The following is a 57,671-nucleotide window of genomic DNA, read 5'->3' as shown; positions in this document are numbered from 1 at the left end:
CTGGAGCGTTTTTGGCATGTTGGCTTCATCGCCCATCCAGGTCCGTTCAAATACCGCCCGCTGAAGCGAGGTAATCGCCACGCTAAGCTGTTGTAAAACCGGGTTATGCACTGACTGCAATACCGCCTCGTGATAGCGAATGTCCGCTTCATTAAAGGCATCCCGGTCCTGGTTGTTGGCGATCATGTCATTGAGCGCCGACTCAATTTCCGCCAAATCACTGGAGGTCGCGCGTTCCGCGGCCCAGCGTGCAATAGCGGGTTCCACCAGGTTTCGGACTTCGCTCATCGCGCTGATGAGTCGCGGGTCGTAGTCGTTTTCCAGTACCCATTGCAGTACGTCGGTATCGAGGTAATTCCATTGATTCCTCGATGTGACAAAAGCGCCGCGATACCGTTTCATTTCAATCAGCCGCTTTGCCATCAGCGAGCGGAAGACTTCGCGAATAATGTTTCGTGAGGTTTCAAATTCCTCACACAGCTCCGCTTCCGCAGGGAGCGCCGCTCCCGGTACGTATTTGCCGCTGACAATCTGCTTGCCCAGCGTAATCACGATGCGATCGGTTTTATTGAGAGTCATGGAGAGTCCTTATGCTCGGTATGCCCATCTCTACTTTACCGTCATCGCTGAAATTCGCTTCACTTTTGTAGTACTAACGTGATGTCATTCGCCGTTGCCATGCGAGTAATGTAGTACAACACAAACATGTTGTACTACAATTTAGATCACAAAAACGACAATCGGTAATGAAAATGTTATGAGGCGTAAACTGCGGGGATAAAAAAACCCGCGATCAACGCGGGTCATGGCAAACCATCCAGAGGAATCACTTCAGAACGTGCTGCTCAATAGCATACGCGACGCCATCTTCCAGATTAGATTTAGTCACAAAATTGGCGATCTCTTTCACGGAAGGAATGGCGTTATCCATCGCCACGCCAAGACCGGCGTACTCGATCATCGCAATGTCATTTTCCTGATCGCCAATCGCCATAATCTCTTCCGGCTTGATACCCAGCGCATCAGCCAGTGATTTCACTCCAGTGCCTTTATTGACACGTTTATCAAGGATTTCGAGGAAGTACGGCGCACTTTTCAGCACGGTATACTTCTCTTTTACTTCTGCCGGAATACGGGAAATGGCCTGATCGAGGATCGCCGGCTCATCAATCATCATCACTTTCAGGAACTGGGTTTGCGGATCCATTTTTTCCGCTTCGCAGAACACCAGAGGAATGGTCGCGACATAGGATTCATGTACGGTGTAGTAGCTGATATCACGGTTAGCGGTATACAGCGTGGTACGGTCCAGCGCGTGGAAGTGCGAGCCGACCTCGCGGGAGAGTTTTTCCAGGTAGCGATAGTCGTCATAGCTCAGCGCGGTTTGTGCGACAGTACTACCATCGCCTGCCTTCTGTACCAACGCACCGTTATAGGTGATGCAGTAGTCGCCGGGCTGTTCCATGTGCAGCTCTTTCAGATAGCTGTGTACACCCGCATACGGACGACCGGTGGTCAGTACCACGTTTACCCCTTTTTCACGGGCTGCGGCAATCGCACGTTTAACCGCTGGTGAAATGGTGTGATCGGGCAGCAGAAGGGTGCCATCCATATCGATAGCAATGAGTTTGATAGCCATGAATTCCCCGCATTAAATGAGTCCTGACTCATGCTAACGCGATTCCGCTCAAAAAACAGCAGCGAAAAGGGGGATAAGAAGGGGAATCACGATTCCCCTTTTGACGATCAATTGCAGGCCTGATAAACAACCCGCCATCAGGCATAACATAGGATCTTGCCGGATGGCGGCGTAAAACCGCCTTATCCGGCCTACAGACAGGGATTAGATATCGATATTTGCCGCTTTCAGGGCGTTTTCTTCGATAAACGCACGACGTGGTTCTACGGCATCGCCCATCAGCGTGGTGAACAACTGGTCGGCAGCAATCGCATCCTTCACGGTAACGCGCAGCATGCGACGGCTTTCCGGATCCATGGTGGTTTCCCACAGCTGATCCGGGTTCATCTCGCCCAGACCTTTATAACGCTGAATAGCGAGGCCACGACGAGACTCTTTCACCAGCCAGTCCAGCGCCTGTTCGAAGCTGGCAACCGGTTGACGACGTTCGCCACGTTCGATGAAAGCATCTTCTTCCATCAGGCCGCGCAGTTTTTCACCCAGCGTGCAGATACGGCGGTATTCCGCACCCGTCACAAACTCGTGATCCAGCGCGTAATCGGTGTCCACGCCGTGGGTACGCACACGCACGATCGGTTCAAACAGATTCTGTTCCGTATTGTGCTGGATATCGAACTTCCACTGGCTACCGTGCTGCTCTTTCTCGTTAAGCTCGGTAATCAGCGCGTTCACCCAACGGGTCACGGTCTGCTCGTCAGACAGGTTGGCTTCAGTCAGCGTCGGCTGATACACCAGCTCTTTCAGCATTGCTTTCGGGAAGCGACGCTCCATACGACCAATCATTTTCTGCGTGGCATTGTACTCAGAAACCAGTTTTTCTAACGCTTCGCCAGACAGCGCCGGCGCGCTGGCGTTGGTGTGCAGCGTCGCCCCGTCCAGCGCGATGGAGATCTGGTACTGGTCCATCGCCTCATCGTCTTTAATGTACTGTTCCTGCTTGCCTTTTTTCACCTTGTACAGCGGCGGCTGGGCAATGTAGACGTGGCCACGCTCAACGATTTCCGGCATCTGACGATAGAAGAAGGTCAACAGCAGCGTACGAATGTGCGAACCGTCGACGTCCGCATCGGTCATGATAATGATGCTGTGATAGCGCAGTTTGTCCGGGTTGTACTCGTCACGACCAATACCGCAACCGAGCGCGGTGATCAGCGTCGCCACTTCCTGAGAAGAGAGCATCTTGTCGAAGCGCGCTTTCTCTACGTTGAGGATTTTGCCCTTCAGCGGCAGAATCGCCTGGTTCTTGCGGTTACGCCCCTGTTTTGCAGAGCCGCCCGCGGAGTCCCCTTCCACAAGGTACAGTTCAGATAGCGCCGGGTCGCGTTCCTGACAGTCCGCCAGTTTGCCAGGCAGACCCGCCAGATCCAGCGCACCTTTACGACGCGTCATTTCACGCGCACGACGGGCCGCTTCACGGGCGCGGGCTGCATCAATAATTTTGCCGACCACGATTTTGGCGTCGGACGGGTTTTCCAGCAGGTATTCGCTCAGCAGTTCGTTCATCTGCTGTTCAACCGCCGATTTCACCTCAGAAGAAACCAGTTTGTCTTTGGTCTGCGAGGAGAACTTCGGATCCGGCACTTTCACTGAAACCACAGCAATCAGGCCTTCACGGGCATCATCACCGGTGGCGCTGACTTTCGCTTTTTTGCTGTAGCCTTCTTTGTCCATGTAGGCGTTCAGGGTACGGGTCATCGCCGCACGGAAGCCAGCAAGGTGCGTACCGCCGTCACGCTGCGGAATGTTGTTGGTAAAGCAGTAGATGTTTTCCTGGAATCCATCGTTCCACTGCAGCGCAACTTCCACGCCAATACCGTCTTTTTCGGTGGAAAAATAGAAGATATTCGGGTGGATCGGCGTTTTGTTCTTGTTCAGATACTCAACGAACGCCCTGATGCCGCCTTCATAGTGGAAATGATCTTCTTTACCGTCGCGCTTGTCTTTCAGGCGAATGGAGACGCCTGAGTTCAGGAACGACAGTTCGCGCAGGCGTTTCGCCAGGATGTCGTATTCGAACTCCGTGACGTTAGTAAAGGTTTCGTGGCTCGGCCAGAAACGCACCATCGTACCGGTTTTATCGGTATCGCCAGTTACCGCCAGCGGAGCCTGCGGGACACCGTGCTCATAGATCTGACGGTGAATTTTGTTATCGCGCTGGATAACCAGTTCCAGTTTCTGCGACAGGGCGTTCACCACGGAAACGCCCACGCCGTGCAGGCCGCCGGAGACTTTATAGGAGTTATCGTCGAATTTACCGCCTGCGTGCAGAACGGTCATGATCACTTCCGCCGCCGATACGCCCTCTTCCGGGTGAATACCGGTCGGGATGCCGCGTCCGTCATCCTGTACAGAGACAGAGTTGTCGGCATGGATGGTGACAATAATGTCTTTACAGTGACCCGCGAGCGCTTCGTCGATAGCGTTATCTACCACCTCGAATACCATGTGGTGCAGACCGGTGCCGTCATCCGTGTCGCCGATATACATACCCGGGCGCTTACGCACCGCATCCAGTCCTTTCAGGACTTTGATACTGGAGGAGTCATAAGAATTCGACATCAACGTTTCTCGCTCATTTAAACTTGGGTTAATCCGTTATTTTACCCTTTTCCACGGTGAACATCTTCGAATTTTTGTCCGACATGTCCAGAACGTGTTCAGCGCTGATTGCGCTGACAAAGACCTGTGATTGCGTTGCTTTTAATCGACTGGCCAGCAGCCCGCGACGCGCATCATCAAGTTCAGAGGCAAAATCATCTATCAGGTAGAGACACCGCCGCCCGCTTTCACGAGTGAGGAACTCCCCTTGCGCCAGACGTAAGGCGCACATTAGCAGCTTTAACTGCCCACGCGACAAGGTATCTTCTACCGGCGCACCGTCAGCGCGAATGCGGAAATCCGCTTTATGCGGGCCGTGCGCGGTATAAGTCAACATGCGGTCGCGTTCAAAACCGCGTTCCAGCACCTCGGCATAATCCGTCTCTTTCTCCCAGCCACGCTGAAAAGAGAAGGAGAGAGAAAATTCAGGAAGAAACTGCTGGCAGGTATCCGCCATATCCTGTGCGATACCGGCGCTGTACTCCGCGCGCCAGGTGCTGATTTGTTCCGCCAGCGGGATCAGTTCTTTATCCCACGGACGCAGTTGCTCGTAACGACTCACCTGGCGCAGTGCCGCATTGCGCTGCTTGAGCAGACGCTTCAGGTTGCTCCAGGCGGTGAAGAATCCTGCTTCATTGTGAAAGCATCCCCAATCAAGGAATGCTCTTCTGTATTTGGGGCCGCCGTTGAGCAAAGTAAACCCCTCGGGGGTGATCAGTTGCATAGGCATCAGTAGCGCCAGCTCCGCCACCTTATGGCCGTCAGTGCCATCGATGCGTACTTTGCTGTCACCCAGCTTATCTTTGGTTAACCCGATAGAGGTTTCCCGCTCATCCCCCTGCAATCGCCCATGAAGAACAAACGACTCCTGCTCATGACGAATGACGCGACCAGGCTGCAAACTGCGAAACGCCCGGCCGTGGCCGAGCGTATAGATGGCTTCCAGCACGCTGGTTTTACCGCTGCCGTTCGCGCCAACCAGGAAGTTAAAGCCGGGGGATAACGCGAGATCCGCATTTTCAATATTGCGGAAATCTTTGATTAAGAGTCGGGATAGCGACATATCAACTCATCACCAGGGCGTAATCGTCGCAGTTAGCCTGGTTACGGCCAGCGCACAGCAACCGGAGCGTACTGATGTACGTGAGGATTGCGAGCACTGCCCGGAGCCAGAATAACAAGTAAGATAGCCCGATATTCTTTACAAGCGCATTGGCATGACGACGTAAGCCGCACTTTGCGACGCCGCATCTTCAATTTGTACGCTCGACACGGAGTCGGTCAGCATGATGCGCACATTTTCACACTTCAGCGCATTCAGGACATCTAATACGTAGCTGACGTTAAAGCCGATCTCCATTTCAGTCCCCGGATAGGTGACGTCCAGAATCTCTTCGGCTTCTTCCTGTTCCGGGTTGTTCGCAGTGATTTTGAGCTGATTTTCACTCACATACAGACGCACGCCGCGGAATTTCTCGTTCGACAGGATCGCCGCGCGGGCAAAAGCCTGCTTGAGGATATCGCAGCCGGCTTCCAGATGTTTATCCGGATTCTTTGGCAGTACGCGACGATAATCCGGGAAACGACCGTCCACCAGCTTAGACGTAAAGATAAAGTCGCCAACGTGTGCGCGAATGTTGTTGCTGCCAATCTGCACGCGCAGCGGGTTATCGCCGCCATCGAGCATACGCATCAGTTCAATCACGCCTTTACGTGGCACGATCACCGAATGACTGGGCAGCGACTGACCGATGGGCATAGAGCAGACCGCCAGACGGTGACCATCGGTCGCTACGGTACGCAACTCTTCACCTTCGGTCTCAAACAGCATGCCGTTTAAGTAGTAACGCACGTCCTGATGGGCCATCGAAAACTGTGTGGCTTCAATCAGACGCTTCATCGTCGCCTGCGGCAGGGTGAATTCTACCTCGCTCTGCCAGTCATCCAGATTCGGGAAGTCAGCAGCGGGCAGCGTGGACAGCGAAAAACGGCTGCGACCCGAACGCACCAGCATGCGATCGCCTTCCAGTTGGACGGCAATTTCCGCCCCTTCCGGCAGGCCACGGCAGATATCAAAGAATTTCCGCGCCGGGACAGTGGTGGCGCCAGGCTCATGCGGCTGAATCAACGCAACGCGGGCCACCATTTCCATTTCCAGATCGGTACCCGTCAGCGACAACGCACCGTCAGCCACCTGTAACAACAGGTTGCCAAGAATAGGCAGCGTAGGACGACCACCCAGCGGGCCGCTGACCTGCTGAAGCGGCTTTAATAAATGTTCACGTTCAACGGTAAATTTCATAGCGTCACGAAGATAATGTTCTGATTAAGTTTGAGAAATCTTCTTTAATATCATGGCTTTCTTCACGCAACTGCTCAATCTTACGGCAGGCATGAAGCACCGTAGTGTGGTCGCGGCCACCAAACGCATCGCCAATTTCCGGCAAGCTGTGGTTGGTGAGCTCTTTCGCCAGCGCCATGGCCATCTGACGCGGACGCGCTACCGAGCGAGAACGACGCTTGGACAGCAAATCCGCAATTTTGATTTTGTAATACTCCGCCACCGTCTTCTGAATATTGTCGATGGTGACCAGTTTTTCCTGCAACGCCAGCAGATCGCGCAGCGCTTCGCGAACGAAGTCGATGGTAATCGCCCGACCGGTAAAGTTGGCGTTGGCGATCACGCGGTTCAGCGCCCCTTCCAGCTCACGCACGTTAGAGCGCAGGCGCTTGGCAATAAAGAAGGCCACCTCGCCCGGAAGACGAATGTCGTTCTCGTCGGCTTTTTTCATCAGGATCGCCACGCGGGTTTCCAGTTCTGGCGGCTCGATCGCCACCGTCAGCCCCCAGCCGAAGCGGGATTTAAGACGATCCTCAACGCCGTTGATCTCTTTTGGATAACGATCCGAGGTCAAAATGATCTGCTGATTGCCTTCAAGAAGGGCGTTAAAGGTGTGGAAAAACTCTTCCTGGGATCGTTCTTTATTAGCAAAGAACTGGATGTCATCGATGAGGAGGGCGTCGACGGAACGATAATAGCGTTTAAACTCTTCGATCGCATTGTTTTGCAGGGCTTTTACCATGTCCTGGACAAAGCGTTCGGAGTGCATATACACCACTTTAGCATTAGGTTTACGCGCCATAATGCCATTTCCCACCGCGTGCAGCAGGTGGGTTTTACCCAGACCGGTGCCACCATAAAGGAACAGTGGGTTATAGGCGCCGCCAGGGTTATCCGCCACCTGACGCGCCGCCGCGCGTGCCAGTTGGTTGGATTTACCTTCAACGAAGTTATCAAACGTGTGTTTGACGTTGACGTTAGAGCGATAGGTGGGTTCTGCCGGCGCGGGCACATTATCCCAGCCCGGACGCGCCGCGACAGGCGCCGCGCGCTGCGGTTGAACCTGGTGTGCCACCTGAGCCGGTGCAGCGACGTTGTTGTTCACGGGCGGCTTCAGCGTCTGGCTGACGGGTTTCGTTCCGACCTCAAAACGCAGTTGTGGGGCATCCGCACCGCAGAAGTTATTCAGCAGCCCATTGATATTGTTAAGGTACTTGTCTCTTACCCAATCGAGCACAAAACGGTTTGGCGCATACAAAGCCAGCGTGTTATCGCTCAGTTCCGCCTGCAAAGGGCGTATCCACATACTGAATTCTGTGGCTGGTAACTCATCCTGCAATCGGGCAAGACACTGCTGCCAAAGCGAAAGTGACACGGCGGACTCCACTCGAACAAAAGTCGATAAATGACAAAGGCTGAAACATTCATGATTGTTGACGCACATCGGCTAGACCCTATGCAAAGGGTGACGTGCGAATTGCTATCTGCAATTTTACCCCGATCAGGATCCTTTGAAACGATCGGGACCGCGGATCATAGCGTAAACTGCGCAAGAGATCTTCTGTTTCTCACAGATTCTTCCCGATTTATCCACAGGCCTTCACAGGACCGGATAAGTGTAAACGATCCTGGAGAAGTGCTGCACGATTTCGCCCGCATATTGGAAAAATTAATGAGTAAAGACGCTTTACTGCTAAAACGATCTCATAAAGATCCCGAGGGATCCTTGCGCTTTATTCATCAGGCCGTATAATCTTTCCCCCGTTGCGCGATGCCCGTAACACGGTGTCAACGCTGCCTGTTTTTCACGCGAAAAGGTGCGGAAAAAGGCAGGGATTTAAGCAAAGAGAATTGACTCCGGAGTGTACAATTATTACAATCCGGCCTCTTTAATCACCCACGACTTGGGCGTCCGTCATTCGAAATTCGTTCGGGCTCTCGTAAATGTCATGAATTTATTCAAGTTTAGGTAGAAATCGCCATGAAACGCACTTTTCAACCGTCTGTACTGAAGCGCAACCGTTCTCACGGCTTCCGTGCTCGTATGGCTACTAAAAATGGTCGTCAGGTTCTGGCACGTCGTCGTGCTAAAGGCCGCGCTCGTCTGACCGTTTCCAAGTAATAAAGCTAACCCCTGAGTGGTTAAGCTCGCATTTCCCAGGGAGTTACGTTTGTTAACTCCCAATCATTTCACATTCGTCTTCCAGCAGCCACAACGGGCTGGCACGCCGCAAATCACCATCCTCGGCCGCCTGAATTCGCTGGGGCATCCCCGTATCGGTCTAACCGTCGCCAAGAAAAACGTTCGACGCGCGCATGAACGCAATCGGATTAAACGTCTGACGCGTGAAAGCTTTCGTCTGCGTCAGCATGAGTTGCCAGCAATGGACTTCGTGGTGGTAGCGAAAAAGGGGGTTGCCGACCTCGATAACCGTGCACTCTCGGAAGCGTTGGAAAAATTATGGCGCCGCCATTGTCGCCTGGCTCGCGGGTCCTGATAGCCCTTATTCGGGTCTATCAACGCCTGATCAGTCCGCTGCTTGGGCCGCATTGCCGTTTCACTCCAACGTGTTCAAGCTACGGAATTGAGGCATTGCGCAGGTTTGGAGTGATAAAAGGCAGTTGGTTGACGGTGAAACGCGTATTAAAATGCCACCCTTTACACCCTGGTGGTGACGATCTCGTCCCGCCCGGACCATTTGATACCAGAGAACACTAACGATGGATTCGCAACGCAATCTTTTAGTCATCGCTTTGCTGTTCGTGTCTTTCATGATCTGGCAAGCCTGGGAGCAGGATAAAAATCCTCAACCTCAGACCCAACAGACCACGCAGACAACGACCACCGCAGCGGGTAGCGCCGCCGACCAGGGCGTACCGGCCAGTGGCCAGGGGAAACTGATTACGGTTAAGACTGACGTGCTTGATCTGACCATTAACACCCGTGGTGGTGATGTGGAACAGGCCCTGCTGCCAGCTTACCCGAAAGAACTCGGTTCCAGCGAACCGTTCCAGCTGCTGGAAACCACGCCGCAGTTTATCTATCAGGCTCAGAGCGGTCTGACAGGTCGTGACGGCCCGGATAACCCGGCTAACGGCCCACGTCCGCTGTACAACGTCGAAAAAGACGCTTTTGTCCTGGCTGATGGTCAGAACGAGCTGCAGATCCCGATGACCTATACGGATGCCGCGGGTAACACCTTTACCAAAACGTTTGTCCTCAAACGTGGCGACTATGCGGTGAACGTGAACTACAGCGTGCAGAACGCCGGCGAGAAACCGCTGGAGATCTCCACCTTTGGTCAGCTGAAGCAATCCATCAATCTGCCGTCTCATCGCGATACCGGAAGCAGCAACTTCGCGCTGCATACTTTCCGTGGCGCTGCGTACTCCACGCCAGATGAGAAGTATGAAAAATACAAATTCGACACCATCGCGGATAACGAAAACCTGAACGTCAATGCGAAAGACGGTTGGGTGGCGATGCTGCAACAGTATTTTGCCACGGCATGGGTGCCACGTAACGACGGTACCAACAACTTCTATACCGCGAACCTGGGTAACGGCATTGCCGCTATCGGCTATAAATCTCAGCCGGTACTGGTTCAGCCGGGTCAGTCTGGCGCGATGACCAGCACCCTGTGGGTTGGCCCGGAAATTCAGGACAAAATGGCGGCCGTTGCACCGCACCTGGATCTGACCGTGGATTACGGTTGGTTATGGTTCATCTCTCAGCCGCTGTTCAAACTGCTGAAATGGATCCACAGCTTCGTCGGTAACTGGGGTTTCTCCATTATCATCATCACCTTTATCGTTCGTGGCATCATGTACCCGCTGACTAAAGCGCAGTACACCTCCATGGCGAAGATGCGTATGCTGCAGCCGAAGATTCAGGCAATGCGTGAGCGTCTGGGCGATGACAAACAGCGTCAGAGCCAGGAAATGATGGCCCTGTACAAGGCCGAGAAGGTTAACCCGCTGGGCGGCTGCTTCCCGCTGATCATCCAGATGCCAATCTTCCTGGCGCTGTACTATATGCTGATGGGCTCCGTGGAACTGCGTCATGCGCCGTTCGCCCTGTGGATCCATGACTTGTCTGCACAGGACCCGTACTACATCCTGCCGATCCTGATGGGCGTAACGATGTTCTTCATCCAGAAGATGTCGCCGACCACCGTGACCGACCCGATGCAGCAGAAGATCATGACCTTTATGCCGGTCATCTTTACCGTGTTCTTCTTATGGTTCCCGTCAGGTCTGGTGCTGTACTATATCGTCAGCAACCTGGTGACCATCATTCAGCAACAGCTGATTTACCGTGGTCTGGAGAAGCGTGGTCTGCATAGCCGCGAGAAGAAAAAGTCCTGATTCGGTTGTAGGCCGGATAAGGCGAAGCCGCCTTCCGGCAAACGGAACATAAAACAAAGGGCGGTCTGATGACCGCCTTTTTTATGGGTATTGAAAGAGAAAAACCATGAGCCATAACGACACTATCGTCGCCCAGGCTACCCCACCGGGACGCGGTGGTGTGGGTATTCTGCGCATCTCCGGCCTGAAGGCGCGTGAGGTGGCCGAAGCCGTTCTGGGCAAACTGCCCAAACCCCGTTACGCCGACTATCTGCCGTTTAAAGATGCCGACGGCACCGCGCTGGACCAGGGGATCGCCTTGTGGTTCCCCGGCCCGAACTCATTTACGGGTGAGGATGTGCTGGAGCTACAGGGACACGGCGGCCCGGTCATTCTCGACCTGCTGTTAAAACGCATCCTGACGCTGCCCGGCCTGCGTATTGCCCGCCCTGGCGAGTTCTCTGAGCGTGCGTTTCTCAACGATAAGCTCGACTTAGCCCAGGCCGAAGCGATTGCCGACCTGATTGATGCCAGTTCTGAACAGGCGGCTCGTTCAGCGTTGAACTCATTGCAGGGGGCGTTTTCCGCCCGCGTAAACCATCTGGTGGAAGCACTTACTCACCTGCGCATCTACGTAGAAGCGGCCATCGACTTTCCGGACGAAGAGATCGACTTCCTTTCCGATGGCAAAATCGAAGCACAACTCAATGGTGTGATTACCGATCTTGATGCCGTTCGCGCTGAAGCGCGTCAGGGCAGCCTGCTGCGTGAAGGGATGAAGGTGGTCATTGCCGGGCGCCCTAACGCCGGTAAATCAAGCCTTCTGAACGCCCTGGCGGGACGTGAGGCGGCCATTGTCACTGACATCGCCGGGACCACGCGCGACGTGCTGCGTGAACACATCCATATCGATGGCATGCCGTTGCACATTATCGATACCGCCGGTCTGCGTGAGGCCAGCGACGAAGTGGAGCGTATCGGTATCGAACGGGCCTGGCAGGAAATTGAGCTGGCGGATCGCGTGCTGTTTATGGTCGATGGCACCACCACGGATGCCGTTGATCCGGCAGATATCTGGCCGGACTTTATCGCTCGTTTACCGTCAAAACTGCCCATTACCGTGGTGCGAAACAAAGCGGATATCACTGGCGAGCCGCTGGGTATCAGCGAGGTGAATGGTCACTCACTGGTTCGTCTTTCGGCGCGCACTGGTGAAGGTGTGGACGTGCTACGCAACCATCTCAAACAGAGTATGGGCTTCGATACCAATATGGAAGGCGGCTTCCTGGCCCGTCGCCGTCACCTGCAGGCGCTGGCCGAAGCCGCTGAGCATCTCCAGCAGGGCAAAGCCCAACTGTTAGGCGCGTGGGCAGGTGAATTACTGGCTGAAGAGCTACGTCTGGCCCAGCAAAGCTTAAGCGAGATCACTGGAGAATTTACTTCCGACGATCTGCTGGGGCGAATTTTCTCCAGCTTCTGTATTGGTAAGTAATCCTGTCGCCCCGAATTAACAGTCAGTTATTCGGGGCGTTATCGTTTTATAAGAGGGCCTCTTTTTATGGAACATAAACGTTTACTTGACTGTAGTGCTTCTGATTTCGCGTGCATGGACAAAACCGCGCTGTTGTATGCAATTCGCGCCAGTGAAGGCCGCGTCCTGGTCAGTGAAACCATCGCCATTACCCAACCGCTGCTTAATAACGTCACCAATGCCGAACTTGCCGCGTCACAGGGCGCGGACATTCTGCTGATCAATATGTTCGATAGCGAAGCACCACTAATTCAGGGAATGCCTGCCGGTACCGCACCGGATCAGACGTTGCATGAACTGCAGCGCCTGACCGGACGCATCATTGGCGTCAACCTGGAGGCCGTTGATCCTGCATTTGCCAGTGCGCATGACGATATCTGGAAGATGAAGCCAGGCCGTGCTGCCACCGCAGAGAATGCCCGTAAACTGGTCGCAATGGGCGCGAAGATCCTGGTGCTGACGGGAAATCCCAACAACGGCGTCAGTAATCAGTCATTGGGCAAAGCGGTGAAAGCGATCCGTGAAGCCGTTGGCGACAGCGCCATTATCATCACCGGTAAAATGCACGGCGCTGGGATTGTCCGGGAAAGCGGCAGCGCAATTATCAGCGAAAATGACGTCGCTGCCTTTGCCGATCAGGGCGCAGATATCGTGCTCATTCCAGCTCCGGGCACTGTACCGGGTATGAGCCAACAAAAAGTAGAGTCGCTGATCGCGTGTGCACACGCGCACGGCGCACTGGCAATGACGGCAATCGGCACCTCTCAGGAAGGCGCAGACGTCAGTACCATTCGCCAGATTGCCCTGATGAGCAAAATGGCGGGGGCGGATCTCCATCATATTGGCGATACTGGCTATATGGGAATGGCGTTGCCGGAAAATATACTGGCCTACAGCGTGGCGATTCGTGGCGTCAGACATACCTATACGCGCATCGCGCGTTCAGTTAATCGCTAACGTATATTGATTTTACGATTTAATTGAATGATCCTTAATTAATTTAATTTAAATTTAACTGTGAGTTTTATCACAGTTAAATTATTCTCTCATAGACAAATATTTTCATTGCCATAATGTAGCACTGTGTCTACAGAGGATAACTCAATCATGATTATCTTACATGCATACATCATTTCAAAATGGTTTAATGTTGACAATAAAATTGTCAATCATCACCCTTAAGTTTCCCTGCCTTTATTTTGCCAGAGCATAGGCTATTCGTAGTCTGTTCATTTGGCATATCTCAAACATAGCTCAATTCCTCATTGTGATTGCATATCGCAACGCCACGTATGCCTGTTCGTTTTTTAAAACGAAAATACAGGCATGGCTGGAATAAATGAGGGATGAATTATGCCGGGTATATTTATACCCGCGTGCAGACGTATTGAGTCAATACAGCGAAATAAATTAAAGGATTATGTCATGGATAACTTTAAACATTTACCAGAACCCTTCCGCATTCGTGTTATTGAACCGGTAAAACGTACAACGAGAGAACATCGGAATAACGCAATCATTAAATCCGGGATGAACCCTTTCCTGCTGGATAGTGAAGATGTTTTTATTGATCTGTTGACTGACAGCGGTACTGGCGCAGTGACACAGAATATGCAAGCTGCCATGCTACGTGGGGATGAAGCCTACAGCGGCAGTCGCAGCTATTACGCGCTATCTGAAGCAGTGAAAAACATTTTTGGTTATCAATATACGATTCCAACGCACCAGGGCCGCGGTGCAGAACAAATTTATATTCCGGTTCTCATCAAAAAACGCGAGCAGGAAAAAGGGTTAGACAGAAGTAAGATGGCGGTTTTCTCCAACTACTTCTTCGATACTACCCAGGGACACAGCCAAATCAACGGCTGCGCCGTGCGTAACGTGTACATCAAAGAAGCATTTGATACGGGTGTTCGTTATGACTTTAAGGGAAATTTCGATCTCGATGGATTAGAGCGCGGCATTCAGGAAGTCGGTGCAAACAACGTACCGTATATTGTGGCGACCATTACCAGTAACTCTGCAGGCGGGCAACCGGTTTCATTAGCCAACCTGAAGGCCATGTATAACATCGCTAAAAAATATGACATTCCGGTGGTCATGGACTCCGCACGCTTTGCCGAGAATGCGTATTTTATCCAGAAACGCGAAGCAGAATATCGGGACTGGAGCATCGAAGAAATTACCCGCGAAACTTATAAATATGCCGATATGCTGGCAATGTCCGCGAAAAAAGATGCGATGGTGCCAATGGGTGGCTTACTGTGCATTAAAGACGACACCTATTTTGACGTCTATACCGAGTGCAGAACCCTGTGCGTCGTGCAGGAAGGCTTCCCGACATACGGTGGTCTGGAAGGCGGCGCAATGGAGCGTCTTGCGGTGGGTCTGGTCGATGGTATGAACCAGGACTGGCTGGCCTATCGTATCGCGCAGGTGCAATATTTAGTCGATGGCCTCGAAGCGATTGGCGTCACTTGCCAACAAGCCGGTGGTCACGCGGCCTTTGTGGATGCCGGTAAACTATTACCGCACATTCCGGCAGAACAGTTCCCGGCTCAGGCTCTCGCTTGCGAACTCTATAAAGTGGCTGGTATCCGCGCCGTTGAGATTGGTTCATTCTTATTAGGCAGAGATCCTAAAACCGGTAAGCAATTACCTTGCCCGGCCGAGCTTCTGCGTCTGACCATCCCAAGGGCAACGTATACTCAGTCTCATATGGACTTCATTATTGAAGCCTTTGAACATGTCAAAGAAAACGCAGTGAATATTAAAGGGTTGACCTTCACCTACGAACCGAAAGTATTACGTCACTTCACGGCTAAACTGAAAGAAGTTTAATTATAAGCATCAGGGGTGGTTATACTTTATAACCACCCCAGCGATAAATCCACTTCCTTTATATTGTTGCATAATTAAAACCTTATAGGTTCACAATAATTAATGAGGCATCATGGAAGAAAATTCGAATGCTAAACACTCCTCCTTTTGGGGGATTATGGTCATAGCCGGTACGGTGATTGGTGGGGGGATGTTTGCTCTCCCCGTTGATTTGTCCGGTGCGTGGTTTTTTTGGGGGGCGTTTATCTTAATAATCGCCTGGTTTTCAATGTTGCATTCCGGACTTCTGTTATTAGAGGCAAATTTAAATTACCCCGTCGGATCCAGTTTTAATACCATTACTAAAGATCTCATTGGCAACAAGTGGAACATTGTGAGTGGATTTACCGTTGCCTTTGTTCTTTACATCCTCACCTATGCCTATATTTCTGCTAATGGCGCCATTATTAGCGAAACAATCTCCATGAATATGGGGTATCGCGTTAACCCCCGAATCGTTGGAATCTGCACCGCCATTTTTGTCGCCAGCGTGTTGTGGATCAGTTCACTGGCAGCCAGTCGAATTACCTCCCTGTTCCTCGGGATTAAAATTATCTCTTTTATTATCGTTTTTGGGTCATTCTTCTTCCAGGTCGATTTTTCTATACTGCGGGATACAGCAGGCCAGGCTCAAAACAACGCCTCTTACTTCCCTTATATTTTTATGGCATTACCAGTATGCCTTGCTTCATTTGGCTTTCACGGAAACATTCCCAGCCTGATCATCTGCTATGGCAAAAGAAAAGATAAATTAATTAAAAGCATCGTCTTTGGTTCTTTGCTGGCATTGGTCATCTATCTGTTCTGGCTGTATTGCACCATGGGTAACATTTCGCGGGAAAGCTTCAGCGAGATCATCGCCTCAGGCGGTAATGTTGATTCATTAGTGAAATCATTCCTCGGCACCAAACAAACCGGCATCATCGAATTTTGTCTGTTGGTTTTTTCAAATCTGGCCGTCGCCAGCTCTTTTTTTGGCGTGACTCTGGGGCTATTTGACTATCTTGCGGATCTGTTCAAATTCGATAACTCATCGATGGGTCGCTTTAAAACCGTCTTGTTAACTTTCCTACCCCCGGCGATTTTATACTTAATCTTCCCGAACGGTTTTATCTATGGCATCGGCGGCGCAGGGCTGTGCGCAACAATATGGGCCGTGATCATCCCTGCGGTACTGGCCCTGAAAGCCCGCCAGAAATTCCCCAATAAAATGTTTACCGTCTGGGGCGGCGTCATTATCCCGACTATCGTGATCCTGTTCGGCGTAGCGGTTATTGTTTGCTGGTTCGGCAACGTCTTCAACCTGTTACCCCGATTCAGTTAAATTGCTGTGCTTCCTGGCTGACATGCTGCCTCATTCAGGGCGGCATGTCCTTTCAGGAAATTACTGTTGTCCAAATGGCAATTCGCCTTCTCCCCCTGTCGCCCCGTATCCTTAGCGCCACGCTTATCGTGAGGACGCTATGATCCGCTTTCTACTCTGCAGTTTTGCCCTTGTTTTACTCTATCCCGCCGGTATTGATATGTATCTGGTGGGGCTACCGCGCATCGCGGCCGATCTCAACGCCAGCGAAGCGCAGTTGCATATTGCGTTCTCTGTCTATCTGGCCGGGATGGCTTTCGCCATGCTGTTTGCCGGACGCATTGCTGACCGATCCGGCCGCAAGCCTGTCGCTCTTGCAGGGGCCTTCATTTTCATTATCGCTTCCACGCTGTGTTCACAGGCCACCAGCAGTACGCTGTTTCTCGGCGGACGTTTCCTGCAGGGTGTTGGCGCCGGTAGCTGTTATGTCGTCGCCTTCGCCATCCTGCGTGATACGCTCAACGATCGTCTGCGGGCAAAAGTACTGTCATTGCTAAACGGCATCACCTGTATCGTCCCGGTGCTGGCTCCGGTTCTCGGACATCTGATCATGCTCCGTTTTCCGTGGCAAAGTCTGTTCTATACCATGACCGCCATGGGAGTGACGGTCGGGCTACTGTCGCTGTTCATCCTTAAAGAGACGCGCCCGACCATACACGCTACCTCAGCCTCACCACAGGGACGCGAGTCGCTGGTAAACCGCTTTTTCCTCAGTCGACTGGCGATAACAACCCTCAGCGTGTCGGTGATCCTCACCTTTGTGAACATATCGCCGGTGCTGTTGATGGAGATGATGGGCTTTGCGCGCGGTGAATACGCCACCCTCATGGCGATGACCGCAGGTGTCAGTATGGTGGTCTCTTTTTCCACTCCGTTCGCGCTGAGCATTTTTAAACCGCGCACCCTGATGTTCACCTCACAAGTGCTCTTTCTGACTGCCGGTGTTGTGCTTAGCCTTGCCGATTCCAGCGCAGTGACGCTATTTGGTTTGACGCTGATCTGTGCCGGATTCTCCGTCGGCTTTGGCGTGGCGATGAGCCAGGCGCTGGGGCCATTTTCACTGCGCGCAGGGGTAGCCAGTTCGACGCTGGGCATAGCACAGGTCTGCGGGTCGTCGTTGTGGATTTGGCTGGCCGCGGTGCTGGGCATCAATGCGCTGAATATGCTGATCGGGATCCTGATTGCCTGTAGCATGGTGAGTCTGTTACTGATTATATTTGTCGCGCCCAACAGCTCCGTACCCAACCATGAAGAAATCCATCACCCGTCTCGATCTTAATTTGATGTTATGCCTGCAGCTACTTATGCAGGAGCGCAGCGTTACCAAAACAGCGAAGCGGATGAACGTCACGCCTTCTGCGGTGAGCAAGTCGCTGTCGAAGCTCAGAGTGTGGTTTGACGACCCGCTGTTCGTTAACACGCCGCTCGGCCTGTCGCCAACGCCGCTGATGCTCAGTATGGAGCAGAATCTGGCGGACTGGATGCAGATGGGCCATCAGCTGCTGGATAAGCCACATCACGAGACGCCACGCGGCCTGAAATTTGAACTGGTTGCCGAATCTCCGCTGATGATGATCATGTTCAATGCGCTGTCGCAGAAGATCTATCAACGCGACCCGCAGGCGACTATCAAAGTGCGTAACTGGGATTACGACTCGCTGGATGCCATCACCCGCGGTGAAGTGGATATCGGGTTTACCGGGCGCGAGAGCCACCCGCGTTCACGAGAATTATTGAGCCTGCTGCCACTGTCGATAGATTTTGAGGTGCTTTTTAGTGACATGCCGTGGGTCTGGCTGCGTGAAGATCATCCGGCCCTACAGGAAGAGTGGAATCTCGAGACGTTTCTGCGCTACCCACATATCAGCATTTGTTGGGAAAAGAGCGATACCTGGGCGCTGGACGATGTGCTGCAGGAGATGGGTCTCAAGCGCAATATCGCGATGAGTCTGCCTGGGTTCGAGCAGTCCCTGTTTATGGCTGCGCAACCGGAACACGCGCTTCTGGCAACCGCTCCACGCTATTGTCATCGCTATAACCAACTTCACCAGCTTCCCCTTGTCGCCCGACCTCTGCCGTTTGATGCCACACAGCGGGAAAAACTGTTGGTGCCTTTTACCCTGCTCTGGCACAAGCGCAACAGCCATAACCCGAAAATCGCCTGGTTAAGAGAGACCATCAAATCCCTGTATAGCGACCTCTCCTGACGCAAAAACAGCCAATCCGTGCCAGGAAATGTAAATGCGCGTAAGGGAGGCTGATTCAGTCGTACTTTTAGGCGATTGTATCTGTCTATAAACCGAGTAAATGCTACTCTCGTCATTATTAACGACCATTAATCATGGAGAGAAAAATGGCGACCCATTTTGCCAGAGGGATCCTGACGGAGGGACACCTGATTTCGATACGTCTTCCGTCATCCTGCCACCTTGAAGCACGGAGTTTACCCTCACATCGCCAGACCCGCTTTCTGGCATCCCGCGGGCTTCTCGCCGAGCTGATGTTTATGCTGTATGGCACGCTCGAGTTGCCGGAAATTGTCTACAAAGCCAAAGGTAAACCGGCATTTCGCGATAAAAATTTGCCCAGCTTTTCCATCGCCTATGCGGGGAACATGGTCGGTATAACGTTGACAACCGAAGGGGAATGCGGACTGGATATGGAACTCCAGCGCGCTACCCGAGGATTTATCAGCCCCCATTCCGTCGAAAGCCCGACCTTTTCCAGCAACGAAAGTCTGTGGATCAGCAAGCAAAACGATCCGGACGAAGCGCGTGCGCAGATGATCACTTTACGTCAGAGCGTGCTGAAACTGACGGGCGACGTGCGCAATGACGATCCTCGCGAACTCCAGCTTCTGCCGGGCGCCGGGCGACTGAAATGCGCACATGTTGCTCAAATTGAGGCTATCTGTGACGCAGAAGATCTGCTGGTATGGTCAGTTGCGGTTACGCCGGCCATTGAAAAACTTCAGCTTTGGGAGTTTGATGGTAAGCAGGGCTGGAAAAGCCTGCCTGATATCCAGACCCGCGCGAATGCGCCAACGGGTCGTCTGATGCGATTCGCGCCATTATCTGCCGCGACGTCTTATACGCATAACTGATGGAGTTACCATGTCTGAAACGTTGAAGGTTGTTACGCTACTGGGAAGCCTGCGCAAAGGTTCGTTTAACGGTATGGTTGCCCGTACGCTGCCGAAAATCGCCCCGGCGGGTATGGAAGTGAGTGCGTTACCGTCTATCGGTGATATCCCGCTCTACGATGCCGACGTGCAACAGGAAGAGGGTTTTCCGACAAGCGTCGACGCGCTGGCTGAACAGATCCGCCAGGCTGATGGGGTCATTATCGTTACGCCGGAATATAACTACTCGGTGCCGGGTGGCCTGAAGAATGCCATCGACTGGCTGTCGCGCCTGCCCGATCAGCCGCTTGCCGGCAAACCGGTGCTGATCCAGACCAGTTCGATGGGCGCCATTGGCGGCGCACGTTGCCAGTATCATCTGCGCCAGATTCTGGTGTTCCTGGACGCAATGGTGATGAACAAGCCGGAATTTATGGGCGGCGTAATTCAGAACAAAGTAGACCCGCAGACGGGTGAAGTGATTGACCAGAGTACGCTGGATCATCTGACCGGCCAGCTCACCGCGTTTGGCGACTACATCCAGCGCGTGAAGGCGTAAAATCAACCGACCTACGATCGTGAATCGTAGGCCGGATAAGCGCAGCGTCAGGCGGCGACGGCAAGAAATTAGTGCGCGTCGATAAACACAATCTTCAATACAAACAGCAGCGCGACAACCACCACGCACGGGCTGAGATCACGTACACGGCCTGTACCAATCTTCATTACGCAATAAGAGATAAAGCCCAGCGCGATCCCTTCAGTAATCGAGAAGCTGAATGGCATCATCACGGCGGTGATAAACGCCGGTACGGATTCGGTGAGGTCGTCCCACTTCACGCGCGCCAGACTGGAAGTCATTAACACGCCGACGTAAATCAACGCACCTGCGGCCGCATAGCCCGGCACCATCCCCGCCAGCGGCGACAGGAAGATCACCAGCAGGAACAGCAGACCCACGACCACCGCAGTCAGGCCAGTACGCCCCCCGACTGAAACGCCGGAAGAGGACTCAATATATGCGGTGACGGAAGAGGTACCGATAAATGCCCCGGTCACAGAGGAGACGCTATCAACATACAGCGCCTGCTTCATGCGTGGGAATTTCCCTTTTTCATCCGCCAGACCGGCTTTGTCAGTCACGCCGATCAGTGTGCCTGAAGAGTCAAACAGGTTAACCAGCATGAAGGAGAAAATCACGCCTGCCAGCCCGATGTTAAACGACCCGGCCAGATCGACATGACCAATCACCGATGACACGCTCGGTGGCGCAGAGACGATGCCGTTGTATTGCACATCACCCAGCATCCAGCCCAGCAGCGTGGTGACGATAATCGACACCAGTACGGCTGCATGAATGTTACGTGATGCCAGAATCGCGATGATGAAGAAACCGAGCACGCCCAGCAGCACGCTGTGGGAGGTCAGATTACCGATGCTGACCAGCGTTTCCGGGTTCGCGACGATTACGCCCGCGTTTTTCAGCCCCATCATACCGATGAATAAACCGATACCGCTGGTGATCCCCACGCGCAGACTGACCGGGATATTGGCAATCATCCAGTAACGCACGCGGAAAATGGTCAGCAACAGCAGACCGACCGCCCCCCAGAAAATCGCCCCCATACCGACCTGCCACGACAGGCCCATCGCGCCAACGACCACAAAAGCAAAAAAGGCATTCAGCCCCATCGCAGGCGCCAGCGCTACCGGCAGGTTAGCGAACAGCCCCATCAGGATGCTGCCAAAGGCGGCAATCAGACAGGTGGTGACGAAGACGGCGCTGGTGTCCATGCCAGCGACGCCTAAAATTTGTGGGTTCACAAAAACGATGTACACCATCGTCAGGAAAGTGGTGAAACCGGCGATCACTTCGGTGCGAGCCGTCGTGCCATGTTCGCGCAGTTTAAACACGCGTTCCAGCATACCCTGACCAGACGTCTGGGTTGTGTGTTGTTGACTCATTATCAATTTCCGAACAAGGAGGGAAAATTCGTCGCTATCCTATACCAAAATGCGACAATAGGGGGCGATTGTGAGAGGTTTTTTTCATTGAATTTGCTTATACGGCAACGATTGCGTTTCACGATCGTGCAGTACGTAAACGTTAAACCAGTTAAAAGGGAAAGGCATGTCCGGAATTGAAGCGGTATTTTTTGACTGTGACGGTACGCTGGTCGACAGTGAAGTCATCTGTGCCCGTGCGTATGTCGCGATGTTCCAGGAATTTGGTATCACTCTCGATCTCGACGAAATTTTCAAACGCTTTAAGGGCGTCAAACTCTATGAAATCATTGATATCATCAGTGAAGAACATGGGGTTGCGTTGGCGAAAGCTGACCTGGAAACCGTCTACCGCGCCGAGGTCGCACGCCTGTTCGACTCGGAACTGGAAGTGATCCCCGGAGCAAATGCGCTGCTGGACAGCATGACGGTGCCGATGTGCGTGGTCTCTAACGGCCCGGTCAGCAAAATGCAGCACTCGCTGGGTAAGCTGGGCATGCTGCATCATTTCCCGGATAAACTGTACAGCGGCTACGATATCCAACGCTGGAAACCCGATCCGGCACTGATGTTCCATGCGGCGAAAGCGATGAACGTGGATGTTGAAAACTGTATTCTGGTGGATGACTCGTCCGCGGGCGCACAGTCAGGTATTGAGGCGGGAATGGAAGTGTTCTACTTCTGTGCCGATCCGCATAACAAGCCTATCGAACATCCCAAAGTGACGACGTTTACCGATCTGGCGCAGTTGCCGGCGTTGTGGAAGGCGCGGGGCTGGAATATTACCCGGTAATGTTTTGTAGGCCCGGTAAGCTTGCGCCACCGGGCAATTGCCGGATGGCGCTAACGCTTATCCGGCCTACAGAGCACGTAGGGCGGGTAAGCGTTAGCGCCACCCGCCACAAACATCACTCTTTCGGATCTTTACCCGCCAGCAGCTTATCCAGTTCATCACCACCTACGTGACGGAAATCCTGACCTTTCACGAAGTAGAAGATGTATTCGCAGATATTCTGGCAACGGTCGCCGATACGCTCGATAGAGCGCGCGCAGAACAACGCAGTTAACACGCTGGGAATGGTGCGGGAATCTTCCATCATGTAGGTCATCAGCTGACGCACGATCCCTTCGTATTCCTGGTCGACTTTCTTGTCTTCGCGGTAGATGCGCACCGCTTCGTCCAGATCCATACGCGCAAACGCATCCAGCACATCGTGCAACATCTGTACGGTATGGCGGCCCAGTGACTCCAGGCTCACCAACAGTGGCTGATGCTGCTGGGAGAATTTCTCCAGCGCAGTACGGCAGATTTTATCTGCGACATCACCAATACGCTCCAGCTCGGCAATGGTTTTGATAATCGCCATCACCAGACGCAGGTCGCTCGCCGTCGGCTGGCGCTTGGCAATGATACGCACGCAGGCTTCGTCGATCGCCACTTCCATCATGTTGACGTGCTTATCGCCATCAATAACGCGTTTCGCCAGCTCGCTGTCCTGATTGTGCATCGCGGTGATGGCATCAGAAAGCTGCTGTTCAACCATGCCGCCCATTGTCATCACCTGGGTGCGGATGCTCTCCAGTTCAGCGTTGAACTGGCCGGAAATATGTTTATTAAGGTTCAGACTGTCCATTACGCGCTCCTGAATCAACCGTAACGACCGGTGATGTAATCTTCTGTTTGCTTTTTCGCAGGCCTGGTGAACAGCGCGTCCGTATCGCTGAACTCAATCAACTCGCCCAGGTACATAAACGCCGTATGGTCGGAACAACGCGCAGCCTGCTGCATGTTGTGGGTCACGATCACCACGGTATAATCCTGTTTTAGCTCGGTGATCAGCTCTTCGATACGACCGGTAGAGATCGGATCCAGCGCTGAACACGGCTCATCCAGCAACAGCACCTCCGGGCGAATGGCGATACCTCGCGCAATGCACAGACGCTGCTGCTGACCACCGGAGAGAGAGTACCCGCTCTGGTGCAATTTATCCTTGGTTTCATTCCATAATGCGGCCTTGGTCAACGCCCACTGGACACGCTCATCCATATCCGTACGGGAAAGCTTTTCAAACAGACGTACACCGAAGGCAATGTTGTCGTAAATAGACATCGGGAAAGGCGTCGGCTTCTGGAACACCATCCCCACTTTGGCACGCAGCAGAGCGATATCCTGGGTGTTGGTGAGGATATTGTCGCCATCCAGCAGGATTTCGCCTTCCGCACGCTGTTCCGGATACAGTTCAAACATCTTGTTGAACGTACGCAGTAGCGTCGATTTACCACAGCCGGATGGCCCGATAAACGCCGTCACCTGGTTCTTCGCAATATCCAGGTTAATGTTCTTCAGGGCATGGAATTTGCCGTAGTAGAAGTTCAAATCACGAACCTGAATCTTACCCGGAGCAGTATCAACCATACTCATTTTACTCTTTTCCTTATCATGCCTGATGGCGCGCAGCTTTCAGGCCTACAACAAATAGATTCAACCGTAGGCCGGATAAGGCGATTACGCCGCCATCCGGCAAGTCGTGTTAACCGTGTTTACTCTTGGCGAAAATCACACGCGCCAGAATGTTAAGCAGTAATACGCACAGGGTAATAATCAGCACCCCGGCCCACGCCAGTTGCTGCCATTCCGCAAACGGACTCATCGCAAATTTAAAGATGGTGACCGGCAGGTTAGCGATAGGCTGCATCATGTCGGTGCTCCAGAACTGGTTGGAGAGCGCCGTAAACAGCAGTGGAGCGGTTTCACCCGCGATACGCGCAATCGCCAGCAGAATACCGGTCATGATCCCGGAAACAGACGCTTTCAGCGTAATCGCGGAGATCATTTTCCACTTCGGCGTGCCCAGCGCATACGCCGCTTCACGCAGGCTGTCCGGCACCAGTTTCAGCATGTTTTCGGTGGTTCGAATCACGATAGGCACCTGCAGCAGCGCCAGCGCAATCACGCCCGCCCAGCCGGAGAAGTGCTCCATCTGCGCCACCACAATGGTGTACACGAACAGGCCAACGACGATAGACGGGGCGGAAAGCAGAATGTCATTGATGAAGCGAATCACTTCCGCCAGCCAGGATTTGCGGCCATATTCCGCAAGATAAATCCCGGCCATGATGCCCAGCGGCGTACCAAACACGGTCGCCCAGAGGATTAACAGACCACTGCCCGCCAGAGCGTTCGCCAGACCGCCACCTGCCGTATTTGGCGGCGGCGTCATTTCGGTAAACAGCGCCAGCGACATCCCGTCGATGCCACGGGTAATCGTGGACATCAGGATCCAGACGAGCCAGAACAGGCCAAATGCCATCGTCGCCATAGAGAGCGTCAGGGCGATGCGGTTTTTCATCCGGCGACGCGCCTGCATTTTGCGGCGGGATTCCGCAAGCTGAGCGGTGTTTTGCATTTCAAGCGTAGCCATTAGCGTGCCCCCTCGTTCTTCGCAAGGCGCAGAATCATAAACTTGGACGCGGCCAGCACGATGAAGGTAATCACGAACAGAATAAGACCTAACTCCATCAACGCCGCAACGTGCAGGCCGGATTCGGCTTCCGCAAATTCATTCGCCAGCGCAGAAGTAATACTGTTACCTGGCATATACAGCGACGCGCTGTCGAGCTGGTAGGTATTACCGATGATAAAGGTGACCGCCATCGTTTCACCCAGCGCACGTCCCAGACCCAGCATAATACCGCCAATCACCCCATTTTTGGTGAACGGCAACACGATGCGCCAGATAACCTCCCAGGTGGTACAGCCGATACCGTAGGCAGACTCTTTCATCATTACCGGCGTCTGTTCGAACACATCACGCATAACCGCCGCGATATACGGGATAATCATGATGGCGAGAATCACCCCTGCTGCCAGAATACCGATACCAAACGCCGGGCCAGAGAACAGCGCGCCAACAAACGGAATGTTGGAAAGGACGTTGCCGACCGGCTCCTGGAAATAAGTGGCAAACAGCGGAGCAAAAATAAACAGGCCCCACATGCCGTAGACGATACTCGGAATAGCCGCCAGCAGTTCAATCGCGATGCCCAGCGGGCGACGCAGCCAGCCAGGCGCGAGTTCGGTCAGAAACAGGGCAATGCCGAAGCTCACCGGAACGGCGATCAGCAGGGCGATAAAGGAGGTGACCAGCGTACCGTAGATCGGTACCAGCGCCCCGTAGATGTCATTTGGCGCATCCCAGTCTTTCGTCCACAGGAATGAGAAACCAAATTTCTCAATGCTGGGCCAGGAGGAGATGATCAGAGAGACAATAATGCCACCCAACATCAATAGCACAATCAGCGCAGCCAGTTTTACCAGCGCGCTGAAGATTTTGTCACCCTTTTTACCCGGTGGGTTAAAAGCAGGCTTGGTTGCAGCCATAAATCACTCTTTCCATTAAACGCGTTTACGAAATTGCCCATGCCGGATGGCGCTACGCTTATCCGGCCTACAAAGCGGGCCTACAGGCGGAACTGTAGGGCGGATAAGCGTAGCGCCATCCGCCAATTCGTCAAAGATATTCTGTTAGTACAGCGCTTTACCGCTGCTATCCTTCACATTGGTCTTCCATGCTGCACGGATCTGCTCAACCACGCTGTCCGGCAGGCTGGCGTAATCCAGGTCATTCGCCTGTTTGCCGCCATTTTTGTATGCCCAGTCGAAGAATTTCAGCACTTCAGCACCCTGCTCAGGTTTCTTCTGCTCTTTGTGAACCAGGATGAAGGTAGTGGAGGTAATCGGCCACGCATCATCACCTTTCTGGTTCGTCAGATCCTGTGCGAAGGATTTACTCCAGTCAGCGCCTTTCGCGGCGTTAGCGAAGTTCTCTTCGGTCGGACTAACCGGTTTACCGTCAGCAGAAATCAGTTTGGTGTATGCCAGGTTGTTCTGCTTAGCGTAAGCGTATTCAACGTAACCGATGGAACCTGGCAGACGCTGTACGAACGCGGCGATACCGTCGTTACCTTTACCGCCGAGACCAGTCGGCCAGTTAACGGTAGAGCCTGCGCCCACTTTGGTTTTCCACTCTTCGTTCACTTTCGCCAGATAGCTGGTGAAGACGAAGGAGGTACCGGAACCATCAGCACGACGTACAACGGCGATGTTCTGAGAAGGCAGTTTCACGCCCGGGTTCAGTTTGGTGATGGCTTCATCATCCCACTTCTTAATTTTACCCAGGTAGATGTCACCCAGCGTTTTACCATCCAGCACCAGTTCGCCAGACTTCAGACCCGGGATGTTTACCGCCAGCACCACACCGCCAATGACGGTCGGGAACTGGAACAGGCCTTCCTGATTCAGTTTTTCGTCAGACAACGGCGCATCAGATGCCCCGAAATCGACGGTATTCGCTGTAATTTGTTTAACACCACCGGAGGAGCCGATACCCTGGTAGTTGACTTTACTACCGGTCTCTTTCTGATAAGTATCAGCCCATTTGGCATACACCGGCGCAGGAAAAGTTGCACCTGCGCCTGTCAGACTTGCTGCTGCTAACGCAGAGAACGCGCTCATCGATAAGGTCGCGGCGACAACAGTTGCGACAGTGGTACGCATAACTTTCATAATGTCTCCTGCATGATTTTCGTAAATCATTGTTAAGTGGCTACGATGAGCAAAATAGGACAAACAGGTGACAGTTAAATGTACGAAATATGACAGTTTTATGACAATGAAAATCTCCATTAAATCAGTATCATTTTTTTCCTGTTTATCATTAACTTAACTGGATATATGACAACAGCTTTTCAGGAAAATTTTCTTTTTGTGACACTGAAAAAAGTAGCTGAAGATGAAGATTTGTCACATTAAAACGGCGGGAGAATTGATTAAAAACAGCACAGGGGTGAAAAAAATGCCCCGCTTTCGCAGGGCATGAGCCTTTTACTCGACGGTAACCGATTTTGCCAGGTTACGCGGCTGATCCACGTCGGTGCCTTTAATCAGCGCCACGTGATAAGCCAGCAGTTGCAGCGGCACGGTATAGAAGATTGGTGCAATCACCTCTTCGACATGCGGCATCTCAATGATGTGCATGTTGTCGCTGCTGACAAAACCAGCGTCCTGATCGGCGAAGACATACAGCTGACCGCCACGGGCGCGTACTTCTTCGATATTAGACTTCAGTTTTTCCAGCAGTTCGTTGTTTGGCGCAACAACGATAACCGGCATATCGGCATCAATCAGCGCCAGCGGGCCGTGTTTCAGTTCACCTGCCGCATAGGCTTCAGCGTGGATGTAGGAGATCTCTTTGAGCTTCAGTGCACCTTCCAGCGCAATGGGATACTGATCGCCACGGCCCAGGAACAGGGCATGGTGCTTGTCAGAGAAATCTTCCGCCAGGGCTTCAATACGTTTGTCCTGAGAGAGCATTTGCTCGATACGGCTCGGCAGCGCCTGCAGGCCATGAACGATGTCATGCTCAATGGACGCATCCAGACCTTTCAGACGTGCCAGTTTCGCCACCAGCATGAGCAGAACGGTTAACTGAGTGGTAAAGGCTTTCGTCGACGCCACGCCGATTTCCGTACCGGCATTGGTCATCATCGCCAGATCCGATTCACGTACCAGAGAGGAGCCCGGAACGTTACAGATGGCGAGAGATCCCAGATAGCCCAGTTCTTTCGACAAACGCAGGCCTGCCAGCGTATCCGCCGTTTCACCCGACTGAGACAGCGTGATCATCAGGCTATTACGGCGTACTGCTGATTTGCGGTAGCGGAATTCAGAAGCGATTTCGACGTCGCACGGAATGCCGGCCAAAGATTCAAACCAGTAGCGAGAAACCATCCCGGAGTTGTAGGACGTGCCACACGCGATGATCTGGATATGCTCAACCTGAGACAACAGCTCATTAGCTTTTGGTCCGAGTTCGCTTAAATCCACTTCGCCGTGGCTGATGCGACCGGTCAGGGTGTTTTTAATCGCGTTCGGCTGTTCGTAGATCTCTTTCTGCATGTAGTGGCGATAAATACCTTTATCACCCGCGTCATATTGCAGATTAGATTCGATATCCTGACGCTTCACGTCCGCGCCCGTTTTATCAAAAATGGCGACGGAACGGCGGGTGACTTCTGCAATATCGCCTTCTTCCAGGAAGATAAAGCGACGGGTCACCGGCAATAGCGCCAGCTGATCGGAGGCGATAAAGTTTTCCCCCATCCCCAGGCCGATAACCAGCGGGCTACCTGAACGCGCAGCCAGCAGTGTATCCGGATGACGGGTATCCATGATGACCGTACCGTACGCGCCGCGCAGTTGCGGGATGGCGCGCAGCACGGCATCACGCAGTGTACCGCCCTGTTTCAGCTCCCAGTGCACTAAGTGAGCAATCACTTCGGTGTCGGTTTCTGAAACGAAGGTATAGCCGCGCGCTTTCAGTTCTTCACGCAGCGGTTCATGGTTTTCGATGATGCCGTTATGCACCACCACAATGTGTTCAGAAACATGCGGATGCGCGTTTGCTTCCGAAGGTTCGCCATGCGTTGCCCAGCGAGTATGAGCAATACCAGTGCCGCCGTGCAGCGGATGTTCTTCCGCAGCCTGAGACAGCATCTGTACTTTACCCAGACGACGCAGACGGGTCATATGACCTTCTGCATCCACCACGGCCAGACCCGCAGAGTCGTAACCACGGTATTCCAGACGACGTAAACCTTCGAGAAGGATTTCAGCTACATCACGTTGCGCGATAGCGCCAACAATTCCACACATAGTTTTTTATTTCCGAATCAAGGCATTATGCCTGTCGTTGTCTTTCGACCTGTATTTACCCTGCGTCTTTCACGCTGCGGCTGCGTTGGCTTCTCGTTCTCGCCACGGTCACTTACTTAAGTAAGCTCCCATGGACTCATACGCTTGCCGCCTTGCCACAACGCGAAATCCTTTGGGTAACGCCCTTTCGGGCACCCCGAGCCTTGTAGAGAGTGGGGTTATTTTTATGGGTACTGCTTGTGGGGGGAGATATATATTTATCTCCTCTCCCGGGTTTGCCTGATGACGGCTACGCCTTATCAGGCCTACTCAATCGTAGGCCGGATAAGCGAAAGCGCCATCCGGCAAAAATATCTATTTTTTCTTCACCGGGCGTTTCCAGCCCTGCTTGTTAACCTGCGGCACGCGACTTATCACCAGTTCATTATCCGCAACATTACGGGTGACGGTGGTCCCGGCAGCGATGGTTGCCCCATGGCCTACGGTTACCGGTGCCACCAGCTGAGTATCGGATCCAACAAACACATCATCGCCAATAATGGTTTTAAACTTGTTCGCGCCGTCGTAGTTGCAGGTAATGGTGCCTGCGCCAATGTTCACGTTGTCGCCAATTTCCGCATCGCCCAAATAGGTCAGGTGGCCGGCTTTTGAGCCTTTGCCAAGACGCGCTTTCTTCATCTCGACAAAGTTCCCGACGTGAGCGCCTTCCATCAGCTCCGCACCAGGGCGCAGACGGGCAAACGGTCCGATGGTGCAGGCCGCATCAAGATGGGCATCTTCCACCACGCTGTACGGGCTGATTTCACAGTCATCACCAATAACGCTGTTTTTAATGACGCAACCCGCGCCAATCTTCACGCGATGGCCCAACGTGACGTGACCTTCGATGATAACGTTAGTATCAATTTCAACATCTCGCCCGTGAGCGAGCGTACCGCGCAGATCAAAACGCGCCGGATCGCGCAGCATCACGCCCGCCAGCAGCAGTTTTTCTGCCTGCTCGGACTGGTAAACACGCTCCAGGCGGGAGAGCTGAAGACGGTTATTCACCCCTTCGGTTTCGCTAATACGCGCCGGATGTACCGCCGCAATCTCACGCCCTTCCTGGTACGCCATCGCAATAATGTCGGTGATGTAGAATTCACCCTGCGCGTTGTTATTGGTCAGTTTAGACAGCCAGCGCTTCATGTCCGCGCCATTGGCAATCAGGATCCCGGTGTTGATCTCCTGAATCCTGCGCTGTTCGTCGCTGGCATCTTTGTGCTCAACAATGCCGGTCACTTTGCCGTTTTCACGCGTGATACGACCATAACCGCTTGGATCGTCCAGCACGACGGTCAGCAAACCGATGCCGCCCTGGGGTTTGGCTTCACGCAAGCGAGTCAGGGTTTCAACAGAGATCAGCGGGACATCGCCGTAGAGCATTAAAATGTCTTCATCATCGCCAAAGAATGGCGCAGCCTGCTGCATAGCGTGGCCGGTGCCCAACTGCTCCGCCTGCAGAACCCAGTTCAGGTTCTCTTCTTTCAGGCTTTCTTTAAGCAGATCGCCGCCGTGCCCGTAGACCAGATGCACTTGAGATGAGCCTAATTCATTTGCTACATCAATGACATGCTGAACCATCGATTTCCCGGCAAGGGTATGCAGCACTTTTGGAAGATCGGAATACATACGTGTGCCTTTGCCTGCGGCAAGGATCACTACGCTCATCGCTTTATTCAACATACGCGCCCTGACTGTAATTTGAGAACGAATTTATACCGTTTCACGTTGAAAATACTACATTTTTTTCGTCGTGAAATGGGCAGAGGATAAAACGCACAATCGCGAGTTTTCCTCTACGAAGATAGAGACATTTTCGTCCATTGATGCGGCTTTTGTCTTCTGAAAAGTCACCTGATATCGCGATTAACGCGCCAGGCTAATGTTTTTGCTCTTTTTTTGATCCAAAAAGAAAGATGACGTAAAGAGCACAACAATGACAGGCAAAAAAAAACCAGCCTGAAATCAGACTGGTTTTCGTTTTTTAACCCGGTGTTACATCGCTTTTTTGGTCAACTCGATAACGCGCAGTTTTGCGATCGCTTTGGCCAGTTCCGCAGATGCCTGAGCGTAATCCACGTCACCATGAGAGCTCTTAATGTGCTCTTCAGCCTTACGTTTCGCTTCCAGGGCTCTCGCTTCATCGAGATCCTGCCCGCGAATCGCGGTATCAGCCAGTACGGTCACGCTGCCTGGTTGCACTTCAAGAATGCCGCCAGACAGGTAGATAAACTCTTCATGACCGAACTGTTTAACGATGCGGATCATACCAGGCTTAATGGCGGTGAGCAGTGGGGCGTGCCCTGGGAAAATACCCAGTTCACCTTCACTACCCGTTACCTGGATTTTCTCGACCAGACCAGAGAACATTTGTTGCTCTGCGCTGACGACATCCAGGTGGTAAGTCATTGCCATATCACCCTCCGATTAAGGCGTTAAAGTTTTTTGGCTTTTTCTACGGCTTCTTCGATAGAACCAACCATGTAGAACGCCTGCTCTGGCAGGTGGTCATACTCGCCTTCCATGATGCCTTTAAAGCCACGGATGGTGTCTTTCAGGGAAACGTATTTACCCGGAGAACCGGTGAATACTTCCGCAACGAAGAACGGCTGGGACAGGAAGCGCTGGATCTTACGCGCACGTGCTACCACCAGTTTGTCTTCTTCAGACAGTTCATCCATACCCAGGATGGCGATGATGTCTTTCAGTTCCTGGTAACGTTGCAGCAGGGACTGTACGCCACGCGCGGTGTCGTAGTGTTCCTGACCTACCACCAGCGGATCCAACTGACGGCTGGTAGAATCCAGCGGGTCAACGGCCGGATAGATACCCAGAGACGCGATCTGACGGCTCAGTACCACTGTTGCATCTAAGTGAGCAAAGGTGGTGGCTGGCGACGGGTCAGTCAAGTCATCCGCAGGTACGTATACCGCCTGAACGGAAGTGATAGAACCGGTTTTGGTCGAGGTGATACGTTCCTGCAGAACACCCATCTCTTCCGCCAGGGTCGGCTGGTAACCTACCGCTGATGGCATACGACCCAGCAGTGCGGAAACTTCCGTACCGGCCAGGGTGTAACGATAGATGTTATCGACGAACAGCAGTACGTCACGACCTTCGTCACGGAATTTCTCTGCCATGGTCAGACCGGTCAGCGCAACGCGCAGACGGTTTCCCGGCGGCTCGTTCATCTGGCCGTAAACCAGGGATACTTTATCCAGAACGTTGGAGTCGGTCATTTCGTGGTAGAAGTCGTTACCCTCACGAGTACGTTCACCTACGCCCGCAAACACGGAGTAACCGGAGTGCTCGATCGCGATGTTACGGATCAGCTCCATCATGTTTACGGTTTTACCTACACCCGCACCACCGAACAGACCGACTTTACCGCCCTTCGCGAACGGACACATCAGGTCGATAACTTTGATACCGGTTTCCAGCAGTTCCTGAGAGCTGGACAGCTCTTCATAGGACGGTGCTGCGCGGTGGATAGCCCAACGCTCTTCTTCACCGATATCGCCTTTCATGTCGATCGGGTGACCCAGGACGTTCATGATACGACCCAGGGTTGCTTTACCTACCGGGACTTCGATCGGGTGCTCAAGGTCTTTGACTTCCAGACCACGACGCAGACCGTCGGAAGAACCCATTGCGATGGTACGTACGATACCGCCGCCGAGCTGCTGCTGAACTTCCAGCACCAGACTCTCTTTACCATTCATAACCTCAAGAGCATCGTACACGCGCGGTACGGCATCCTGAGGGAATTCGACGTCAACCACGGCGCCGATTACCTGGACAATTTTTCCAGTAGCCATCTTGAATCCTCTACGAATTAACCTGGTTATACCGCGGATGCACCACCGACGATTTCGGTGAGTTCCTGAGTAATGCTGGCCTGACGAGCTTTGTTGTATACCAACTGCAGCTCTTTAATCAGGCTGCCGCCATTGTCGGTCGCGGCTTTCATCGCCACCATACGTGCGGCCTGCTCGCTGGCCAGGTTTTCTACCACGCCCTGATAAACCTGAGATTCAACGTAACGACGCAGCAGGGTATCCAGCAGCGGTTTCGGATCAGGTTCATACAGGTAATCCCAGGCTTTTTGTTTTAACTCTTCATCTTCTGATGCCGGTAATGGCAGCAGTTGAGTCAGCGTCGGAACCTGAGACATGGTGTTGATAAATTTGTTGCTGACAACGTACAGTCTGTCCAGACGACCTTCATCGTAAGCCTGCAGCATCACTTTAACCGGACCGATCAGTTCGGACAGGGAAGGGTTATCCCCCATACCGGTTACCTGCGCAACCACATTACCGCCAACGGAATTAAAGAAAGACACGCCCTTAGAGCCGATCATTGCGATGTCGCACTGAACGCCTTTATCGGACCATGTTTTCATATCCGCCAGCAGCTTTTTGAACAGGTTAATGTTCAAACCACCGCACAGACCACGGTCAGTCGACACCACCAGGTAGCCCACGCGTTTAACGTCGCGTTCTTCCAGGTACGGGTGCTTATATTCCAGATTACCATTCGCAAGGTGACCAATCACTTTGCGCATGGTCTCTGCATAAGGACGGCTGGCCGCCATGCGATCCTGCGATTTACGCATTTTGGAAGCGGCGACCATCTCCATCGCTTTAGTGATCTTCTGCGTGTTCTGGACGCTTGCGATCTTACTACGTATCTCTTTTGCGCCGGCCATGAGCTTCTCCTCAATGCCTTGCGGCCTGTCCTAAGACAAGCCGCCAGACGTTACCAGGACTGGGTTGCTTTGAAGGAATCGAGGATAGCTTTCAGCTTGCCTTCGATTTCGTCGTTATAGTTACCAGTCTGGTTGATTTCTTGCATCAGCGGAGCATGGTCACGGTCGACGTAAGCCAGCAGAGCGGCTTCAAAGCTACCGATTTTCGCCAGTTCCACATCTTCGAGGTAACCGCGTTCAGCCGCGAACAGAACCACACCCTGCTGTGCTACAGACATAGGGGCATACTGTTTCTGTTTCAGCAGTTCGGTCACTTTCTGACCGTGGCTCAGCTGTTTACGGGTTGCTTCGTCCAGATCGGATGCGAACTGAGAGAACGCAGCCAGTTCACGATACTGTGCCAGCGCGGTACGGATACCACCGGACAGTTTCTTGATGATCTTGGTCTGAGCAGCACCACCTACACGAGATACGGAGATACCCGGGTTAACTGCCGGACGAATACCGGAGTTGAACAGGTTAGTTTCCAGGAAGATCTGACCATCGGTAATGGAAATTACGTTGGTCGGAACGAACGCAGAAACGTCACCCGCCTGGGTTTCGATAATCGGCAGAGCGGTCAGGGAGCCGGTTTTACCTTTCACTTCACCCTTGGTGAAGTTCTCAACGTATTCCGCGTTAACGCGGGATGCGCGCTCCAGCAGACGGGAGTGGAGGTAGAACACGTCGCCCGGGAATGCTTCACGTCCTGGCGGACGACGGAGCAGCAGGGAAACCTGACGGTAAGCAACAGCCTGTTTAGACAGGTCATCGTATACGATCAGCGCATCTTCACCGCGGTCACGGAAGTATTCGCCCATGGCGCAACCGGCATACGGCGCCAGGTATTGCAGTGCGGCAGATTCAGACGCAGTCGCTACCACAACGATGGTGTTAGACAGTGCGCCATGTTCTTCCAGTTTACGAACCACGTTAGAAATGGTGGACGCTTTCTGGCCGATAGCCACGTACACACATTTGATGCCGGAGTCACGCTGGTTGATGATGGCATCGATTGCCATTGCGGTTTTACCGGTCTGACGGTCACCGATGATCAATTCACGCTGACCACGACCGATTGGGATCATGGCATCAACGGATTTATAACCGGTCTGCACCGGCTGATCGACGGACTGACGTTCGATTACGCCCGGTGCGATAACTTCGATTGGCGAGAAGCCATCGTTATCAACCGGACCTTTACCGTCAATCGGGAAACCCAGGGTGTTCACCACACGGCCCAGCAGGCCGCGGCCAACCGGAACTTCCAGAATACGACCCGTACACTTAACCTTCATACCTTCAGCGAGGTCAGCGTATGGACCCATCACCACTGCACCCACGGAGTCGCGCTCCAGGTTCAGTGCGATAGCGTAACGGTTACCCGGCAGGGAAATCATCTCACCCTGCATACAATCGGCCAGGCCGTGAATGCGGATAACACCGTCACTTACAGAAACAATAGTACCTTCGTTGTGAGCTTCACTCACAACATTGAACTGAGCAATGCGCTGCTTGATCAGTTCGCTGATTTCGGTGGAATTCAGTTGCATGCTCCAGTCCCCTTAAGACTGCAAGACGTCTGCAAGGCGTTCAAGACGGCCGCGTACGCTGCCATCAATGACCATATCACCCGCACGGATGATTACGCCTGCCATTACAGACTTATCGATTTTGCAATTCAGCTTAACTTTGCGTGACAGACGTTTTTCCATCGCAGCGCTAATCTTCGCAAGCTGTTCTTCACTCAGTTCGTTCGCGGAAGTGACTTCTACCTCAGAGATAGACTCACTCGCGGCACGCAGGTGAATAAACTGCTCAAGAACATCCGGGAGCGCGTTCAGACGGTTATTCTCAGCCATTACCTTAATCAGGTTCTGACCGTTTTCGTCCAGTTGCTCACCGCAAACTGCGATAAACGACCCAGCGAGTGTTTCCGGCGCCAGTGCGCCAGAGAGAAGCTCGGCCATTTGTTCGTTCTTCGTCACCTCGGCGGCAAACGCCAGCATGTCCTGCCAACGCTCTACACTTTGGTGTTCGACGGCAAAGTCAAAAGCTGCTTTGGCGTAGGGGCGAGCTACCGTAACAAATTCAGACATCAGCCCCTCCCTCCTTACAGTTCAGCGACAAGTTTATCCACGATGTCGCTGTTAGCAGCTTCATCCACGGAACGTTCGATGATCTTCTCGGCGCCAGCAACAGCCAGGATAGCAACTTGCTTACGCAGCTCTTCACGGGCACGTTTACGCTCGGCATCAATTTCCGCCTGCGCCTGGGCCACGATTTTAGTACGTTCCTGTTCTGCTTCCGTTTTGGCTTCGTCCAGGATCTGAGCGCGACGTTTGTTCGCCTGCTCGATGATTACCTGAGCTTCCGCCTTCGCTTTTTTCAGCTGGTCGGTCGCGCTGGCCTTTGCAAGGTCAAGATCCTTGTGTGCGCGTTCAGCAGAAGCAAGACCGTCAGCAATTTCTTTTTGACGCTTCTCGATGGCAGCCATTAACGGCGGCCATACATACTTCATGCAGAACAGAACAAACAGGACAAACGCGATGGCCTGGCCGAGGATTGTTGCGTTAAGATTCACAGCACAATGCCTCTATCTAGTTAACGTTCTGATATTGCTCTTAATTCAAGCAACGCTTACTACGCGACAGCGAACATCACGTACAGACCCAGACCTACAGCGATCATCGGGATAGCATCCACCAGACCCATAACGATAAAGAACTGAGTACGCAGCAGAGGAATCAGATCAGGTTGACGCGCTGCGCCTTCCAGGAATTTACCCCCGAGGATGCCGATACCGATCGCAGCACCGATTGCCGCCAGACCCATCATCACAGCGGCAGCCATGTACAGCAGATCCATATTCAGGTTTTCCATGACAGTCTCCAGTTTGTTTCAGTTAAAACGTAGTAGTGTTGGTAAATTAATGCTCTTCAGACGCCATCGACAGATAGACGATCGTCAGAACCATGAAGATGAAGGCTTGCAGCGTAATAATCAGGATGTGGAAAATGGCCCACGGCACATTCAGGATCCACTGTGACCACCACGGCAACAGACCAGCAATCAGAATGAAAATCAGCTCACCGGCATACATGTTGCCGAACAGTCGCAGACCGAGAGAAACCGGTTTAGACAGCAGACTTACCCCTTCAAGGATTAAGTTGACAGGGATGAACGCCCAGTGATTGAACGGCTGCAGCGTCAACTCTTTCGCGAAGCCACCGATGCCTTTCATTTTGATGCTGTAGAACAGAATGAGGATAAATACGCCGAGCGCCATGGACAGGGTAACGTTCACGTCAGCAGACGGAACCACGCGCAGTGCAGGCAGACCGAAGATATGCTCGCCGATGTACGGCAGCAAGTCGATTGGCAGTAAGTCCATCAGGTTCATCAGGAATACCCAGACGAAAATCGTCAGGGCCAGCGGTGCAATCAGCTTGCTTTTACCATGGTACATGTCTTTCACGCTACCATGCACAAAGCCGATTATCAGCTCAATCGCGGTCTGAAACTTGCCTGGTACGCCGCTGGTCGCCTTTTTGGCCACACTACGGAACAAAGCCAGGAACAACAGACCCAGAACCACCGAGAAAAACATGGAGTCAATATTGAGCGTCCAGAAGGTGGCTGGGGGGTTATGCGGATCCACCAGCGAGAATGTACGCAGGTCCAGCTGAAGGTTGTTCAGATGGTGTCCTATGTAATCCTGCGGCGTCATATTTTCAGAAGCCATGATGCCTTTTACCCTTTGTTGTTAATTACAGCCGGCGCCAGTATCTGAACCACCAGCACCAAAACCCACGTCACTATCAGCGGCAAAAATACCGCCTTGAAAACCGCCAGCGCCACCACCAGCAAAATCAGCATCGCTAACACCTTGAAGGCTTCGCCGAAGGCGAACGTCCATGCCACTCGGCCTTTAGCAGGTGTATGCGCCTGGTGACGCCAGGCAAATATCATAAACAACACGTTAGGCAGAAAGACTGCCATACCTCCGCATATTGCGGAAGTGCCCCAGAAGAGGTCTTTGAGGCTGAACAGCAATCCGCTTGCTACTACCGCCAGAAACTGAATGAACAGAAGCTTACGAGCAACGTTTCGACTCAAGAGCGACACAGACATCACGTTTTTAACTCCTGCTCACTTCGAGGTATGCCGCGTGTCGTATAAAACGTTCTTTAAGGCTTAGAGTCAAGCATCAAAAAGCGGTCAAATTATACGGTGCGCCCTCGTGATTTCAAACAATAAGTAGCTAAAAGGTGAATAAATGTTTAAATATTTTTCCCTGGCCCACATTTATGACTTTTAGCCAAACTGTGAACGATCATGCAAAACTGCAAATGGCGCGTAAACACTGGTGTTAAAGCGTGCTTCAGATCACATATTGAGCATATTCGCCCCGGCAGTATTTATTTACTTGGCAAATGATGCCTTTTCAACTTTCTGATATTTAAGCCTAAAATCACTCACTCTTTTAAAAACGACCGATTACATGTTAAAAACCAACCATTGACATTTTTAATAAAATTTCAACATTCAAGAGTGATTCTCTGCCTGGATTTTTAGCAGCCTGATATTTTCAGTGTTGACTAATTTTGTCTTTAACCAAAAAAGCCACGTTGCTCTGTTGATAAGAGACAGTAAACGTGACGTAAAGTGTAACGACTTATATCGGCAAAAATGACTCAGTGTTTTAACAAGAAAAATCCCTTTTTTTCTCTATTTTTTTTGATAAATATTAAATTTTGTTTGGCTTAATCACCACCAGATGGCGCTCACCTTCCAGATGCGGAACCTGCAGTTTAACAACAGATTCGACGCAAAATCCTGCAGGGAGAGATGCAATCTCGTCTTCCGGTAACTGACCTTTCAGCGCATAAAAGCAGCCCTTCTCGCCTGGCAGGTGGTGACACCAGCTCACCATGTCATTGAGTGAAGCGAACGCCCGGCTGATCACGCCATCAAATGGTGGCTCCGCGGGAAAATCTTCAACACGACTTTGCACAGGCGTGACGTTCTCCAGTTTCAGCTCATGCTGGACCTGACGCAGGAAACGCACGCGTTTACCCAGACTATCGAGCAGGGTGAAATGCGCTTGCGGACGCACAATGGACAACGGTATGCCCGGCAATCCCGGTCCGGTACCAACATCAATAAAACGCTCACCCTGCAAGTACGGCGCAACGATAATGCTGTCGAGAATGTGACGAACCAGCATCTCGTTGGGATCCCGCACAGAGGTCAGGTTGTACGCTTTGTTCCATTTGTGCAGCATCTCAACATACGCAATCAGCTGATTTTTCTGGTGATCGGTAAGCGAAATGCCGGCGTCTGCCAGCAGGCGAGAAAGTTTGTTGAGCACGGTGAATACCTGTTCTAAATAATTTTCCCGGTAAGCGAAGGGCTACCGGGCAACGTTCAACACATTATGCGCTGCGGCGCAGCATACCCTGTTTTTTCAGCCATACCAGCAGAATGGAGATGGCAGCAGGGGTAACGCCGGAGATACGCGATGCCTGACCGATCGAGACCGGTTTGTGATCGTTCAGCTTAGCAATCACTTCGTTCGACAGGCCGGATACCTGACGATAATCCAGCGTTGCAGGCAGCAGCGTGTTTTCATTGCGCTGCTGTTTTTCAATCTCATCCTGCTGACGCGCGATATAGCCTTCGTATTTCACCTGGATTTCAACCTGCTCAGCGGCCTGCACATCTTCCAGTGCGGGGGCAAACGGAGTCAGGGCCGTGAGCTGTGCATAGGTCATTTCCGGACGACGCAGCAGATCTTCACCACTGGCTTCACGAGACAGCGGCGCGGTAAGGTGAGCGTTCACTTCACCAGCCGATTCAGCGGTTGGGTTAACCCAGGTGGATTTCAGACGCTGGCGTTCACGTTCGATATTCTCCAGCTTCTCGTTGAAACGAGCCCAACGTTCATCATCCACCAGACCCAGTTCACGCCCCATTTCGGTCAGACGCAGATCGGCGTTATCTTCACGCAGCATCAGGCGGTATTCGGCGCGCGAGGTGAACATGCGGTAGGGTTCTTTGGTGCCCAGGGTGCAGAGGTCGTCGACCAGTACGCCGAGATAAGCCTGAGAACGCGTCGGCGCCCAGCCGTCTTTGTCGGCAGACAGACGCGCGGCGTTGAGCCCTGCAAGCAGCCCCTGCGCAGCAGCTTCTTCGTAACCCGTGGTGCCGTTAATTTGTCCGGCAAAAAACAGGCCCTGAATGAATTTGCTTTCCAGCGTCGGTTTCAGGTCACGCGGATCGAAAAAGTCATACTCAATGGCATAACCCGGACGGACAATTTTCGCATTCTCCATCCCTTCCATGGAGCGGACAATCTGCATCTGCACGTCGAAAGGCAGGCTGGTGGAGATCCCGTTCGGGTAAATTTCGTTAGAGGTTAGTCCTTCCGGCTCCAGGAAGATCTGGTGCTGATTACGATCGGCAAAACGCATCACTTTGTCTTCGATCGATGGGCAATAACGTGGACCGATCCCTTCGATCACACCAGCATACATCGGGCTACGATCGAGATTATTGCGGATCACATCATGCGTTTTCTCATTGGTGTGCGTGATATAGCACGGCACCTGCTGTGGGTGCTGGGCCGCATTGCCCATGAACGAGAAGACCGGCATAGGGTTGTCGCCATGCTGTTGCGCCAGCACGCTGAAATTGATCGTACGCGCATCGATACGCGGCGGCGTGCCGGTTTTAAGACGGCTTACGCGCAGCGGCAGTTCGCGCAGACGACGAGAGAGCGGAATGGACGGCGGATCGCCGGCACGGCCACCGCTGTAATTATCCAGACCAATATGAATTTTGCCGTCAAGGAATGTCCCGACAGTCAGTACCACGGCTTTGGCGCGGAATTTCAAACCCATCTGGGTCACGGCGCCAACGACACGATCGTTTTCAACGATCAGATCTTCAACCGCCTGCTGGAAGATCATCAGGTTTGGCTGGTTCTCCAGCGCAGTGCGTACTGCCTGACGATACAGCACCCGATCCGCCTGAGCTCGGGTGGCGCGAACGGCTGGTCCTTTGCTCGCGTTTAGTATCCTAAACTGAATACCCGCCTGGTCGATCGCTTTCGCCATCAGCCCACCGAGCGCATCCACTTCTTTTACCAGGTGTCCCTTCCCAATACCGCCGATCGCCGGGTTGCAGCTCATCTGCCCCAGGGTGTCGATATTGTGTGTCAAAAGCAGGGTTTGTTGACCCATACGCGCTGCGGCCATCGCGGCCTCAGTGCCTGCATGACCCCCGCCAATGATGATGACGTCAAAAGGATCCGGATAAAACATGGTAATTGCCTCGCATAACGCGGTGTGAAAATGGAGTGAAGCCCGGGCGGTGGATTCTACTCAACTTTAGCCGCTGGAGAAAGACCCCGGGATCCTGGGTATTAAAAAGAAGATCTTTTTATTTAGAGATCTGTTCTATTGTGATCTCTTATTAGGATCGACATAGCCTGTGGATAAGCCGGATCCGGGCATTAAGATCAATACGTTGGTAAGGATCATTAGCTGTGAATGATCGGTGATCCTGGTCCGTATAAGCTGGGAGCAGAATGAAGGGTTATACACAACTCAAAAACTGAACAACGGTTGTTCTTTGGATAACTACCGGTTAATCCAAGCTTCCTGACAGAGTTATCCACACTCGATCGCACGATCTTTACACTTATTTGAGTAAATTAATCCAGGATCCCAGCCAGGCTTCTGCCGGATCTTCCGGAATATCGTGTTCAAGGATGTTGATCTTCAGCGTTTCGCCAATTTGTTTGGCCCCTGATTCCTTTAGTTCCACGTCGATCTTCTCGATAGCGCCGCAGAAGGTGTCATATTCGCGACTGCCGATACCGATCGCGCCAAAACGAACCTGCGACAGATCCGGTTTTTGCGACTGCAGAGCTTCATATAAAGGAACAAGGTTATCCGGAATGTCTCCCGCGCCGTGCGTGGAGCTAATAACCAGCCAGATCCCGGAGGCAGAAAGATCTTCTAATAGCGGACCGTGCAGGGTTTCGGTTGAAAAACCGGCATCTTCCAGCTTTTCTGCCAGGTGTTCTGCAACATATTCAGCGCCGCCAAGGGTGCTTCCGCTAATGAGAGTTATGTCAGCCATACGAGCCCATCCAATAAAAGAAGGGCTATTGTACGCTGTGAGTGAGCTGGGATCTACCTGTGGAAAAATGTGGGATTAAAAAAGACGATCACGGCTTGATAGTCCGCATGATCGGGTTCTGCAGGACGATCAACGTCTCAGTGGACTGAATTTCATCAATTGTTTGGATCTTGTTGATAAGTACATGCTGGAGTGCGTCGATCGACCGACACATAACCTTAATAAAGATGCTGTAGTGACCGGTGGTGTAGTACGCCTCGGTCACTTCATCAAGGCTTTCCAGTCTGGCCAGTGCAGAAGGATAGTCCTTAGCGCTTTTGAGGATGATGCCAATAAAGCAACCGACGTCATAACCAAGCTGTTTTGGGCTGACATCTATCCGTGCGCCGGTGATGATCCCCGCCTGCTTCATTTTCTCAACGCGAACGTGAATGGTCCCCGGACTGACGCCAAACTGTTTTGCCAGTTCGGCGTAGGCGGTACGGGCATTTTCCATTAAGGCATCCAGAATGCCACGGTCCAGATTGTCGATCTGATAATTTTCCATCGCTTTTTCTTATGTGTATTAATGATTCTCTCTATTTTAGCGGGTAATTTTAACGAAACAAAATCGAATCAGGCTTTTTGTTTGTTGATTATTGAATATTGCCCTCGTTCTGTTGCTTAATCATAGGCAACAGGACGCAGGAGTAAAAAAATGAAAACCGCTTACATTGCCAAACAACGCCAAATTAGCTTCGTGAAATCTCACTTCTCTCGTCAACTGGAGGAGCGTCTGGGTCTGATTGAAGTCCAGGCACCAATCCTCAGCCGTGTAGGGGATGGCACGCAGGATAACTTGTCGGGTTGTGAAAAAGCGGTGCAGGTGAAAGTGAAAGCGCTGCCAGATGCCCAGTTCGAAGTGGTTCATTCGCTGGCGAAGTGGAAGCGTCAAACACTGGGACAACACGACTTTAGCGCCGGCGAAGGGCTCTACACGCACATGAAAGCCCTGCGCCCGGATGAAGATCGTCTCTCCCCGCTCCACTCGGTCTATGTCGATCAGTGGGACTGGGAACGCGTGATGGGCGACGGTGAGCGTCAGTTCTCCACTCTGAAAAGCACGGTAGAGGCTATCTGGGCGGGAATTAAAGCGACCGAAGCGGCGGTAAGCGAAGAATTTGGTCTGGCACCGTTCCTGCCAGAGCAGATCCACTTCGTTCACAGCCAGGAATTACTGAGCCGTTATCCGGGTCTTGATGCAAAAGGTCGTGAGCGGGCAATCGCCAAAGAGTTAGGCGCGGTCTTCCTGGTGGGGATCGGCGGCAAGCTCAGCGACGGTCATCGCCATGACGTTCGTGCGCCGGACTATGATGACTGGAGCTCCGCATCCGATCTGGGATATGCCGGTCTGAACGGCGATATTCTGGTCTGGAACCCGGTGCTGGAAGATGCGTTTGAACTCTCTTCCATGGGGATTCGTGTTGATGCTGACGCGCTGAAACATCAACTTAAGCTTACCGGTGATGAAGATCGCCTGAGCCTGGAATGGCACCAGGCGCTGTTGCGCGGTGAAATGCCGCAGACCATCGGCGGCGGCATTGGTCAGTCGCGCTTAACCATGCTGCTGCTGCAACTGCCGCACATTGGTCAGGTTCAGTGCGGCGTATGGCCTGCGCAGGTTCGTGAAAGCGTCGCCTCTCTGCTGTAATCTTATCGCCGCCAGCGTCTGAGCAGGCGGCTTCGCATCCCGGTATCAAAGCGCCAGATATGATCGAAAATGCGCATGATGCCGGGTTTGCCATGTGCTGACATCGCAACTGCATGAAAGCGATGTTGATGAACACGCTGCAGCTCTCCAACTTTACTCACCACTTCGTCAGGCAAACGCTGGGCGATAAAATCTGAAATCACCACCGCATCGGCATCAAACCACTCCCGTCCCTGCATACGTTCAATAATGGCGCGAAAACAGCTGGCGATATCCGTACCGCCGCGAAAGCGTTGGCTAAGAAAGCGGATAGCCTGCTCAATACCTTGTGGGCCGGAAAGCTCATAGCGCACCACTTCCGTGGAAAACAGCATAATGAAGCAGCGACGGTTATCGGCAAGGGCAATGCGCATCAGGGCGAGGCAAAAAGCCTTCGCGCACTGTTCATTAAAGCCGCCCATTGAGCCGGAGGTGTCAACGCACACAATGAACGGCCCGCGCGGCTGTTCATCGAAATCCTGATGAGACACCGGTCGTTCAGTGACCTTCTCGCGCCAGGCTTCACCGTGCAGACGATAAGTGAGCAGTTGTTTTTCCACCAGCCGCCGGTAGAACTCATATTCCAGTTCTGTTATGCCAAGCGTGGCCAGTTCCGGCGGCAACAGACGCAAAATATCGTCACTTTGCTGAATTCCATCAACCTGCTCAGGAACCGTGGCGGGCTCGCGCACCAGCGTGCGGAAGGTCTCCATCGGCGCCTCTTTTCGCGGAACGGATTTGGCTTCTCTGGAGCGCCCCAGTTGCTCTGCCAGTCGCATCAACTCCGGCTGTTCGCTCAGAAAATCACCATACTTCACGATCAACTGATAATCACCGCGTCTGAGCTGGCCTGCGCTCATATCCCACAGGCGGCCTGCAGCGGTTTCGTTTTCTGCCAGAACCGGATCCAGTTGACCGCTCAGGGTCATTCGTTCCTGAACTTCGCTAAGCAACTGCTCACGCTCCTCTTCAAGCAGCTGCTGATTAAGCGTGGTGGCCTGCACCACCAGGCTTAAACGCCAGCGCTGCAAAAAGAGTGTATGCAGAGCGGGGGTGAATACCGTGTTGCTGTCCACCAGTTGCTGTGCCTGCCCGGCATACGGCGAGTGCAGTCGGTGCAATAAAGTCAGTATTTGTGGGAGCTGGACGATGAACTGCGCGGTGGAGAGAAGTTGGCTTTGCTGGTAGCACATGACCTCTTCCGTTAACTCTGGCGGTACGCGTGCATCTTTTAGCCGACGACGAAGCGCTTCGCGCCAGCGCGGTAGATCGTCCGTGATTGCCGCTTTCAGACGGGGAAATTTTTCAAAAAAGATCGCCAACTGCGGCGAGGCCAGCAGCGCGAGGATCATCTCTTCGATCATCCCCTCTTCACTGACGGCTAACATGACATTGAGTGTATCCAGTGTCAGCATTGTTGCGCCTGACGGATCTGCTCACCGACATCCTGAAGGCTGGCCTCGATACGACCTAACCAGTCGCTATGAATAAACAGGCACTTTTGCTGTTCGCTAAAGCGGGTATGCTGCTGGTGCCAGTCGTTTTCCAGCGCCTCCAGCTGTTGCTTGATTTCGCCGGGCATAGCTTCTTCCGACGAACCAGGAAGCGCCAGTCGTGTGCCCTGTAGACTGACATCACGCACAACCAGATGCTGGGCGCTGTCGACTTCCATATTCAGCGTCTGGGCAAAACCGATCCCGTTGAGTTTGCCGCGGATCTCGCCGCCTTTCGCCAGCCATTGCTCAAGCGCGCTGCGATCAAAAGCGATGTGGATCACTTCCATATCGTGCAATTTCAATGGTTTTTGCAGGAGTAGCGTCAGAGTTGTCGCGGTGATCTCGGCGGGCAAATCGTAATGCGGACGACGGCTGAACATGCCACCCTGACGCTGGACGGTAAACGCGGTTTTATCGCTTTGTTGTTGCTGCAACTGAATGCGTCGCTGAACAATGTCGCCGAGGCGCGTCAGCATGGTTTGCTGTTGCCAGGCGTGTCCGGTCATCAATATTTCGAGCTGCTGTTGCATCAGGTTCAGGCTCTGAGCGTCATACCACAGACAATCCTTCAACAGAATGAGATCGATAGGGGCAACGGCGTCACGCCCGCTAAAGAAGGCGCTGGCCTGTAACAGGCGAATCGCTTTTTTCCAGCGACGGTCTGAGACGTAAGGCGCATTCGGCAGATTATCCAGTTGCTGGCGCAGCGTAAAAATCAGTTCAAAAACATGATCGGGCAGCGTAATCGCGCCAATGTCTTTCTGCCAGCGGTAATACTCTTCATCGCTCACCTGTAGTGAGGCGGGTACCGGGTTTTCGCTTTCGTCCTGTTGACTTACCAACAGGGAGCGAAAGTTGGCTTTATCCTGCACTTTGTCCAGCCACAGACGGATCAGCATACGGTCGTACAACGCTTCCAGACTGCTGTCTGCTTCCGGCAATTCGTTGGAGGCGGCCACCAGCAGGCGCATGGGGATTTTTTCTTCATGCGCGCCGTTGCGAAAGTGACGTTCGTTAATGGCAGTCAGCAGGGTATTAAGGATTGCCGGACCCGCTTTCCAGATTTCATCGAGAAAGACGATTTCCGCTTCGGGAAGGTAACCGGCGGTTAAGCGTTCGTAACGACCTTCATCTTTGAGCGCCTGAATAGAGAGCGGGCCAAAAACCTCTTCCGGCGTGGAGAAGCGCGTCATCAGATATTCAAACGCGCGCGCATTCTGGAAGGCATATTTCAGCCGGCGGGCAATCAGGCTTTTGGCGATCCCTGGAGGTCCAAGTAAGAAAACGCTTTCGCCGCTGAGAGCGGCCAGCAGGCAAAGCCGAATAGCGTGACTGCGCTCATAGAGACCTTTTTCCAGCGCGCTGCTCAGGCGGGAAATTCTTTCCGCTAATAAATGTGGGTGAGCCATAATAGAGTGGCGTCCTTTCATCAAATGTACTGCGTTAACAGCGAGTATAGACGGTTCGACTCAGAGGCTGAACTTGTCTGAGAGGCTGTTTATTTTTCTTTGAGCCAGATTAACCCTGGACTCATTTAGGGGTACGATTTTGCTTTGAATCGTGCATACTGTGCGCTTTTGTGGGCCAAGGGACTACGCACACATTTCTTTGAATATGAAAAACTAGTCTATGAGCACTGATAATAAGCAATCATTGTCTGCGATAACCCTCGCAGCCATTGGGGTTGTCTACGGTGATATTGGTACCAGCCCACTTTATACACTTCGTGAATGTTTGTCCGGTCAGTTTGGTTTTGGCGTGGAACGCGATGCCGTATTTGGCTTCCTGTCGCTGATTTTCTGGCTACTCATCTTTGTTGTTTCCATTAAGTATCTGACCTTCGTCATGCGTGCTGATAACGCCGGTGAAGGGGGGATCCTGACGCTGATGTCGCTGGCGGGGCGTAATACCTCCGCGCGAACAACTTCTATACTGGTCATTATGGGGTTAATTGGCGGCAGCTTCTTTTATGGTGAGGTGGTGATCACCCCGGCTATCTCGGTGATGTCGGCCATTGAAGGTCTGGAGATCGTTGCGCCGCAACTGGATACCTGGATTGTCCCGCTGTCGATAATCGTTCTGACGCTGCTGTTTATGATTCAGAAGCATGGTACCGGGATGGTGGGGAAGTTATTTGCGCCTATCATGCTGGCCTGGTTTTTGATTCTGGCCGTACTTGGCCTGCGCAGCATTATTGCCAACCCCGAAGTGCTGCAGGCGTTGAACCCGATGTGGGCGGTGCATTTCTTCCTTGAATATAAAACCGTCTCCTTTATTGCGCTTGGCGCGGTGGTACTGTCGATTACCGGTGTCGAAGCGCTGTATGCCGATATGGGGCACTTTGGTAAGTTCCCTATTCGCCTGGCATGGTTCACCGTGGTACTGCCTTCGCTGGTACTCAACTACTTTGGTCAGGGCGCGCTGCTGTTAAAACATCCGGAAGCGATTAAAAACCCGTTCTTCTTGTTGGCGCCGGACTGGGCTTTGATTCCGCTACTGATCATTGCGGCGCTGGCGACGGTGATCGCCTCTCAGGCGGTGATTTCAGGCGTCTTCTCGCTGACGCGTCAGGCGGTTCGCCTGGGATATCTGTCGCCCATGCGTATCATTCATACCTCTGAAATGGAGTCCGGGCAGATCTACATTCCGTTCGTCAACTGGATGCTCTATATCGCGGTGGTGATTGTTATCGTCAGCTTCGAACACTCCAGTAACCTGGCGGCGGCGTACGGGATTGCTGTGACCGGTACGATGGTGCTGACCTCTATTCTCTCGACTACCGTGGCGCGTAAAAACTGGCACTGGAACAAATACTTCGTGGCGCTGATTCTCGTCGCGTTCTTGTGTATTGATATTCCCCTTTTCTCGGCAAACCTCGACAAACTGTTGTCCGGTGGTTGGTTACCGTTATCGCTGGGTCTGGTGATGTTTACCATCATGACCACCTGGAAGAGCGAACGTTTCCGCCTGCTGCGTCGTATGCATGAGCACGGTAATTCTCTGGAAGCGATGATCGCCTCGCTGGAAAAATCTCCGCCGGTACGCGTGCCGGGCACGGCGGTGTACATGTCTCGTGCGTTGAATGTGATCCCTTTTGCTCTGATGCACAACCTCAAGCACAATAAGGTATTGCATGAGCGAGTGATCCTGCTGACGTTGCGAACTGAAGATGCGCCGTACGTGCATAATGTCCGTCGTGTGCAGATAGAACAGCTGTCGCCAACCTTCTGGCGCGTCGTCGCCAGCTACGGCTGGCGTGAAACGCCGAATGTAGAAGAGGTTTTCCATCGCTGCGGTCTGGAAGGATTGAGCTGTCGGATGATGGAAACGTCATTCTTTATGTCGCATGAGTCGTTAATCGTCGGTAAACGACCCTGGTATTTGCGTCTGCGCGGCAAACTGTATCTTCTTTTACAACGTAACGCGTTGCGAGCACCCGACCAGTTTGAGATCCCGCCTAATCGCGTGATTGAACTGGGGACACAGGTCGAAATCTAATCCCTCCTGAAAACGCCGGGTGGCGCTTCGCTTACCCGGCTTACCAAACACCTCGCCAACCCGCAATAATTGTCTCTCCATTTCACTTAGCGAAACGTTTCGACGACGATCACAAATCTGTTACGTCGTGATGGTTTTCTGCTCATGTCTCAGACTAAACTGAAGATCAGCGAAACGTTTCGCTAGTGGAGCAAAAAATGAAGAAAGGCACTGTACTCAATTCTGAGATTTCATCGGTGATCTCCCGTCTGGGGCATACCGATACGCTGGTGGTGTGTGATGCAGGTTTACCCATCCCGAACAGTACAACGCGTATCGATATGGCATTAACCCAGGGTGTACCTTCTTTTATGCAGGTACTGGATGTGGTGACCCGTGAAATGCAGGTTGAATCGGCCATTCTCGCGACGGAAATTAAACAACATAATCCGCAACTCCACGAAACGTTGCTCAGCCACATTGAGCAACTGCAACAACACCAGGGAAATACCATAGAAATTCGTTACACCACGCATGAACAATTCAAAAAACAAACCGCAGACAGTCAGGCGGTAATTCGCAGCGGGGAGTGTTCCCCGTATGCGAATATCATTCTCTGTGCTGGCGTCACGTTCTGAGGCCATCATGGACGCATTACTGCAACTCAAAGGGATCGATAAAGCGTTCCCGGGCGTGAAAGCGCTATCCGGCGCCGCACTCAATGTTTATCCCGGCCGCGTGATGGCGCTGGTGGGGGAAAACGGTGCCGGCAAATCCACCATGATGAAAGTGCTGACCGGTATCTATACCCGCGATGCCGGTTCGCTGTTGTGGCTGGGTAAAGAAACGACCTTTACCGGCCCTAAATCCTCCCAGGAAGCCGGTATTGGCATCATCCATCAGGAACTTAACCTGATCCCGCAGCTCACCATTGCGGAAAATATTTTCCTCGGTCGCGAATTTGTTAACCGCTTTGGCAAAATTGACTGGAAGAAAATGTATGCCGAAGCGGATCTCCTGTTAGATAAACTCAATCTGCGCTTTAAGAGCGACCGCATGGTCGGTGAATTGTCGATCGGCGATCAGCAGATGGTCGAAATTGCCAAGGTGCTGAGCTTTGAGTCGAAAGTCATCATTATGGATGAGCCAACGGATGCGCTCACCGATACCGAAACCGAATCCCTGTTCCGCGTGATCCGCGAACTGAAGTCGCAGGGGCGCGGTATTGTCTATATTTCTCACCGAATGAAAGAGATCTTCGAGATTTGCGATGACGTGACCGTTTTCCGTGATGGGCAGTTTATTGCCGAACGTGAAGTGGCCTCGCTGACCGAAGATTCGCTGATTGAAATGATGGTGGGCCGTAAGCTCGAAGAGCAGTATCCACGCCTGGATAAAGCGCCTGGCGACATCCGCCTGAAGGTCGATAACCTGTGCGGACCCGGTGTGAACGATGTCTCTTTTACTCTGCGTAAAGGTGAAATCTTAGGGATCTCGGGCCTGATGGGAGCCGGACGTACCGAACTGATGAAGGTTCTGTATGGCGCGCTGCCGCGCACCAGTGGTTATGTCACGCTCGACGGGCATGAAGTGATCACCCGTTCTCCGCAGGACGGACTGGCGAACGGTATCGTTTATATTTCTGAAGACCGTAAGCGCGACGGTTTAGTGCTTGGCATGTCAGTGAAAGAGAATATGTCGCTGACCGCGCTGCGCTATTTCAGCCGCAGCGGCGGCAGTCTGAAGCATAAGGATGAGCAGCAGGCGGTAAGCGATTTTATCCGCCTGTTCAACGTGAAAACGCCGTCAATGGAACAGGCTATCGGTCTGCTTTCCGGTGGCAACCAGCAGAAAGTGGCGATTGCCCGTGGGCTGATGACCCGTCCGAAGGTGCTGATCCTCGATGAGCCGACCCGCGGCGTGGACGTGGGGGCCAAGAAAGAAATTTATCAGTTAATCAACCAGTTTAAGGCCGACGGCCTGAGCATCATTCTGGTCTCCTCTGAGATGCCAGAAGTATTAGGCATGAGCGATCGCATTATCGTCATGCATGAAGGGCATCTCGGCGGTGAATTCACTCGCGAGCAGGCCACCCAGGAAGTTCTGATGGCTGCCGCTGTGGGCAAGCTTAATCGCGTGAATCAGGAGTAAAAAAGATGACTACCCAGGCTGTTTCTGGTCGCCGTTATTTCACCAAAGCGTGGCTGATGGAGCAGAAGTCGCTCATCGCCCTGCTGGTGCTGATCGCGATTGTCTCGACATTGAGCCCTAACTTTTTTACCGTCAATAACCTGTTCAACATTCTGCAGCAGACGTCTGTAAACGCCATTATGGCGGTGGGGATGACGCTGGTTATTCTGACATCGGGTATCGATCTGTCCGTCGGTTCTCTGCTGGCGCTCACTGGCGCGGTGGCGGCTTCAATTGTAGGGATTGAAGTTAACGCGCTGGTGGCCGTTGCCGCAGCCCTCGCATTAGGTGCCGCAGTTGGCGCAGTCACTGGCGTGATTGTGGCGAAAGGCCGCGTGCAGGCGTTTATCGCCACGCTGGTGATGATGCTGCTGCTGCGCGGCGTGACGATGGTGTACACCAACGGGAGCCCGGTCAACACGGGCTTTACCGAAAACGCCGATCTGTTTGGCTGGTTTGGTATTGGTCGCCCGTTGGGCGTACCGACGCCGGTCTGGATCATGGGGATTGTTTTCCTGGCGGCGTGGTACATGTTGCACCATACGCGTCTGGGCCGTTATATCTATGCGCTGGGCGGTAACGAAGCGGCAACGCGTCTGTCCGGTATCAGCGTCAGTAAAATCAAGATTATCGTCTATTCACTGTGTGGGCTGTTGGCATCGCTGGCGGGCATCATTGAAGTGGCGCGCCTCTCCTCTGCCCAGCCGACGGCCGGTACGGGTTATGAGCTGGATGCCATCGCAGCCGTTGTGCTGGGTGGGACCAGTCTGGCGGGCGGCAAAGGACGGATTGTTGGGACCTTGATCGGCGCATTAATTCTGGGTTTCCTCAATAATGGTTTGAATTTGTTAGGTGTTTCCTCCTATTACCAGATGATCGTCAAAGCGGTGGTGATTTTGCTGGCGGTACTGGTAGACAACAAAAAGCAGTAACAACGACTACAGGACATCTTAAATATGAACATGAAAAAACTGGCTACCCTGGTCTCTGCTGTTGCGCTAAGCGCCACCGTGAGCGCGAACGCAATGGCGAAAGATACCATTGCGCTGGTGGTCTCCACCCTTAACAACCCGTTCTTCGTCTCGCTGAAAGACGGGGCGCAGAAAGAGGCGGATAAGCTGGGTTATAACCTGGTGGTACTGGATTCCCAGAACAACCCGGCAAAAGAGCTGGCGAACGTTCAGGATTTAACCGTACGTGGCACCAAAATTCTGCTGATCAACCCGACGGATTCCGACGCGGTGGGTAACGCCGTGAAGATGGCTAACCAGGCGAAAATCCCGGTGATCACTCTTGACCGTCAGGCAACCAAAGGTGACGTCGTCAGCCATATCGCCTCTGATAACGTTCTCGGCGGGAAAATCGCCGGCGATTACATCGCGAAAAAAGCGGGTGAAGGTGCAAAAGTTATTGAACTGCAGGGCATTGCCGGGACTTCTGCGGCGCGTGAGCGTGGCGAAGGTTTTCAACAGGCCGTTGCGGCTCACAAATTTAATGTTCTGGCCAGCCAACCGGCAGACTTCGACCGTACTAAAGGTCTGAACGTGATGCAGAACCTGCTGACTGCGCATCCGGACGTGCAGGCTGTCTTTGCACAGAACGATGAAATGGCACTGGGTGCGCTGCGTGCTCTGCAGACCGCAGGTAAATCTGATGTGATGGTAGTCGGATTTGACGGTACGCCTGATGGCGAAAAAGCGGTAAATGATGGCAAACTGGCTGCGACTATCGCTCAGTTACCAGACCAGATTGGCGCAAAAGGCGTTGAGACGGCGGATAAGGTGCTGAAAGGCGAGAAAGTTCAGGCCAAATATCCAGTTGACCTGAAGCTGGTCATCAAGCAGTAACTGGCGATTCAGGCGACTGCGTGTCGCCTGAGGGACTAAATATAAAGAAAAGTGTGGCATACGCCACCGGGTAATACCGGTGGCGCTCTCAGATGGACACCCCAATCATGAAAACCGCAGGCAGTCTTGTCGTTCTAGGCAGCATTAATGCCGACCATATCCTGAACCTTGAAACATTCCCTACGCCAGGCGAAACCGTCACCGGAAATCACTATCAGGTGGCATTTGGCGGAAAGGGGGCGAATCAGGCGGTGGCCGCGGGTCGCAGTGGGGCGAATATTGCGTTTATTGCCTGTACGGGCGATGACAATATCGGAAGTAACATTCGTAAACAGCTTGCCAGTGACAACATTGATATTGCTCCAGTCAGCGTTATCAGTGGTGATTCCACTGGCGTAGCGCTGATCTTCGTGAATGGCGAAGGTGAAAACGTTATTGGTATCCATGCTGGCGCTAATGCGGCGCTCTCTCCTGCAATCGTTGAGGCGCAGCGCGAGCGTATTGCTCAGGCTTCCGCCTTGTTGATGCAACTGGAGTCGCCGATTGAAAGCGTACTGGCGGCGGCAAAAATCGCTAAGCAAAACAACACCATTGTGGCGCTGAATCCGGCTCCGGCGCGCGAGTTATCCGACGAACTGCTGGCGCGGGTAGATATCATCACCCCCAACGAAACCGAAGCAGAGAAGCTGACCGGGATCCGCGTTGAAAATGATGAAGATGCCGCGAAAGCTGCGCAGGCGCTGCATGCGAAAGGCATTGGCACTGTTTTGATTACGCTTGGAAGCCGGGGCGTCTGGGCCAGCGTAAATGGCGAAGGTCAGCGGATCCCGGGTTTTAAAGTGGAAGCGGTTGATACTATCGCAGCGGGGGATACCTTCAACGGCGCGCTGATCACCGCTCTGCTGGAAGAAAAATCGTTGTCTGACGCAATCCGCTTTGCGCATGCCGCTGCGGCGATTGCGGTGACCCGTAAAGGAGCACAGCCTTCCGTGCCGTGGCGTGAAGAAATTGAGGCGTTTTTAGGTCAGCAGAGGTAACGCTTGGCTACCATGAAGGATGTTGCCCGCCTGGCGGGCGTTTCCACCTCGACCGTCTCGCACGTCATCAATAAGGATCGTTTTGTCAGTGAAGCGATAACTGAAAAAGTCGATGCGGCGATCAAGTCATTAAATTATGCCCCTTCTGCGCTGGCGCGCAGCCTGAAGCTGAATCAGACGCGGACCATCGGCATGCTGATTACAGCGAGTACCAACCCCTTTTATTCCGAACTGGTGCGCGGCGTTGAGCGCAGCTGTTTTGAACGTGGTTACAGCCTGGTGTTATGCAATACCGAAGGCGATGAACAGCGGATGAACCGTAATCTGGAAACCCTGATGCAAAAGCGGGTGGATGGTTTGCTTCTGCTTTGTACCGAAACGCATCAGCCATCACGTGAGATCATGCAGCGCTATCCTTCTATCCCCACTGTTATGATGGACTGGTCGCCTTTTGATGGCGAAGGGGATAGCGATCTTATTCAGGATAACTCGTTGCTTGGCGGCGACCTGGCTACACAGCATTTGATTGATAAAGGCTTTACCCGTATCGCCTGTATTACCGGTCCGCTGGATAAAACCCCGGCGCGGTTGCGTCTGGAAGGGTATCGCGCTGCGATGAAGCGTGCCGGGCTGGATATCCCGGACGGTTACGAAATTACCGGTGATTTCGAATTCGGCGGTGGGTTTGAGGCCATGCAAAAACTGCTTTCGCATCAACATCGGCCCCACGCTGTGTTTACCGGCAATGATGCCATGGCCGTCGGCGCCTATCAGGCGTTGTACCAGGCGGGGTTGCGCATCCCGCAGGACATGGCGGTGATCGGCTATGATGATATCGAACTGGCGCGCTACATGACGCCGCCGCTTACCACGATTCATCAGCCGAAAGATGAACTGGGCGAGCTGGCCATTGATGTGCTGATTCATCGTATGGCGCAACCCACTCTGCAGCAACAGCGTCTGCAGCTTACTCCTGTTTTGATGGCGCGGGGTTCTGTGTAGTCTTGTGTCGCTCCTTGATCAGGTTGCGGCCATCTTTGGCTTTCAGCAACATGAACATCAGGGCTGACACGATTGTAATCGCACCCATCGTTATAAAGGTGTAGTGGAACTGTTCGACCGTATTGGTTCCCTCCATCCCTTCATAAATTCGCAACACCGCTGCGCTTATCGCCACTCCTAAACTGATGGACAGTTGCTGCGTAACGGCCAGAACGCTGTTGCCACTGCTGGCGTTGTCATCGGTCAGATCGGCCAGCGTAATGGTATTCATCGCGGTAAATTGCGTCGACATCGCCATCCCCAGAACGAACAGCGGCAGAATCAGCATCCAGACGGGCATGGCGGGCGATTGCAGAGAAAACTGCGCAATCATCAGTCCGATAAAGACCGTAATGCCCACCAGGGTGGTTCGATAACCCAGACGGCGCAGCACCTGTGTCACCATCGACTTCGCCAGTATCGAACCCAGTGCGGTAGGGGCCATCATGCAGCCCGCAATCAGTGCCGGAAAGCCAAATCCCACCTGTAGCATCAATGGCATCAGGAACGGCACGCATCCTGTTCCCAGACGGGTTGCCAGGTTGCCGGAAATGCCGACAGAGAAAGTGCGGGTCTTAAACAATGACAATGAAATCAGCGGAGTAGGGTGGCGCCGCGCATGACGAATATATGCCAGCAATAACACAATGCTCAGCAGGATAATGGTCAGTGCTATCCAGGTCGCGACAATTTTCTCGCCAAATAACTCCATCCCGCTGGAAAAGAGCACCAGGCTCAGGCCGAAAAGAAAGAAGCCAGTCATATCAAATTGGCGCCGTGGCGTGGTGAAGTTCGGCATATATTTGCGTGCATACAGAATGCCGGCGACGCCTATCGGAATATTGATCAGGAAAATCCAGTGCCAGGTGGCCCAGGTAACCAGAACGCCGCCCAGAACCGGGCCTAAAATGGGGCCGACCAGACCCGGCATGGTAACAAAGTTCAGTACCGGCAGCAGTTCACTGCGCGGGTAAGCTCTGAGTAACGCCAGACGGGCAACGGGCATCATCATTGCGCCGCCAATTCCCTGTATAACACGAAAGATAACCAACTGAGGCAGCGTACTGGAAAGCGCACAGGCGAGTGAACCGAGTGTAAACAGGCTCACAGCGATCATGAATACGCGTCGGGTACCAAAGCGATCGGCCAGCCATCCACTCACCGGAATCAGCATAGCGACCGTCAGGGTATAGCTGATAATGGCAGACTGCATGGCCAGAGGGGAGCGGTTAAGGCTCTGGGCGATGGCGGGTAAAGCGGTATTAAGAATGGTAGCGTCCAGTGCTTGCATGAAAAAGGCCATTGCGGCAATCCACGGCAATCCGGCCATACTGCGTGATTTTTTTCTGGTCATGCACAATCCTGGTGATTTTCTGGACGCTCATTCGGGGCTGTCAGTAGCGCCTGACAGGCCTTAAACGCACCTTCGCCGTCGCTTTGTGCAATCGCGTCGACAATTGCCTGATGCAAATCCAGCTTCACAACGGTGTTATAAGTGATTGAATTAAAATAGGTGTGGTAGACGGAATGAAATAGCGAGGCAAAAGAGGTTAAGAACGGGTTCGCGCTCATTTCATAAATGTGTTCATGCCAGGCCATATCCACTTCAATCCAGCGCTCGCGCTTAAAGTTCTTTTTCAGCGCCACCATCTCTTCCATTAATGTATTCAGATGCGCTTTTTGCTCCGCCGTGCCGATTGTTGCCGCCAACGAACACGCCTGAGGCTCCAGACTGATACGCATCACCAGAAAGTGTTCAATAATCTGCTGAAAATTCTTTTCAGTCATCCACCAGGTGAGTAACTCCTGATCGAGGAAGTTCCAGTTTGCCTGTGGCATCACTCGGGTGCCAATGCGAGGGCGCGGCAATACCATCCCTTTGGCGGTTAATGTTTTTACCGCTTCCCGAACGGCGGTCCGACTCACACCAAACTGTTCTCCAAGCTCAATTTCGCCAGGAAGAATGGCGCCAGGGGCATATTCGCCTTTGAGGATCTGCTGCGCCAGCTTCTCAGCCAGGACATAGGAAAGGTTTTTCTGTGCAGCCAACTGTTGTGCGCTTAAAGGCATTACGCTTTGTCCTTTATCTTTCTCTTACTCATTAGTATGCCACCAGGAAGTGTGATTACGGTTGCAAAAACAGCAAAACGCTTATTTTATGGCATGTTAATACCGCTATTGGTGAAAAAAGGAACATTCGGTAAATTATTTTAAATTTCCCCTTGTCAGCCCGAAATAACTCCCTATAATGCGCCTCCACTGACACGGAACAACGGCACACAAGCCGCCGGGTCAGCGGGATTCAGCGATGAATAC

The 57,671-nt window shown here is 52.8% G+C and carries 53 protein-coding genes (1 of these 53 running past the window's edge); 22 read left to right on the top strand and 31 right to left on the bottom strand.

Annotated elements, in window-relative coordinates:
- The 6 genes from dgoR to dnaA all read right to left on the bottom strand — a co-directional run.
- Positions 1–579, bottom strand: partial view of a D-galactonate utilization transcriptional regulator DgoR gene (gene dgoR / locus QNN88_RS21450; protein WP_414241964.1) — the 5' portion only. 111 nt of this gene lie to the left of the window's left edge; 579 of the gene's 690 nt are visible here — the first part of the coding sequence; its start codon is at positions 577–579; its stop codon lies beyond the left edge, outside the window.
- Between the two features lie 247 nt (positions 580–826).
- Entirely contained in the window at positions 827–1,639 is an 813-nt protein-coding gene (gene yidA / locus QNN88_RS21445) for a sugar-phosphatase (RefSeq protein ID WP_414241963.1), read from the bottom strand.
- 204 nt (positions 1,640–1,843) lie between these two features.
- Positions 1,844–4,258, bottom strand: a complete 2,415-nt coding sequence (gene gyrB, locus QNN88_RS21440) for a DNA topoisomerase (ATP-hydrolyzing) subunit B (RefSeq protein ID WP_414241962.1) — start codon at positions 4,256–4,258, stop codon at positions 1,844–1,846.
- Between the two features lie 28 nt (positions 4,259–4,286).
- On the bottom strand, positions 4,287–5,360 hold the full coding sequence (recF, locus tag QNN88_RS21435; protein ID WP_414241961.1) for a DNA replication/repair protein RecF: 1,074 nt from the start codon (positions 5,358–5,360) through the stop codon (positions 4,287–4,289).
- Positions 5,361–5,498: 138 nt separating this feature from the next.
- A complete protein-coding gene (gene dnaN, locus QNN88_RS21430; RefSeq protein ID WP_152400813.1) occupies positions 5,499–6,599 on the bottom strand; it encodes a DNA polymerase III subunit beta in 1,101 nt (366 codons plus the stop codon).
- Positions 6,600–6,603: 4 nt separating this feature from the next.
- On the bottom strand, positions 6,604–8,013 hold the full coding sequence (gene dnaA, locus QNN88_RS21425) for a chromosomal replication initiator protein DnaA (protein WP_414241960.1): 1,410 nt from the start codon (positions 8,011–8,013) through the stop codon (positions 6,604–6,606).
- 606 nt (positions 8,014–8,619) lie between these two features.
- Here dnaA and rpmH point away from each other — a divergent pair.
- From rpmH to QNN88_RS21360, 13 genes are all read left to right on the top strand, one after another.
- Complete coding sequence (gene rpmH / locus QNN88_RS21420) at positions 8,620–8,760, top strand: 50S ribosomal protein L34 (protein ID WP_000831330.1); 141 nt, start codon at positions 8,620–8,622, stop codon at positions 8,758–8,760.
- Between the two features lie 16 nt (positions 8,761–8,776).
- The gene (rnpA, locus tag QNN88_RS21415; protein WP_042287256.1) at positions 8,777–9,136 is read left to right on the top strand and encodes a ribonuclease P protein component; all 360 of its coding nucleotides are present in this window, start codon (positions 8,777–8,779) and stop codon (positions 9,134–9,136) included.
- Positions 9,100–9,357 (top strand): membrane protein insertion efficiency factor YidD, encoded by a 258-nt coding sequence (yidD, locus tag QNN88_RS21410; protein WP_414241959.1) that lies wholly within the window; start codon positions 9,100–9,102, stop codon positions 9,355–9,357. Before rnpA ends, yidD begins: the two co-directional genes overlap by 37 nt.
- A gap of 2 nt (positions 9,358–9,359) precedes the next feature.
- The gene (yidC, locus tag QNN88_RS21405) at positions 9,360–11,006 is read left to right on the top strand and encodes a membrane protein insertase YidC (protein WP_414241958.1); all 1,647 of its coding nucleotides are present in this window, start codon (positions 9,360–9,362) and stop codon (positions 11,004–11,006) included.
- Positions 11,007–11,112: 106 nt separating this feature from the next.
- Entirely contained in the window at positions 11,113–12,477 is a 1,365-nt protein-coding gene (mnmE, locus tag QNN88_RS21400; RefSeq protein WP_414241957.1) for a tRNA uridine-5-carboxymethylaminomethyl(34) synthesis GTPase MnmE, read from the top strand.
- 66 nt (positions 12,478–12,543) lie between these two features.
- Positions 12,544–13,473 carry a haloacid dehalogenase-like hydrolase gene (locus tag QNN88_RS21395; protein WP_414241956.1) on the top strand — a complete coding sequence of 310 codons (930 nt, stop codon included), beginning with the start codon at positions 12,544–12,546 and terminating at the stop codon, positions 13,471–13,473.
- Between the two features lie 150 nt (positions 13,474–13,623).
- Positions 13,624–13,698, top strand: coding sequence for a tryptophanase leader peptide (tnaC, locus tag QNN88_RS21390; RefSeq protein WP_099433256.1), 75 nt, complete (start codon positions 13,624–13,626; stop codon positions 13,696–13,698).
- Between the two features lie 243 nt (positions 13,699–13,941).
- Entirely contained in the window at positions 13,942–15,357 is a 1,416-nt protein-coding gene (tnaA, locus tag QNN88_RS21385; RefSeq protein ID WP_414241955.1) for a tryptophanase, read from the top strand.
- A 112-nt stretch (positions 15,358–15,469) separates the two neighbouring features.
- Entirely contained in the window at positions 15,470–16,720 is a 1,251-nt protein-coding gene (gene tnaB, locus QNN88_RS21380) for a low affinity tryptophan permease TnaB (protein ID WP_414241954.1), read from the top strand.
- A gap of 139 nt (positions 16,721–16,859) precedes the next feature.
- Positions 16,860–18,038 (top strand): MFS transporter, encoded by a 1,179-nt coding sequence (locus QNN88_RS21375; RefSeq protein WP_414241953.1) that lies wholly within the window; start codon positions 16,860–16,862, stop codon positions 18,036–18,038.
- Positions 18,007–18,966 carry an HTH-type transcriptional regulator YidZ gene (yidZ, locus tag QNN88_RS21370; protein ID WP_414241952.1) on the top strand — a complete coding sequence of 320 codons (960 nt, stop codon included), beginning with the start codon at positions 18,007–18,009 and terminating at the stop codon, positions 18,964–18,966. The genes QNN88_RS21375 and yidZ overlap by 32 nt, the downstream gene beginning before the upstream one ends.
- A 146-nt stretch (positions 18,967–19,112) precedes the next feature.
- Positions 19,113–19,862 (top strand): 4'-phosphopantetheinyl transferase family protein, encoded by a 750-nt coding sequence (locus QNN88_RS21365; protein WP_414241951.1) that lies wholly within the window; start codon positions 19,113–19,115, stop codon positions 19,860–19,862.
- A 10-nt stretch (positions 19,863–19,872) separates the two neighbouring features.
- Entirely contained in the window at positions 19,873–20,439 is a 567-nt protein-coding gene (locus QNN88_RS21360; RefSeq protein WP_414241950.1) for an NADPH-dependent FMN reductase, read from the top strand.
- Positions 20,440–20,507: 68 nt separating this feature from the next.
- On the opposite strand, the gene adeP is transcribed toward QNN88_RS21360, so the two are convergent.
- A complete protein-coding gene (gene adeP, locus QNN88_RS21355; protein WP_414241949.1) occupies positions 20,508–21,845 on the bottom strand; it encodes an adenine permease AdeP in 1,338 nt (445 codons plus the stop codon).
- A 166-nt stretch (positions 21,846–22,011) separates the two neighbouring features.
- On the opposite strand from adeP, the gene yieH reads away from it, so the two are divergent.
- Complete coding sequence (gene yieH, locus QNN88_RS21350) at positions 22,012–22,677, top strand: 6-phosphogluconate phosphatase (RefSeq protein ID WP_414241948.1); 666 nt, start codon at positions 22,012–22,014, stop codon at positions 22,675–22,677.
- A 115-nt stretch (positions 22,678–22,792) separates the two neighbouring features.
- Here the strand turns inward: yieH and phoU are convergent, their stop codons facing one another.
- The 20 genes from phoU to asnC all read right to left on the bottom strand — a co-directional run bounded on the left by phoU (position 22,793) and on the right by asnC (position 43,085).
- Positions 22,793–23,518: a phosphate signaling complex protein PhoU gene (gene phoU, locus QNN88_RS21345; protein ID WP_000377794.1), complete on the bottom strand. Its 726-nt coding sequence runs from the start codon at positions 23,516–23,518 to the stop codon at positions 22,793–22,795.
- A 14-nt stretch (positions 23,519–23,532) separates the two neighbouring features.
- Complete coding sequence (pstB, locus tag QNN88_RS21340; RefSeq protein ID WP_414241947.1) at positions 23,533–24,306, bottom strand: phosphate ABC transporter ATP-binding protein PstB; 774 nt, start codon at positions 24,304–24,306, stop codon at positions 23,533–23,535.
- A 109-nt stretch (positions 24,307–24,415) separates the two neighbouring features.
- Positions 24,416–25,306: a phosphate ABC transporter permease PstA gene (pstA, locus tag QNN88_RS21335; protein WP_414241946.1), complete on the bottom strand. Its 891-nt coding sequence runs from the start codon at positions 25,304–25,306 to the stop codon at positions 24,416–24,418.
- Positions 25,306–26,265: a phosphate ABC transporter permease PstC gene (gene pstC / locus QNN88_RS21330; RefSeq protein ID WP_061075813.1), complete on the bottom strand. Its 960-nt coding sequence runs from the start codon at positions 26,263–26,265 to the stop codon at positions 25,306–25,308. The genes pstA and pstC overlap by 1 nt, the downstream gene beginning before the upstream one ends.
- Before the next feature lie 144 nt (positions 26,266–26,409).
- Positions 26,410–27,450: a phosphate ABC transporter substrate-binding protein PstS gene (gene pstS, locus QNN88_RS21325; protein WP_046492450.1), complete on the bottom strand. Its 1,041-nt coding sequence runs from the start codon at positions 27,448–27,450 to the stop codon at positions 26,410–26,412.
- Between the two features lie 318 nt (positions 27,451–27,768).
- A complete protein-coding gene (glmS, locus tag QNN88_RS21320; protein WP_414241945.1) occupies positions 27,769–29,598 on the bottom strand; it encodes a glutamine--fructose-6-phosphate transaminase (isomerizing) in 1,830 nt (609 codons plus the stop codon).
- A 354-nt stretch (positions 29,599–29,952) separates the two neighbouring features.
- Positions 29,953–31,323: a bifunctional UDP-N-acetylglucosamine diphosphorylase/glucosamine-1-phosphate N-acetyltransferase GlmU gene (gene glmU / locus QNN88_RS21315; protein WP_414241944.1), complete on the bottom strand. Its 1,371-nt coding sequence runs from the start codon at positions 31,321–31,323 to the stop codon at positions 29,953–29,955.
- 312 nt (positions 31,324–31,635) lie between these two features.
- Positions 31,636–32,055 (bottom strand): F0F1 ATP synthase subunit epsilon, encoded by a 420-nt coding sequence (locus QNN88_RS21310; RefSeq protein ID WP_003023809.1) that lies wholly within the window; start codon positions 32,053–32,055, stop codon positions 31,636–31,638.
- Positions 32,056–32,075: 20 nt separating this feature from the next.
- Positions 32,076–33,458: a F0F1 ATP synthase subunit beta gene (gene atpD / locus QNN88_RS21305; protein WP_198906844.1), complete on the bottom strand. Its 1,383-nt coding sequence runs from the start codon at positions 33,456–33,458 to the stop codon at positions 32,076–32,078.
- A gap of 26 nt (positions 33,459–33,484) precedes the next feature.
- A complete protein-coding gene (gene atpG / locus QNN88_RS21300; RefSeq protein WP_005121458.1) occupies positions 33,485–34,348 on the bottom strand; it encodes a F0F1 ATP synthase subunit gamma in 864 nt (287 codons plus the stop codon).
- Positions 34,349–34,398: 50 nt separating this feature from the next.
- A complete protein-coding gene (gene atpA / locus QNN88_RS21295) occupies positions 34,399–35,940 on the bottom strand; it encodes a F0F1 ATP synthase subunit alpha (RefSeq protein WP_414241943.1) in 1,542 nt (513 codons plus the stop codon).
- Positions 35,941–35,952: 12 nt separating this feature from the next.
- Positions 35,953–36,486, bottom strand: coding sequence for a F0F1 ATP synthase subunit delta (gene atpH / locus QNN88_RS21290; protein WP_042998754.1), 534 nt, complete (start codon positions 36,484–36,486; stop codon positions 35,953–35,955).
- Positions 36,487–36,500: 14 nt separating this feature from the next.
- Complete coding sequence (atpF, locus tag QNN88_RS21285) at positions 36,501–36,971, bottom strand: F0F1 ATP synthase subunit B (RefSeq protein WP_003827022.1); 471 nt, start codon at positions 36,969–36,971, stop codon at positions 36,501–36,503.
- 59 nt (positions 36,972–37,030) lie between these two features.
- Positions 37,031–37,270: a F0F1 ATP synthase subunit C gene (atpE, locus tag QNN88_RS21280; protein WP_000429386.1), complete on the bottom strand. Its 240-nt coding sequence runs from the start codon at positions 37,268–37,270 to the stop codon at positions 37,031–37,033.
- 46 nt (positions 37,271–37,316) lie between these two features.
- Positions 37,317–38,132 carry a F0F1 ATP synthase subunit A gene (gene atpB, locus QNN88_RS21275; protein WP_042998755.1) on the bottom strand — a complete coding sequence of 272 codons (816 nt, stop codon included), beginning with the start codon at positions 38,130–38,132 and terminating at the stop codon, positions 37,317–37,319.
- 8 nt (positions 38,133–38,140) lie between these two features.
- Entirely contained in the window at positions 38,141–38,521 is a 381-nt protein-coding gene (atpI, locus tag QNN88_RS21270) for a F0F1 ATP synthase subunit I (protein WP_042323565.1), read from the bottom strand.
- 616 nt (positions 38,522–39,137) lie between these two features.
- A complete protein-coding gene (gene rsmG, locus QNN88_RS21265; protein ID WP_414241942.1) occupies positions 39,138–39,761 on the bottom strand; it encodes a 16S rRNA (guanine(527)-N(7))-methyltransferase RsmG in 624 nt (207 codons plus the stop codon).
- Positions 39,762–39,825: 64 nt separating this feature from the next.
- Complete coding sequence (mnmG, locus tag QNN88_RS21260) at positions 39,826–41,715, bottom strand: tRNA uridine-5-carboxymethylaminomethyl(34) synthesis enzyme MnmG (protein ID WP_414241941.1); 1,890 nt, start codon at positions 41,713–41,715, stop codon at positions 39,826–39,828.
- 379 nt (positions 41,716–42,094) lie between these two features.
- Complete coding sequence (mioC, locus tag QNN88_RS21255; RefSeq protein ID WP_414241940.1) at positions 42,095–42,538, bottom strand: FMN-binding protein MioC; 444 nt, start codon at positions 42,536–42,538, stop codon at positions 42,095–42,097.
- Positions 42,539–42,626: 88 nt separating this feature from the next.
- Positions 42,627–43,085 carry a transcriptional regulator AsnC gene (gene asnC / locus QNN88_RS21250; protein ID WP_042323573.1) on the bottom strand — a complete coding sequence of 153 codons (459 nt, stop codon included), beginning with the start codon at positions 43,083–43,085 and terminating at the stop codon, positions 42,627–42,629.
- A 150-nt stretch (positions 43,086–43,235) separates the two neighbouring features.
- On the opposite strand from asnC, the gene asnA reads away from it, so the two are divergent.
- A complete protein-coding gene (gene asnA, locus QNN88_RS21245) occupies positions 43,236–44,228 on the top strand; it encodes an aspartate--ammonia ligase (protein WP_414241939.1) in 993 nt (330 codons plus the stop codon).
- Between the two features lie 2 nt (positions 44,229–44,230).
- Here the strand turns inward: asnA and viaA are convergent, their stop codons facing one another.
- Together viaA and ravA are read right to left on the bottom strand one after the other, a co-directional pair.
- Complete coding sequence (gene viaA, locus QNN88_RS21240) at positions 44,231–45,682, bottom strand: ATPase RavA stimulator ViaA (protein WP_414241938.1); 1,452 nt, start codon at positions 45,680–45,682, stop codon at positions 44,231–44,233.
- Positions 45,676–47,172 carry an ATPase RavA gene (ravA, locus tag QNN88_RS21235; RefSeq protein WP_414241937.1) on the bottom strand — a complete coding sequence of 499 codons (1,497 nt, stop codon included), beginning with the start codon at positions 47,170–47,172 and terminating at the stop codon, positions 45,676–45,678. Before ravA ends, viaA begins: the two co-directional genes overlap by 7 nt.
- A gap of 220 nt (positions 47,173–47,392) precedes the next feature.
- On the opposite strand from ravA, the gene kup reads away from it, so the two are divergent.
- The 7 genes from kup (at position 47,393) to rbsR (ending at position 55,316) form a co-directional block, all read left to right on the top strand.
- Positions 47,393–49,261 (top strand): low affinity potassium transporter Kup, encoded by a 1,869-nt coding sequence (gene kup / locus QNN88_RS21230; protein WP_414241936.1) that lies wholly within the window; start codon positions 47,393–47,395, stop codon positions 49,259–49,261.
- Positions 49,262–49,458: 197 nt separating this feature from the next.
- On the top strand, positions 49,459–49,878 hold the full coding sequence (gene rbsD / locus QNN88_RS21225; protein WP_061075803.1) for a D-ribose pyranase: 420 nt from the start codon (positions 49,459–49,461) through the stop codon (positions 49,876–49,878).
- 7 nt (positions 49,879–49,885) lie between these two features.
- A complete protein-coding gene (rbsA, locus tag QNN88_RS21220) occupies positions 49,886–51,391 on the top strand; it encodes a ribose ABC transporter ATP-binding protein RbsA (RefSeq protein WP_414241994.1) in 1,506 nt (501 codons plus the stop codon).
- A 5-nt stretch (positions 51,392–51,396) separates the two neighbouring features.
- On the top strand, positions 51,397–52,362 hold the full coding sequence (rbsC, locus tag QNN88_RS21215) for a ribose ABC transporter permease (RefSeq protein WP_414241935.1): 966 nt from the start codon (positions 51,397–51,399) through the stop codon (positions 52,360–52,362).
- A gap of 24 nt (positions 52,363–52,386) precedes the next feature.
- Positions 52,387–53,277, top strand: coding sequence for a ribose ABC transporter substrate-binding protein RbsB (gene rbsB, locus QNN88_RS21210; RefSeq protein WP_042287369.1), 891 nt, complete (start codon positions 52,387–52,389; stop codon positions 53,275–53,277).
- 107 nt (positions 53,278–53,384) lie between these two features.
- Positions 53,385–54,314, top strand: a complete 930-nt coding sequence (rbsK, locus tag QNN88_RS21205) for a ribokinase (protein ID WP_414241993.1) — start codon at positions 53,385–53,387, stop codon at positions 54,312–54,314.
- A 3-nt stretch (positions 54,315–54,317) separates the two neighbouring features.
- Positions 54,318–55,316: a ribose operon transcriptional repressor RbsR gene (rbsR, locus tag QNN88_RS21200; RefSeq protein ID WP_414241934.1), complete on the top strand. Its 999-nt coding sequence runs from the start codon at positions 54,318–54,320 to the stop codon at positions 55,314–55,316.
- Here the strand turns inward: rbsR and mdtD are convergent.
- Complete coding sequence (mdtD, locus tag QNN88_RS21195; protein ID WP_414241933.1) at positions 55,282–56,709, bottom strand: multidrug transporter subunit MdtD; 1,428 nt, start codon at positions 56,707–56,709, stop codon at positions 55,282–55,284. The two genes, rbsR and mdtD, sit on opposite strands and share 35 nt — an antisense overlap.
- Positions 56,706–57,425 carry a FadR/GntR family transcriptional regulator gene (locus QNN88_RS21190; protein WP_414241932.1) on the bottom strand — a complete coding sequence of 240 codons (720 nt, stop codon included), beginning with the start codon at positions 57,423–57,425 and terminating at the stop codon, positions 56,706–56,708. Before QNN88_RS21190 ends, mdtD begins: the two co-directional genes overlap by 4 nt.
- Positions 57,426–57,671 lie beyond the last annotated feature (246 nt).

The sequence above is a fragment of the Citrobacter sp. ANG330 genome (genome assembly GCF_047467925.1).
GTDB classification, from domain to species: domain Bacteria; phylum Pseudomonadota; class Gammaproteobacteria; order Enterobacterales; family Enterobacteriaceae; genus Citrobacter_A; species Citrobacter_A amalonaticus_G.
This window is presented reverse-complemented; position numbering and strand designations above follow the sequence as displayed.

Coding starts and splice junctions, on each gene's coding strand:
- yidA (WP_414241963.1), bottom strand. CDS start 1,639: ATGGCTATCAAACTCATTGCTATCGATATGGATGGCACCCTTCTGCTG.
- gyrB (WP_414241962.1), bottom strand. CDS start 4,258: ATGTCGAATTCTTATGACTCCTCCAGTATCAAAGTCCTGAAAGGACTG.
- recF (WP_414241961.1), bottom strand. CDS start 5,360: ATGTCGCTATCCCGACTCTTAATCAAAGATTTCCGCAATATTGAAAAT.
- dnaN (WP_152400813.1), bottom strand. CDS start 6,599: ATGAAATTTACCGTTGAACGTGAACATTTATTAAAGCCGCTTCAGCAG.
- rpmH (WP_000831330.1), top strand. CDS start 8,620: ATGAAACGCACTTTTCAACCGTCTGTACTGAAGCGCAACCGTTCTCAC.
- yidD (WP_414241959.1), top strand. CDS start 9,100: ATGGCGCCGCCATTGTCGCCTGGCTCGCGGGTCCTGATAGCCCTTATT.
- yidC (WP_414241958.1), top strand. CDS start 9,360: ATGGATTCGCAACGCAATCTTTTAGTCATCGCTTTGCTGTTCGTGTCT.
- mnmE (WP_414241957.1), top strand. CDS start 11,113: ATGAGCCATAACGACACTATCGTCGCCCAGGCTACCCCACCGGGACGC.
- QNN88_RS21395 (WP_414241956.1), top strand. CDS start 12,544: ATGGAACATAAACGTTTACTTGACTGTAGTGCTTCTGATTTCGCGTGC.
- tnaA (WP_414241955.1), top strand. CDS start 13,942: ATGGATAACTTTAAACATTTACCAGAACCCTTCCGCATTCGTGTTATT.
- tnaB (WP_414241954.1), top strand. CDS start 15,470: ATGGAAGAAAATTCGAATGCTAAACACTCCTCCTTTTGGGGGATTATG.
- QNN88_RS21375 (WP_414241953.1), top strand. CDS start 16,860: ATGATCCGCTTTCTACTCTGCAGTTTTGCCCTTGTTTTACTCTATCCC.
- yidZ (WP_414241952.1), top strand. CDS start 18,007: ATGAAGAAATCCATCACCCGTCTCGATCTTAATTTGATGTTATGCCTG.
- QNN88_RS21365 (WP_414241951.1), top strand. CDS start 19,113: ATGGCGACCCATTTTGCCAGAGGGATCCTGACGGAGGGACACCTGATT.
- QNN88_RS21360 (WP_414241950.1), top strand. CDS start 19,873: ATGTCTGAAACGTTGAAGGTTGTTACGCTACTGGGAAGCCTGCGCAAA.
- adeP (WP_414241949.1), bottom strand. CDS start 21,845: ATGAGTCAACAACACACAACCCAGACGTCTGGTCAGGGTATGCTGGAA.
- yieH (WP_414241948.1), top strand. CDS start 22,012: ATGTCCGGAATTGAAGCGGTATTTTTTGACTGTGACGGTACGCTGGTC.
- phoU (WP_000377794.1), bottom strand. CDS start 23,518: ATGGACAGTCTGAACCTTAATAAACATATTTCCGGCCAGTTCAACGCT.
- pstB (WP_414241947.1), bottom strand. CDS start 24,306: ATGAGTATGGTTGATACTGCTCCGGGTAAGATTCAGGTTCGTGATTTG.
- pstA (WP_414241946.1), bottom strand. CDS start 25,306: ATGGCTACGCTTGAAATGCAAAACACCGCTCAGCTTGCGGAATCCCGC.
- pstC (WP_061075813.1), bottom strand. CDS start 26,265: ATGGCTGCAACCAAGCCTGCTTTTAACCCACCGGGTAAAAAGGGTGAC.
- pstS (WP_046492450.1), bottom strand. CDS start 27,450: ATGAAAGTTATGCGTACCACTGTCGCAACTGTTGTCGCCGCGACCTTA.
- glmS (WP_414241945.1), bottom strand. CDS start 29,598: ATGTGTGGAATTGTTGGCGCTATCGCGCAACGTGATGTAGCTGAAATC.
- glmU (WP_414241944.1), bottom strand. CDS start 31,323: ATGTTGAATAAAGCGATGAGCGTAGTGATCCTTGCCGCAGGCAAAGGC.
- QNN88_RS21310 (WP_003023809.1), bottom strand. CDS start 32,055: ATGGCAATGACTTACCACCTGGATGTCGTCAGCGCAGAGCAACAAATG.
- atpD (WP_198906844.1), bottom strand. CDS start 33,458: ATGGCTACTGGAAAAATTGTCCAGGTAATCGGCGCCGTGGTTGACGTC.
- atpG (WP_005121458.1), bottom strand. CDS start 34,348: ATGGCCGGCGCAAAAGAGATACGTAGTAAGATCGCAAGCGTCCAGAAC.
- atpA (WP_414241943.1), bottom strand. CDS start 35,940: ATGCAACTGAATTCCACCGAAATCAGCGAACTGATCAAGCAGCGCATT.
- atpH (WP_042998754.1), bottom strand. CDS start 36,486: ATGTCTGAATTTGTTACGGTAGCTCGCCCCTACGCCAAAGCAGCTTTT.
- atpE (WP_000429386.1), bottom strand. CDS start 37,270: ATGGAAAACCTGAATATGGATCTGCTGTACATGGCTGCCGCTGTGATG.
- atpB (WP_042998755.1), bottom strand. CDS start 38,132: ATGGCTTCTGAAAATATGACGCCGCAGGATTACATAGGACACCATCTG.
- atpI (WP_042323565.1), bottom strand. CDS start 38,521: ATGTCTGTGTCGCTCTTGAGTCGAAACGTTGCTCGTAAGCTTCTGTTC.
- mnmG (WP_414241941.1), bottom strand. CDS start 41,715: ATGTTTTATCCGGATCCTTTTGACGTCATCATCATTGGCGGGGGTCAT.
- mioC (WP_414241940.1), bottom strand. CDS start 42,538: ATGGCTGACATAACTCTCATTAGCGGAAGCACCCTTGGCGGCGCTGAA.
- asnC (WP_042323573.1), bottom strand. CDS start 43,085: ATGGAAAATTATCAGATCGACAATCTGGACCGTGGCATTCTGGATGCC.
- asnA (WP_414241939.1), top strand. CDS start 43,236: ATGAAAACCGCTTACATTGCCAAACAACGCCAAATTAGCTTCGTGAAA.
- viaA (WP_414241938.1), bottom strand. CDS start 45,682: ATGCTGACACTGGATACACTCAATGTCATGTTAGCCGTCAGTGAAGAG.
- ravA (WP_414241937.1), bottom strand. CDS start 47,172: ATGGCTCACCCACATTTATTAGCGGAAAGAATTTCCCGCCTGAGCAGC.
- kup (WP_414241936.1), top strand. CDS start 47,393: ATGAGCACTGATAATAAGCAATCATTGTCTGCGATAACCCTCGCAGCC.
- rbsD (WP_061075803.1), top strand. CDS start 49,459: ATGAAGAAAGGCACTGTACTCAATTCTGAGATTTCATCGGTGATCTCC.
- rbsA (WP_414241994.1), top strand. CDS start 49,886: ATGGACGCATTACTGCAACTCAAAGGGATCGATAAAGCGTTCCCGGGC.
- rbsC (WP_414241935.1), top strand. CDS start 51,397: ATGACTACCCAGGCTGTTTCTGGTCGCCGTTATTTCACCAAAGCGTGG.
- rbsB (WP_042287369.1), top strand. CDS start 52,387: ATGAACATGAAAAAACTGGCTACCCTGGTCTCTGCTGTTGCGCTAAGC.
- rbsK (WP_414241993.1), top strand. CDS start 53,385: ATGAAAACCGCAGGCAGTCTTGTCGTTCTAGGCAGCATTAATGCCGAC.
- mdtD (WP_414241933.1), bottom strand. CDS start 56,709: ATGACCAGAAAAAAATCACGCAGTATGGCCGGATTGCCGTGGATTGCC.
- QNN88_RS21190 (WP_414241932.1), bottom strand. CDS start 57,425: ATGCCTTTAAGCGCACAACAGTTGGCTGCACAGAAAAACCTTTCCTAT.